Consider the following 57671-nt stretch of genomic DNA (forward strand, 5'->3'; position numbering starts at 1 on the left):
AAATTGCCACTTCGTGGTTCCCTCCGCTTATTCCTTCAGGCTTTCGGGCCGGGCGCGATGAAGCGTCCTTGCAAAGCGCGCCCTGAACCCGCATCCCTGCGGGTTCTCCCGGCCTTACGGAAACACGTCGGCAATTTTCAGCCGGACCAGCCACACCTGACCATCTGTATTTTTATTTGAATATATCTGAACAGCAAAACAGATTTTACTGGAAGTCAGAGCGTTGAAGCGATGACCCATGTCCGGCTGAAAATCGATGAGGCGTTGACGGCTGACCGGGTCTGCCCGCAGGGATGCGGGCAGAGGGGATGGCCTGCAGGGATGCAGGCTCGGCCCCGACCCGACAGGCAGACGGCATAAGACGAATGAATCGCGCAGCGACGATTTTCCCGCCGGGAGCCTGGGATGCAAGGGAGGCGGCGGTGAGCCTCCCTTGCACGTTCACGGGTAACGGCGTTTCAAAGAAATGACACCGCTGAGGTGAACGGAACCCTGAGCAAAAATCACATGTTCGCCATACATGCTTAACTAATCGGTATTCCCCAAAGGGGCCAGTGTAAATTACGCGAAACGCTCGTTACGCCCGTGGGGTTCGTTAAGGTCCTGCCACGGCCCAACAGAAATAATACCAGTCGGGTTAATGGTTTTATGGCTACGGAAGTAGTGATTACGGATGTGATCGAAATTGACGGTTTCCGCAATGCCCGGTATCTGGTAGATGTCGCGCAGGAAACCATACAGGTTCAGATAATCGCTAATCCGGTATTTGTCGCACTTGAAATGGGTCACATACACGGGATCAAAACGTACCAGCGTGGTCCACAGGCGAATATCTGCTTCTGTTAACTGGTTGCCGGTCAGATAGCGATGCTGCCCCAGAATTTGCTCCAGACGCGCCAGGGATTGGAAGACTTTTTCCACGGCGTCATCGTACGCTTCCTGGCTGGTGGCAAATCCGGCTTTGTACACACCGTTATTGACGTTGTCATAAATCCAGCCATTCAGCTCGTCGATTTGACTTTGCAGGGCTGACGGGTAGTAATCCCCGGCTTTTGCGCCCAAAGCATCAAAAGCGGTGTTAAACATGCGGATGATCTCCGCAGATTCGTTGCTGACAATGGTGTGATTTTTTTTATCCCACAACACCGGGACGGTTACCCGACCGCTGTAATGCGGATCGGCGTGCAGATAGAGCTGGTAAAGAAACTCGTGTTGATACAGCGTATCGCCGGTTGCAGCCGGGAAGGTATCATCAAAGGTCCAGCCGTTTTCCAGCATCAGCGGATGCACAACGGAAACGGAAATAAACGGTTCCAGCCCTTTGAGCTTACGCAAAATCAGCGTACGGTGCGCCCACGGACAGGCCAGAGAAACGTAGAGATGATAGCGGTCTTTTTCGGCAGCGAATCCCCCTTCGCCCGTTGGACCCGGTGCGCCATCCGCGGTGAGCCAGTTGCGGTAAGCCGATGCTGAACGTTGAAATTTTCCCCCGGTTGATTTGGTGTCATACCAGGTGTCATGCCATACGCCGTCAATCAGTTGTCCCATTTTATCGCCTCCTCAGATAGCAAAAGCGAGGAGATGTCTCCTCGCTTTTTCATGTGTTCAGTATAGTTCGCTTACCACTTTTTATTCAGTACACGGTCGATGCTGAATGCGCCCGGACCGGTGATAGCCAGCAGCAGGAAACCGCCTGCGATGGTCAGGTTTTTCATGAACATCAGAGAGTTCACGCCTTCCGCAAAGTTGCTGTGGAAGATGAACGCTGTCAGCAGCGTGAAGCCTGCGGTGAACAGCGCGGTAGTACGGGTCAGGAAGCCGAACAGGATTGCCAGACCACCGCCAAACTCAAGCAGGATGACCAGCGGCAACATAAAACCAGGCACGCCCATGGCTTCCATATACTGTTGGGTACCCGCATATCCGGTGATTTTTCCCCAGCCTGCGGAAATAAACAGGATTGGCATCAGAATGCGCGCTACCAGTACACCAACATCTTCTAATTTCTTCATCATTCACTCCAGGAAACCACTCAGGCGGCTTATTGTGTTTTGTGTGCAACGACGCTGCAGAGCGCGTCGTTGCTGTCGATGGAGAGAATCATAAACGTGCTTAATGACAATTGTTAGCAAGGAAAACTGTCAAATTTTTTCAAAAATTTTGAGGTTAGGGGAGTGGGGGATTAGCCGCGCAGTTGTTGCTGCCTGATGGTCGCTTTAACCAGACGCCAGATGCTCCAGACGCTAAAACCGCGCTTCGCCCAGCGTACCAGCAGATTAGGGTTACGAATGGTACGAACTGCCATGATACTGCTACCCACTAACACCCAGCCGCGTAGGTTCAACAGCGTTTTCCAGCCACGATCGTAGACTTCGGTGGCCTCCAGCCAGTCGCGGCGAGTAGCAGACAGATCCAGCCGTTGCTGCTGGATCTGTCCAAGCAGTTGCGCCTTACGTTGTTGACGTTCGACTTTACTGCTCATTATGCATCATCCTCCAGGGCCTGCCTGTCGTTTGCGAGTTCGTGGCGCGTATGGCGTAGCAGCGTTGTTTTGCGAGCTTTACGCAGAGTCCATATCCCGCCAATAAGCGCCATAACCAACAGCACAACGGTGGTGGCAATCATTGCGTTCAGGCGATATTGCGGATCAATGGCCCAGATGATAAGCACCATCAGGCTCATCAGCCCAAACGCCGCGAACAGCATGGTCAGCCCAAGCATCAGCAGGATCTGGATGAGATTTGATTTTTCCTCTTCCAGTTCCACGACGGCCAGCCGCAACCGCGTTTCTACGATCTCAACGAGAATCGTCAGGATCCGCTGTCCAATACCCAGTACGCTTTTGCCTGGACCTTGTGCGTGTTGAGAGTCAGCCATTGTTAACGGCGCGACAGCAGTACACCAAGCACCACACCGACTGCAGCGCCAATCCCGACGCCAGTCCATGGGTTTTCGCGTACATAGTTATCGGCTTTGGCCGCGGCTTCACGGGTCTGTTTGGCAATCACATCGCTGGTTTCACTCAGACGATGACGGCTCTCCCGCAGGGCGTGTTCGGCTTTGCTGCGAATTTTACTCATCTCTTCCTTCGACTTATCGCCAGAGGAGCTAAGTACTTCTTCAAGCGTATCCGCAAGAGATTTCAGCTCAGCGCGCAGGTTGTCCGTAGCATTATCTTTCGACATAGTTTTCTCCAGTTGAGTGGGTAGTTACCGTACTTAGTAATCGCGTGATTCGAGTTCTTTCAGCTCATTCTGAGCTTCGGCAAGCTTACGTTCGCGTTTGGCAATTTTATCCGCATCGCCTTTTTGCTTCGCCTCGGCTAAATCATCTTGACGCTCGGCTATCTCATCTTTCTGCTCTGCGATTTTTTTCTGATGGTCGGCGCGCAGTTTGCTGTCAGTACAATTGGCCCGAACCTCACTAAGTGCTTTGTTCAGACCATTGATGCGGTTCTGATTGTTGTGCTTTTCGGCATAGCTAATCTCCCGCTGAATATCCTGTTCTTTTTCCTGACAGAGGGGGGTGGCGTAACTGCCGGCACTGAGAGCGAAAAGGCTAATAGCCAAAGCGATGCGGTATTTCATTCTTGAACCTTCCATTGTGATTCGACGTTGTGGCTTGCGGTCGATGCTCCAGATTAATAAAACGTTGGGCCATAATCCCAGTTTATTAATCATAGGCGCTAAACGGTGAAATCACCAAAGTGAGTGATCTAATTCAGATTCCTGGAGATTAACCAAAACGGTGCGGGGTATCACGTAAGCGGGATAACCACTGCACCGCCTGATTATCATCATCCTGCTGAGCGATGACGAAGCCATGTGGCAACGTACGGTCCAGCACCACTTTGGCGGCTGCGCTCTGCGCGCTGGAATCAAAAGTGATCAGCAGCGCGTCATTTTGCGGGGTAATACTTTTAAAGCGGATGCCGTTGGCATCCAGGTGATGCCAGATAGAGAAGCCATCAGGCATGCTGGCTCCCTGGTTTATGGCGCGAATGGCAAGCGTTGACTCCTGCTGGCGAATAACCGACCAGGTCAGGAGCAGCGCGCCGATAAACAGCATAAAGGTAGTGGTCCAGGCAAGTCGTCGGAGCGTTATGCATGATTTCAGCATAATTTATCCTCGGTTCCCGTATTTCTTTTTCCACAGCACAACCAATGAACCCGCCAGACCAAACACCAGTAACACCACAGGAAGCAGCATCAGGCAAGACATGAGCTGATCTTCATACTTAAGAAATACCGGCGTTTTGCCCAGCAGATAGCCAAGCGTTGTGAGGATCAGGACCCAAAGCAATCCGCTCATCCAGTTAAAGAACTGAAAGCGCGCATTATTCAGGCCGGATAACCCTGCGATGGTCGGCAGTAATGTTCTGACAAACGCAATGAAGCGACCAACCAGCAGCGCAGACAAGCCATGCTTATGAAAAAGATGATGCGCGCGCTGATGGTAATGCGCAGGAAGGTGCGACAACCAGTTTTGCACGGTGCGGGTGTTTCCCAGCCATCGCCCCTGGATATAACTAAGCCAACAGCCGAGGCTGGCCGCGGTGGTGAGTAGCAGTACCGTTTGCGGAAAACCCATTGCGCCTTTGGCAATAAGCACGCCGACCAGTACCAGCAAACTGTCGCCGGGTAAAAACGCTGCTGGCAGCAGTCCATTTTCCAGAAACAAAATGGTAAATAGTACAAAATAGAGCATGCCAATCATGGAAGGATTGGCCAGAGTTTCAAAATCCTGAGCCCATAAAGCATTCAGTAATTGAGTCAGTAGTTCCATTCAATATTCCTGGAGAATCGGTTATCGTCATGCCGGTTTTTCTGGATTTTGTAACACCGCGATTTTATTGATGTTTTTTGCAAGGTGCGCGGTCTGATACAAATTCACGGCCTGAACTGTTCCCTGTGAAGTTGTGAAGTTAGCAAGCTCTTAAACACAAAAATTCAAATAGCATCTAATTGTAACAAAGGTCAACGTTGTCCGTTATAGAAATTACGGTTGCTGAACTCTGATTTTGCTTATCGCATTAGAGGGAGGCGAGAGGATTTACACAGGCTGACATTTTATACCTAATGCTTACCAAGCATCAGGTACAGGCGCTTCGTCACGCCTGTATCGATAAGATTGATTATTTTGCGCCGTTAGCGGCCGTATCGAGATGAACGACCGGATTTTCAGTAAAAAGGTAACGGTCCGCGTTGAACTCAAAATCATCGCTGGTTTCGTTAAACAGCATCTGCTTCGTGTTCTCCAGATGCTGCCACATCGCCAGTTTCGCGGCATGGGGATCTTTGCGAATCAGCGCCCGCAGGATCTGATCATGGTCGTCGCACCAGTTATCTACCGTACGCGAGTCGATGTGGTCGTGCAGTTTTTTCCAGTAAGGGTTGTGAATACGCTGAGTCCACATTTTTTCCACGATGGCGGCCAGGGCGGAGTTCTGCGTGGCCAGCGCGACCTGCACATGGAACTGGAGATCCCATTCGGAGTCACGAAAGCTTTTTTCATTACGCGACTTCTCCTGAATTTCCATCAGTTTCATGATGTCCTGTTTGGTCACCTGAGTGGCGGCAAACTCGGCAATGTTGCTTTCAATGAGCTGTCGAGCCTGAAGCAGCTCAAAAGGACCGTAACTGGCGAATTCCAGACCTTCGTCGGGAGCAACATAATGTTTGGGTTGGTTAGAGATGACGTGGATCCCCGATCCTTTACGCACTTCAACATAGCCCTCAACTTCCAGCATGATAATCGCTTCACGAACCACGGTACGGCTGACATTTTTTTCATCGGCGATAAAGCGCTCGGCGGGAAGTTTGTCACCCACCAGATAGACGCCCTGCTCAATGCGTTCTTTAAGATCAGCGGCAAGTTGTTGGTATAAACGGCGTGGTTCAGTGATTTCCATATGCGCTCCAGGCATGATACGGCAGACTATATTTGTTATACCACTTTTGCGATTACGCCTCCACTCGCGAGGACAAAAAAGCCGCCAGATAGCTGGCGGCTTAGCATTATATAACCTTGCTGTATCGCATCTGGTTAACTTTGCGTCGCGGGATCGCCCGTCTGTGGACCTGAATCTATCTCGCTGGCTGATTTGTTCTGTAGTACCGTCCAGATGACCAACGCGCCAAGCAGGTCGAATACCGCCAGCACGGCGAACAGCGGGCTAAAACCGATGGTGTCGGCCAGCGCGCCAACGACCAAAGCAAACAGCGTGCTTGCAAGCCAGGCGGACATACCGGTCAGACCGTTCGCGGTTGCCACTTCATTACGACCAAATACGTCAGAAGAGAGCGTAATCAGCGCACCGGACAGCGCCTGGTGAGCAAAGCCGCCGATGCACAGCAGGGCGATAGCGATGTACGGGCTGGTGAACAGACCAATCATGCCAGGGCCAATCATCAGCAGCGCGCCCATGGTGACCACCATTTTACGGGACACGATCAGGTTCACGCCGAACCAACGCTGGAACAGCGGTGGCAGGTAACCCCCAACGATACAGCCCAGGTCAGCAAACAGCATCGGCATCCAGGCAAACATGGCGATTTCTTTCAGGTTAAAGCCGTAGACTTTGAACATGAACAGCGGGATCCAGGCGTTGAATGTCCCCCACGCCGGTTCTGCCAGGAAACGCGGCAGCGCGATGCCCCAGAACTGGCGGTTACGCAGGATCTGGCCGAGCGACATTTTCTTCGAGGTTGTGTTTTTATGCTGTGATTCCTGGCCGTTCAGAATGTAATCACGTTCTTCATCAGACAGTTTTTTCTGGTCGCGTGGATGTTTGTAGAACACCAGCCAGGACATCGCCCAGATGAAGCTCAGGGCGCCGGAAATAATGAATGCCATCTGCCAACTGTGCATGACGATAGCCCAGACCACCAACGGCGGTGCAATCATCGCGCCGATAGAAGAACCAACGTTGAAATAACCCACGGCGATGGAACGTTCTTTTGCCGGAAACCATTCTGAACTGGCTTTCAGGCCAGCCGGGATCATTGCGGCTTCAGCTGCACCTACCGCGCCTCGCGCCAGCGCCAGTCCGCCCCAGCTGCCAGCCAGTGCGGTCGCGCCACAGAAGACGGCCCACAGAACGGCGAACATCGCGTAACCGATTTTTGTGCCGAGTACATCAAGCACGTAACCTGCCACGGGTTGCATTACGGTGTAAGCAGCAGAATACGCTGCGATGATATAGGAATACTGTTGAGTGGAGATGTGTAACTCTTCCATCAGAGTTGGCGCAGCTGCCGCCACAGTGTTACGTGTGAGGTAACCCAACACGGTGCCAAGCGTCACCAGTGCGATCATGTACCAACGTAACCCTTTAATTTTACGCATGTAAAACCTCATCGTTTTGTTATGTCCGCCAACGAGCGGTCATCTTCCAGTTCAGGGCGGAGGATGTTCTTTTACGAGGGGGAACCGAAAAAAAAGCCGGTACTCCCCGAACGTTGCCATGTCAATAGTTGTGCTAATTCGGTTTCCGTACCGGTCAATCCGATGTTGATACATCGGTAATTTGCATTCCGTCGGCTTATGTATCGCGACGGCCAAAAGATAACTTGTCATACAACTTTAAAAGGTGAGTGCCATCACAAAAGTGTGAATCTTCGTGTGGTCATTATTTCGATTCAGCAAAGCCAGTACTGGCGCGGCCTGAGGCATGATTTACCTCTTTGAGAGTAATTTTTTTGTCATCATTTGTTGATCTAACTCACGAAAATATCTTCGGGGTGTGGAAATTGGTGTGATAACTTTGTCAACATCAAAACATAAGCAATCTGACGCACTCGTTGAGAGGAAGACGATAATGACTCCGTTTATGACTGAAGATTTCCTGCTGGATACCGAATTTGCCCGCCGTCTGTATCATGATTACGCCAAAGACCAGCCGATCTTCGATTACCACTGCCATTTACCACCGCAACAAATCGCTGAAAACTACCGTTTTAATAACCTGTATGACATCTGGCTGAAGGGTGACCACTATAAGTGGCGTGCGATGCGTACCAACGGCGTCGCTGAGCGCCTGTGTACCGGCGATGCCTCCGATCGTGAGAAGTTTGATGCCTGGGCCGCTACGGTTCCGCACACTATCGGTAACCCGCTGTACCACTGGACCCACCTCGAGTTACGTCGCCCGTTTGGTATTACAGGTAAGCTGCTGTCTCCGGCAACGGCTGACGAAATTTGGAACCAGTGCAACGAACTGCTGGCGCAGGATCAATTCTCCGCGCGTGGCATCATGCAGCAGATGAACGTGAAAATGGTCGGCACCACCGATGACCCGATCGATTCTCTGGAGCATCACGCCGCCGTTGCCAAAGACGGAAGTTTTGATGTGAAAGTGCTGCCGAGCTGGCGGCCGGATAAAGCCTTCAACATCGAACTGGCGACCTTTAACGATTACATGGCCAAGCTCGGTGAAGTCTCTGACACCGATATCCGTCGTTTCGCCGACCTGCAGACCGCGCTGACCAAACGTCTGGACCACTTCGCCGCTCACGGCTGTAAAGTGTCTGACCACGCGCTGGACGTTGTCCTTTTCGCGGAATCTAACGAAGCGGAGCTGGATAGCATCCTGGCTCGTCGTCTGGCCGGTGAAACCCTGAGCGAGCATGAAGTCGCCCAGTTCAAAACCGCTGTGCTGGTGTTCCTCGGTGCAGAATACGCACGTCGCGAATGGGTACAGCAGTACCACATCGGCGCGCTGCGTAATAACAACCTGCGTCAGTTCAAACTGCTGGGCGCGGACGTCGGCTTCGACTCCATCAATGACCGTCCGATGGCGGAAGAACTGTCCAAACTGCTGAGTAAGCAGAACGAACAGAACCTGCTGCCGAAAACCATTCTGTACTGCCTGAACCCGCGCGATAACGAAGTGCTGGGCACCATGATCGGTAACTTCCAGGGCGAAGGCATGCCGGGCAAAATGCAGTTCGGTTCCGGCTGGTGGTTCAACGATCAGAAAGACGGGATGGAACGTCAGATGACACAGCTGGCGCAACTGGGCCTGCTGAGCCGCTTCGTCGGCATGCTGACCGACAGCCGTAGCTTCCTGTCTTACACCCGTCACGAATACTTCCGTCGTATTCTGTGCCAGATGATCGGTCGTTGGGTTACTGCGGGCGAAGCCCCGGCCGACATCCAACTGCTGGGTGAAATGGTGAAAAACATTTGCTTCAACAATGCGCGCGATTATTTCGCCATTGAACTGAACTAAGGTCCGGGGTTGATATGCAATACATCAAGATCCATACGCTGGATAACGTTGCGGTAGCGCTCGCTGATTTGGCTGAAGGAACCGACGTGACCGTTGACGGGCAGGCGGTAACCCTGCGCCAGGCGGTCTCTCGTGGTCATAAATTCGCACTCTGCGAGATCGCACAGGGTGAGAACGTCATGAAATATGGCCTACCGATCGGCCATGCTTTGGTGGATATCGCGGCGGGCGAGCATATTCATGCTCATAACACGCGTACCAATCTGAGCGATCTGGATGAATATAGCTATCAACCCGACTTTCAGGAACCTGAAGCGCAACCAGCGGATCGTGATGTACAGATCTACCGTCGTGCCAACGGCGATGTTGGCGTGCGTAACGAATTGTGGATCCTGCCGACAGTAGGCTGCGTCAACGCCATGGCCCGTCAGATGCAGAATCGCTTCCTGAAAGAGACCAACGACGCCGAAGGTATCGACGGCGTGCATCTCTTCAGCCACACCTACGGCTGCTCACAACTGGGTGACGACCATATCAACACCCGCACCATGCTGCAAAACATGGTGCGCCACCCGAACGCGGGCGCAGTGCTGGTGGTCGGCCTCGGCTGTGAAAACAACCAGGTTGACGCTTTTCGCGAAACCTTAGGCGAGTATGATCCCGATCGCGTTCACTTTATGGTCTGTCAACACCAGGAAGACGAAGTGGAAGCGGGGATCGAACATCTTCACCAGTTGTACAACGTGATGCGTAACGATAAGCGTGAACCTGGTAAGCTGGGCGAGTTGAAGTTTGGTCTGGAATGCGGCGGCTCTGACGGTCTGTCCGGCATTACCGCCAACCCGATGTTGGGCCGTTTCTCCGACTACGTGATTGCCAACGGCGGCACCACCGTGCTGACCGAAGTACCGGAAATGTTCGGCGCCGAGCAGTTGTTGATGGACCACTGCCGTGACGAAGAAACGTTCGGCAAGCTGGTCACTATGGTGAATGACTTCAAACAGTACTTCATTGCTCACGACCAGCCGATCTACGAGAACCCATCGCCGGGTAACAAAGCGGGCGGTATCACCACCCTGGAAGATAAATCGCTGGGCTGTACCCAGAAAGCGGGTTCCAGCCAGGTGGTGGACGTATTGCGCTATGGCGAACGTCTGAAAACGCACGGCCTGAACCTGCTAAGCGCACCGGGTAACGACGCAGTCGCCACCAGTGCACTGGCGGGCGCGGGCTGTCATATGGTGTTGTTCAGTACCGGTCGCGGTACGCCGTATGGTGGATTTGTGCCGACGGTGAAAATTGCTACCAACAGCGAGCTGGCAGCGAAGAAAAAGCACTGGATCGATTTTGACGCCGGACAACTGATCCACGGCAAAGCGATGCCGCAGTTACTGGAAGAATTTGTCGATACCATCGTCGATATCGCCAACGGTAAGCAAACCTGCAACGAGCGAAACGATTTTAGAGAACTGGCTATCTTTAAAAGCGGCGTAACCCTTTGATTGTAAAGATGTGGGCCTGATAAGCGCAGCGCCATCAGGCTCAAACCGTGGCCGGATGGCGGAGAACATGCCTTATCCGGCCTACGAAATGGAGTTGGGGTTGCTTGCATGACCGCGTATTGGCTGGCTCAGGGCGTAGGTGTCATCGCCTTTCTAATCGGCATTACCACCTTTTTCAATCGCGATGAGCGTCGGTTCCGGCTGCAACTCGCTGTCTATAGTGCCACCATTGGTGTGCATTTTTTCCTGATGGGCGCCTGGCCTGCAGGAATGAGTGCCGAGCTTAATACTATCCGCACACTCGTCTCGATGCATACCCGCAAACTGTGGGTAATGACCGTTTTTATTATCCTCACCCTGGTTCTCGGGCTTGCGAAATTACAGCATGCGATGGAGCTGTTGCCGATAATCGGCACGCTGGCCAGCACCTGGGCGCTGTTTCGCTGCCAAGGGTTAACCGTGCGTTGCGTTATGTGGTGCGCAACCGCCTGTTGGGTTATCCATAATTTCTGGCTGGGATCGATTGGCGGGACGATGATCGAAGGGAGTTTTCTGGTGATGAACGGCCTGAACATTATTCGCTTCCGGCGGATGCAAAAACGCGGAATTGATCCGTTCAAAATTGAAAAAAGCGTACAAGATAAGAACCCCTCCGCCCGATGACGGAGGGGAACAGAGATTAGCCGCGCAGGGCGTTGTTTGCCAGACGTTCGTCTTCTGCCTGACAGGCTGCAGCGGTAAACAGAACATCTGTAGAAGAGTTCAAGGCCGTTTCACAGGAGTCCTGCAGCACCCCGATGATAAAGCCAACGGCAACCACCTGCATGGCGATGTCATTCGGAATCCCGAACATGTTGCACGCCAGCGGGATTAACAGCAGCGAACCACCCGCCACGCCCGATGCGCCACAGGCACACAGCGAAGCCACCACGCTGAGTAACAGCGCTGTCGGTAAATCGACCGGAATACCCAGCGTATTCACCGCCGCCAGCGTCAGCACGGTAATGGTGATCGCCGCACCCGCCATATTAATGGTGGCCCCCAGCGGAATAGACACTGAGTAGGTATCACGATCCAGATTCAACTTCTCACACAGCGCCATATTCACCGGAATGTTTGCCGCGGAGCTGCGGGTAAAGAAGGCATACACGCCGCTTTCACGCAGACAGGCCAGCACCAGCGGATACGGGTTACGGCGAATTTTCCAGAATACCAGCAGCGGGTTAACCACCAGCGCGACCAGCAGCATACAGCCTACCAGCACGGCTAGCAGTTGAGCGTAGCCCCAAAGGGTGGCAAAACCGGTCGTTGCCAGCGTAGAGGAGACCAGACCGAAAATACCGATCGGCGCGAAACGAATCACCAGCTTCACCATAAAGGTGACGGCGTTGGACATATCATTGACCAGATTCTTGGTCGTTTCATTCCCATGACGCAGCGCAAAACCCAGGCCGACGGCCCATACCAGAATGCCGATATAGTTGGCGTTAAGCAGAGCATCAATCGGGTTAGAAACCATGCTCATCAGCAGGCTACGCATGACTTCGACAATGCCGGATGGCGGTACGATGTCGCTGGCGCTGCTGGAAAGATGCAGTGTGGACGGGAAGGCGAAGCTGAAGACAACCGCCGCTAATGCTGCGGAAAATGTTCCCAGCAGGTAAAGGAACAGGATTGGACGGATATTGGTTTTTTGTCCGTGCTGGTGGTTAGCGATGGACGCCATAACCAGCATCAGGACCAGAATAGGTGCCACGGCTTTTAATGCGCCAACAAACAGCGTACCCAACAGCCCGACGGCTTCTGCAGCAGGTTTTGACACCAGCGCCAGCAATATCCCCAGTACTAAACCGATCAAAATTTGTTTAACCAGGCTCCCTTGCGCCAAACGCGAGAGCAGCCCCGATGAACGTTGCGTAGTCATGTAGTAATCCTTTCATTGTGTTGTTGCTCATCCAGTGTGCATTCTGATGACGCATCTTTCTGGATGTAACAAAGTGTTTGCCTGGTTGAGTATATGGAAAGATGAAGTCCCGGAAAGCGAAATCTCCTGATTTTTGCGTTCAGATCATGTTTTATAACTTTAAATTAACATTATTTTGACATGATAAACAAAAAGCCCGACGCACGCAGTGTGTTGTCGGGCTTTTCAGCTAGCGAATGAAAGTTACTGTATTTGCTGCTTTTTATCGTGCTGGTGATTAACCCACGCATTCACGACCAGCGTAACGAACAGAATACCGAACACCACGCCTAACGAGATAGCGATCGGGATATGGTAGAAATCGACGATCAGCATCTTAATACCGATAAACACCAGAATGACCGACAAGCCGTATTTCAGCATGGAGAAACGCTCCGCCACGCCAGCCAGCAGGAAGTACATCGCACGCAGACCCAAAATAGCAAACAGGTTCGAGGTCAACACGATGAACGGGTCGGTTGTGACGGCGAAGATTGCCGGAATACTGTCGACGGCAAAAATGACATCACTCAGCTCAACCAGAATCAACACCAGCATCAGCGGCGTGACGAACAGCAGTCCGTTTTTACGCACGAAGAATTTTTCGTCTTCGATGGTATCGGTCATGCGTAAATGACTCCGCAGCCAGCGGACTAACGGTCTGTCGCCGATACCGGAAGCGTCTTCTTTCGCCAGCGCCATCTTCACGCCGGTAAACAGCAGGAACGCGCCAAAGACGTACAGCAGCCATTCGAACTGGGCGATAAGCCAGCTACCTGCGAAGATCATAATCGTACGCAGCACAATCGCGCCCAGTACGCCGTACACCAGTACCCGACGCTGTAACGCAGGCGGTACCGAGAAGTAGCTGAACAGCATCAACCAGACAAAGACGTTATCTACCGCCAGTGATTTCTCGATCAGATAGCCGGTTAGGAACGCCAGCGCCTGTGGGTCGGCAACGGCGCGGCCCTGCGTTTGGGCCAGATACCACCAGAATGCGGCGTTAAACAGTAACGACAGCGTGACCCAGACGATAGACCAGGCTGCCGCCTGCTTCATCGACATGGTATGTGCGCCACGACGACCCTGTAGCAGCAGGTCGATGGCCAACATAATCACCACCACAACAGCGAAGCCGCCCCACAACAACGGTGTGCCGACAGTATTCATAATTCCCCCATGCATAAAAAAACGGCCAACGCCGAATGACGTTAGCCGCTGCTTTTTATGCATAGACCTTGCCATTCGGCAAGGTCTCACTTACAACAACAAAGGAATACGCTAGCGTATTCCTTTGTTGTTGCCCGGTGACCGGATGTGGTTTTGCACACATCGTAATGACGATCAACCGACAACGAAGTTACTCCCCTTTGCGGGTTACAAAATATTACAGGCCATGGATGCAGTCAATGGCCTGCAACATTCGTTTTACATACCTTTACGCAGTCAGCGACGTCACCGTTTCGTCTGCGGGGAAAATCACGCCGGTCTGACGGCGAATTTCCGTTTGCAGTTTGGCGGTGATCCGGCTGACGCTTAGTGCCGGATGATCCACTTCGCCAGATTCAACCAGATGAGCAAATGTCTCTGCCTCATACAGCATCGTATTGATATGCTGAGGCACCGTCAGATCCTGCGTTTTGCCACCACGCGCCACGAAGCACACTTTCTGACATTCAGAGATATGCTCAATGACCAGCGAACCCGACTCGCCCTGAATTTCACTGGCTAATACCGAGTCGCTGACTTTGGAGTGCTGGAGTGTGACGCTGAAATCACCGTAATTCAGTACGACCACGCCGTGGGCATCCACACCACTTTCCAGCAGGCTGGCGCTGGCCTGCACGCTCTGTGGTTCGCCCCAAAGCGCAACCGCTGAGGCCAGGCAGTAAAAGCCGATATCCATAATCGAACCGTTAGAGAACGCCGGATTAAATGTATTCGGATTTTCACCGTCCAGATAGCGCTGGTAACGCGAGGAGTATTGGCAGTAATTGATAAACGCTTTCCTGATTCTGCCCACTTTGGGTAACGCTTGCTGCAGCAGCAGGAAGTTAGGCAGGCTGGCAGTCTTAAATGCTTCAAACAGCACCACCTGATTTTCGCGCGCGCAAGCGATAGCGGCTTCAGCTTGCGCCAGATTTGAGGCCAGCGGCTTTTCGCAAATGACATGCTTTTTGTGCTGCAAAAATAGCGCTGTCTGCGGGAAGTGCAGGGAGTTTGGGCTGGCGATGTAGACGGCGTCAATCGCATCACTATTAGCCATCGCTTCCAGCGAGGTAAACAGGTGCTCGACGGGGTAATCGTTGGCGAAGGTCTGTGCCTGCTCAAGACTGCGGGAATAAACCGCGGTTAACTTATATTTGCCGGTTTCATGGGCGGCATCGACAAACTGGCGAGTGATCCAGTTTGTGCCAATTACTGCGAAACGTATCATAAAGGCCTTCAGGCTGCTAAAAGGGATCCTTTCGTCAATTTAGCATGCCCTGAAGACAAAGCCAGTGCGCGACTACGCACTTTGCTTTAACGATTGTTGCGTTAACCACAGGCGGGTATCGAACTCCAGTTGATGGTACTGAGGTTCCATATGACAGCACAGTTGGTAAAACGCTTTGCTATGCTCTTTTTCTTTCAGATGCGCCAGTTCATGGACCACGATCATTCGCAGGAAGGGTTCCGGGGCATTGCGAAAAACGGTCGCCACGCGGATCTCCGCTTTGGCTTTTAGCTTGCCTCCCTGCACGCGAGAAACGGCGGTATGCAGTCCCAGCGCATTCTTCAGAACATGGATCTTGCTGTCGTACATCACCTTATTCAGCGGCGGGGCGTTACGCAGGAACTGATTTTTCAGATCTTGCGTATATTGCCAGAGCGCTTTGTCGGTCGCGAAGTCATGCGTGCCGGGATAGCGCTTATCTAATACCGATCCCAGACGTTGCTCGGCAATTAATGTGCGTACCTGATCAAGTAGGTTCTCCGGGTAGCCTTGCAGATAGGTCAACTGACTCATTATTGCCCCATATAAAGTATAAAAAGTGTATACTCACGCACCCTTTTCAGGGATAACGCCGAAATTTTACCATTCAGGAGGGCCGATGAGCCACATAGACAACGGTTTCCGTTCGCTGTCACTTAAACGTTTCCCGGAAACGGATGACGTTAACCCGCTGCTGGCGTGGGAAGCGGCGGATGAATATCTGCTGCAACAGCTGGACGATACCGAGATTAGCGGCCCGGTGCTGATCCTGAATGATACCTTCGGCGCGCTGGGCTGTGCGCTGGCGGAACATACGCCGTACAGCATTGGCGACTCCTATTTAAGCGAGTTGGCCACGCGCGAGAATCTGCGTCACAACGACATCGCCGAATCGAGCGTCAAGTTCCTCGACAGCACCGCTGACTATCCGCAGGCGCCGGGCGTGGTGCTGATTAAAATTCCTAAAACCATGGCGCTGCTGGAGCAACAGCTGCGCGCGCTGCGTGAAGTGGTGACGCCGCAAACGCGGATTATTGCCGGAGCGAAAGCACGCGACATTCATACCTCGACGCTGGAGCTGTTTGAAAAGGTGCTGGGCCCAACCACCACGACGCTGGCGTGGAAAAAAGCCCGTCTGATCAACTGTACGTTCAGCAAACCTGAACTTGCCGCTGCTTCGCAAACGCTAAGCTGGAAGCTGGAAGGTACCGACTGGACTATCCATAACCACGCCAACGTTTTCTCTCGTACCGGACTGGATATCGGCGCGCGCTTCTTTATTGAGCACCTGCCTGCAAATCTTGAAGGAGAGATTGTCGATCTCGGCTGTGGGAATGGCGTGATTGGCCTGACATTGCTGGCGAAAAACCCACAAGCCAGCGTGGTGTTTGTGGATGAATCGCCGATGGCGGTGGCGTCAAGTCGTCTGAACGTCGAAAGCAATATGCCTGAGGCGCTGGATCGCTGCGAGTTTATGATTAACAACGCGCTGTCCGGGGTTGAGCCGTTCCGCTTTAATGCCGTGCTGTGCAACCCGCCGTTCCATCAGAAGCACGCGCTGACCGACAATATCGCCTGGGAGATGTTCCATCACGCCCGCCGCTGCCTGAAGATTAACGGTGAGCTGTATATCGTGGCTAACCGTCACCTCGACTACTTCCACAAGCTGAAGAAGATTTTCGGCAACTGCGAGACCATCGCCACCAATAATAAGTTTGTGATTCTCAAATCGGTGAAATTAGGTCGTCGTCGGTAATCGCGTGTGCCGGATGGAGGCGTGAGCGCCTTATCCGGCCTACGAAAGACATGACGTTAAATTTCCAGTGCCAGCCTCGTGCCTTGCGCGATAGCGCGGCGGGCATCCAGTTCCAGCGCCACATCGCAGCCGCCGATCAGATGCACCGTTTTACCTGCCGCGTGGAGAGGATCGACCAGCTCACGGCGTGGCTCTTGTCCGGCGCAAATCACCACGTTATCCACGTTAAAGATTACCGGTTCGCCGTTCAATACGACGTGTAATCCATCATCATCAATTTTCTGGTAACTGACCGCCGGGATCATTTTCACGCCGCGTGAGAGCAGGGTGGCACGATGGATCCAGCCCGTGGTTTTACCTAAACCTTGCCCCGGTTTGCTGGCCTTGCGCTGCAACATCACTATCTGACGCGGACTGCGGGATAAGTGCGGACCTTCCGGGCGTAATCCGCCAGGCTGTTGCAGGCTGGTGTCGATCCCCCATTCCACACAGAACTCCGCGATGTTCTGGCTGGTGGGATCGCCGGGCTGGCTCAGATACATGGCGGTATCAAAACCGATCCCGCCGCAACCAATGATGGCGACGCGTTTACCCACCGGCGCTTTATCACGCAGGACGTCAAGATAGCTCAACACTTTCGGGTGATCGATCCCCTCGATCGGCGGCATCCGCGGTTCGATCCCGCTGGCGAGGATCGCCTCGTCAAAAGTTTCCAGATCGCGCGCGGTGACAACGTGGTTCAGCCTTAGCGTCACGCCCGTCACGTCGATCATCCGACGGTAGTAGCGCAGGGTTTCATAGAATTCTTCTTTGCCGGGGATCTGTTTGGCGATATTAAACTGTCCGCCAATCTCGCTATGGGCGTCAAACAGCGTTACGTGATGCCCGCGCGCGGCGGCATTAATGGCAAACGCGAGGCCAGCAGGGCCCGCGCCGACAACCGCCAGATTTTTCGGCACAGTGGCTGTAACGATCGGCATTTTGGTTTCATGGCAGGCGCGTGGATTCACCAGACAAGAGGTGACTTTGCCGACGAAGATCTGATCCAGGCAGGCCTGGTTGCAACCGATACAGGTATTGATCTCATCCGACCGTCCGCTTTGCGCTTTTGACAGCAGTTCGGCGTCGGCGAGGAACGGACGGGCCATCGACACCATATCGGCATCGCCGCGGGCCAGAATGTCATCGGCGACTTTAGGATCGTTAATGCGGTTGGTGGTGACCAGGGGGATCGTCACATGACCTTTCAGCTTGCGCGTCACCCAGCTAAATGCGCCACGCGGCACCGGGGTGGCGATGGTGGGAATACGCGCCTCGTGCCAGCCAATACCGGTGTTGATAATAGTTGCGCCTGCGGCTTCTACAGCCTGCGCCAACTGGACTGTTTCCTCGAAGGTGCCGCCGTTTTCTACCAGATCGAGCATCGACAGGCGGAAGATAATAATAAAGTCATTGCCGGCACGCTGACGTACTGCCCGCACCACCTCGACGGCAAAACGCATGCGGTTGGCATACTCACCGCCCCATTCGTCGTCGCGCTGATTGGTGCGCAGGGTCAGGAATTCGTTGATGAGATACCCTTCCGAGCCCATCACTTCCACGCCATCGTAGCCCGCTTCTCGCGCCAGCTGCGCGCAGTGGGCAAAATCCTCAATCAGCTGCAGAACTTCATCGTGCGTCAGTTCATGCGGCGTAAAGCGGTTGATAGGGGCCTGAATGGCGGAAGGCGCCACCAGATGCGGCTGATAGCTGTAACGCCCGGTATGCAGGATTTGCAGTGCGATTTTTCCGCCTTCGTCATGCACGGCATCGGTAATCACGCGATGATGCGCGAGCTGGCTGGTATCGTTGAGCACCGCGCCGCCTTCCATACCCACGCCGGATAACGCTGGCGCAATGCCTCCGGTCACAATCAGAGCCACGCCGTGACGCGCGCGTTCGGCATAGAACGCGGCCAGCCGTTGGGCGCCATCGGGATACTCTTCCAGCCCGGTGTGCATTGAACCCATCAACACGCGGTTTTTAAGCGTGGTGAAGCCTAAATCGAGCGGGGCGAACAGCGACGAATAGCTCATAAAGGTGTCCAGTATGTAAAATTATTGTTATGTGGTCGGATGAGTTAATAATTTAGCCGTCGCAGCGTAAAAGGGAAAAGGGGAATGCCGTGATTGTGATGGGATTCAAAAAAGGAGTGGGGCCAGAGAATGATTCTGCCGGATGGCGGCTACGCCTGAGCCTACAAAGGACACGCTTTCGTAGGCCGGATACGCGCAGCGCCATCCGACAGGTATTACATCTGCTCCACGCTCACCCGTAATGCTGCCAGGGCTTTGCGTGTTGATCGCAACACCAGATCGCATTGCTCGATCGTTAACGTTAGCGGCGGTTCGATGCGGATCGTCTTGGCATTGTTCAGGGTCCCGGCGACCAACACCCGCTGGCGGAACATCTCACTGGCAAAGTTATAGCCGATTTCATTATCGACAAACTCAATCGCCATCAACATGCCTTTGCCGCGTACATCGTGCACCAGATCCGGGTATTCCCGCGCCAGCTGGCGGAAACCATCCAGCAACATATCGCCTTTCTGCTCTGCCTGAGCCGGTAAATTTTGCTCCAGCAGGACGTTAATGGTGGCCAGCGCCGCCGCACACGCGAGCGGGTTGCCGCCAAACGTAGTGGTATGCAGGAAAGGATTATCGAACAGGACGGAGAACACCTCTTCGGTGGCAATGGTTGCGCCAATCGGCATCACGCCGCCGCCCAACGCTTTGGCCAGACACATAATGTCGGGCTGCACGTTTTCGTGCTCGCAGGCGAACATTTTGCCGGTACGCCCCATGCCGGTCTGCACTTCGTCAAGGATCATCAGCGCGCCAAACTCATCGCAAAGTTTACGCACGGCGGTCAAATACCCTTGCGGCGGCAGGATCACGCCCCCTTCGCCCTGAATAGGCTCAAGGATCACGGCTGCGACGTCGTCACCGGTCTTTTTACATTCGCTGAGCATGGTACGCATCGCGTTAATATCGCCAAACGGCACATGACGGAAGCCCGGCAGCAGCGGCATAAAGGGTTTACGGAAGGTGGATTTCGCCGTGGCGGACAGCGCGCCAAGGGATTTACCATGGAATGCGCCGCTGGTGGCGATAAATGTAAATTTACCGCGTGGCGATTGATACGCTTTCGCCAGCTTCAGGGCGGCTTCAACCGACTCGGTCCCGCTGTTACAGAAAAAACTGTATTTCAGCTTACCGGGCGCCAGTGCGGCGAGGGTTTTTGCCAGCATGGCCCGCAACGGGTCAAGTAACTCCTGGCTGTGCAGAGGTTGTTTCGCGAGTTGATTCTGTACGGCGGAAACCACGACTGGATTACGGTGCCCCACGTTGAAAATGCCAAAACCACCCAGGCAATCAACAAACTCCTGTCCCTGGGTGTCGACAAGCGTATTCAGGCTTCCCGCTTGCCACTCTACGGCTCCGTAATCCCCGCCTGCAGTTACAGATTTTCGATACTCTAAGAACCCCGGATTGACATGCTCCTTAAAGTACTCAATCACCTCTCGGTTTAATGATTTCATTTCCTCATGATCAAGCGTGCGCTTTTCGATGAGATTCAGTGCGTGTGCGCTGCAGGCCAGGGCCGATGCGCTGGAAGGTAACCTGTTCAAAATATGCTCCCGGAGCTGGCGTATCACATGATACTGATTTAAGTATTGCAGGGATTGCGCCATTCCGGCGCGCTTAGCAAAAATCGGGATAAACACCAGGAAACATCTTATTTGCGCAACATTTAATGCCAGCATTTAACATTTGCTGGCATTTTGCCCAGATTTGGCACCTGAAAACAGATCGAATTTACGCGTATTTGCGCTAAAAATGGGCAATGTTTGCACTGTCACGGTGCGGGGGAAGACGTGCAATTGAATAGTTACTTAATGAAAGTATTTTAAATCAACGAATTAGAATGCGTACAGATTTTGAGGTTTAATCGCAAATTGCGATCTAAATCAAATTTAACAACTAAAGATAAAAAGATTATCGCCGAAATAACATAAGCCGAAAGAGTTAACAACCAGATAACCTGCACAGGACGCAACCATGTCTTCTCATCCCTACGTTAGTCAGCAAAATACACCGCTGGATGATGATATCACCCTCATGTCCACCACCGACTTACAAAGCTATATCACTCATGCGAACGATACCTTTGTCCAGGTCAGCGGCTATCAACTGAATGAATTGCTCGATAAGCCGCACAACCTGGTTCGTCATCCGGACATGCCAAAAGCGGCGTTTGCGGATATGTGGTACACCCTTAAGCAGGGTGAGCCATGGAGCGGCATTGTGAAAAATCGGCGTAAGAATGGCGATCACTACTGGGTGAGGGCCAACGCGGTGCCGATGGTGCGGGAAGGGCGAGTGACCGGGTACATGTCGATTCGTACCCGGGCAACTGACGAAGAGATTGCGGCGGTAGAGCCTTTATATAAAGCGCTGAATGAAGGACGTTGCAACCGACGTATTCATAAAGGGTTGGTGGTACGCAAAGGCTGGCTGGGTAAACTCCCGGCACTGCCGATTCGCTGGCGGGTACGCAGCGTGATGGCATTGATGTTTGCCGTACTGGCGACCGCATTGCAGCAAACGGGCGCCGAATGGCCGTTACTGTTGATGAGTGCGTTGGTAATGCTGCTGGGGACGGCTATTTTCGAATGGCAAATTGTGCGTCCCATCGAGAATGTTGCTCGTCAGGCGTTGAAAGTGGCGACCGGTGAGCGCAACAGCGTATCGCATCTTAACCGCAGTGATGAACTGGGTTTGATGCTGCGAGCGGTGGGGCAACTGGGGTTAATGTGCCGTTGGCTCATCCATGATGTCTCCAGCCAGGTGAGTTGTGTGCGCAGCGACAGCGAAACGCTGGCAAAAGGCAGTGATGATTTGAACAAGCATACGCAGCAGACCGTGGAGAATGTGCAGGAAACGGTGACCACCATGAATCAGATGGCGGCGTCGGTGAAACAAAACTCTGAGACCGCCGCCGCGGCCGATAAACTCTCGATTGCTGCCAGCAGCGCGGCAACACACGGCGGCGAGGCGATGGATATCGTCATCAAAACCATGGATGATATTGCCAACAGCACTCAGCGGATCGGCACCATTACCACGCTGATTAACGATATTGCTTTCCAGACCAATATTCTGGCCTTGAACGCCGCCGTTGAAGCCGCGAGGGCGGGCGAGCAGGGCAAAGGTTTCGCCGTAGTGGCGGGAGAAGTGCGTCATCTTGCCAGTCGTAGCGCCAGCGCGGCCAATGATATCCGCAAGCTGATTGATGCCAGCGCCGATAAGGTACAGTCCGGCTCCGATCAGGTGCACGCCGCGGGGCGTACGATGGACGATATTGTGGCGCAGGTGCAAAACGTCACTCAACTGATCGCGCAAATCAGCCACTCAACGCTGGAACAGTCCGATGGTCTTTCCAGCCTGACTCGTGCGGTGAATGAACTGAGCAGCATTACGCAGAAAAACGCTGAACTGGTTGAAGAGAGTGCCCAGATTTCCGCGATGGTGAAACATCGCGCGGGTCGTCTGGAAGATGCGGTCACGGTGCTGCATTAATCTTAACCACAGCAGGCGCAACGCCGGATACGGGTTCCGCCTGCTGCGCAGATTAATCTAACTGAGTAATGTCCAGCGCGGCACGATCGATAATACCAATGATTTTTTTGATCTGCGCCTCGCTGGTATCACCATGATTGACACGTAGGTCCAGCACAGCTTTGAAGTTCTCCAGCGCGCGTTTCATCTGTGGGTTTTTACGTAATTCAAAACCCACACAGCGGGCTTTAATACGTTCGTGGATATGTTCCAGATGTTCGCGGTTCTCATCCAGCCACTGCAGACCTTGAGTCGTGATGGCAATCTGCTTACGCCCACCTTCCTCGTCGCTGATGGCGATCAGGGCTTGATCCTGCAACAGATCCAGCGTCGGATAGATAACGCCCGGGCTCGGGGTGTAGTTACCCTGAGTCAGGGTTTCAATCGCTTTGATCAGTTCATAGCCGTGGCTGGCGTCGCGGGTCAGGATATCCAGAATCACCAGGCGTAATTCGCCGTGACCAAAGAAGCGTTGCCGACGACCACCGCCGCGACCGTGGCGGTGTCCGCATCCTTGTTCATGGCGATGTTCTTTGTTACAGCCTTCGTGGCGATGCTCTTCACCTTTGCAGCAGCCTGCATGGCGCTCACTGTGGCGGCTTTCGTGGTGATGTCCTTCACCCTTGCAGCAGCCTTCGTGTTGGTGCTCTGTCTGTTTACAGCAACCTTCATGATGGTTTTGCATCATCGTCTCCTGATGTGTTTTAGATATATCTAATTTATATCTAAATGTTGTTTTTACGCAAGTCGACAAATTAAATGTTTTTTAATATGTTGATTATTATCTATTTTTATAAGGTCTGTGATGGCTGGTAATCACAATGTGGCTATATCAAAAAAGTGCTTGCAATCTTTCTGATTAGCAATCATTATCATTTAAAAATAAATTTAGATATATCGTATTATCTTCACGAAGGCGAAAAAATGACAAAAAACACCTCACGCTACCCACAGCGCGTTCGCAATGAACTGCGCTTCCGTGAACTTACCGTCCTGCGCGTTGAACGTATTAGCGCGGGTTTTCAGCGCATCGTACTGGGCGGTGATGCGCTGGACGGTTTTAGCTCGCACGGCTTTGATGACCATACCAAGGTCTTTTTCCCGGAGCCGGGCAGCCATTTTGTGCCGCCTGTTGTCACCGATGAAGGCATTGTCTGGGCCGAGGGTGTGCGTCCGCTCTCCCGTGACTACACGCCGTTGTATGACGAAGCGCGCCATGAGTTGGCGCTGGATTTTTATATTCATGACGGTGGCGTGGCGAGCACATGGGCGATGAATGCTCGCGAGGGTGACAAGCTGACGATCGGTGGTCCGCGCGGTTCTTTGGTGGTGCCAGAGGATTATGCGTATCAGGTTTACGTGTGTGATGAATCAGGAATGCCCGCGCTGCGCCGACGGCTGGAGTCGCTCAGCCGTTTAGCGGTACGCCCGAACGTAACGGCGCTGGTAAGCGTGCAGGATGCGGCGTATCAGGACTATTTTGCCCATCTCGACGAGTTTACTATTCAGTGGTTTATCGGCCATGACGAACAGGCGGTGAACGAACATTTATCGCGGCTGAACGTGCCCGCAGACGATTATTTCATCTGGATTACCGGCGAAGGCAGGGTGGTAAAAAACCTCTGCGCCCGCTTTGAAACCGCGGCGTTCGATCAGCAACTGGTGCGCGCAACGGCTTACTGGCATCAACGCCGTTAATCAGTAATTCGATGGCGGCACGCCAAACGCCTGGCGAAATGCATAGCTAAATGCCGCGGTGCTGGAATACCCCACATCCAGCGCCACGGCAGTTACGCTTTTATTTTTCTTCAGCATTAATACGGACTCCAGAATACGCATTTTTTGCTTCCAGACGCTGAAGGGCAATCCGGTTTCTTTTTTGAAATGCCGTGAAAAGGTACGGGCTGACATGCCCAGATGCTGCGCCCAGTATTCAACCGAATGCTCCAGCGCCGGGGATTCCTGGATTGTCCGGCACACTTTGGTTAATTCGCGATCGTGCGGCCAGGGTAATACAAAAGCGACTTCCGGGAGCTGCAGAATAATATCGACCAGAACACTAACCAGCTTGCCCTCTTTTGACTGGCTATCATAATGGCCCGAAATTAAATTGGTGGCGTAATGAATAAACTCTCTGGCGAAATCACTGATTGCCACCACTTTACATTCATTGATGCTCTCTTCAAGAAAACCCGGCTTAATATCCAGATTCTCTAAATGCACATCATCCAGTGCCCAGACCGCATGTTCGGTATTATTGGGGATCCAGATGCCATAATGCGCCGGGATTATCCAGCATTTGCCGGCAACATCAATTCGCATGCTGCCTTTGCGGGCGAAATGAAACTGCATAAAAGAGTGCGAATGCTGCGGAACATGATGGTTGGCTTCCAGGACATAAGAACGAAAGTACACGTCCTGCGGCAGCTCTGTAATGGAGTTATCGGGGAATGAATTCCACTGTTTTTGCGCGAGAGTCTCCATAAATAAATCGTCAATGCTCCCGGTGATGTGTCCGCTATTCGATAGATTTTGTCCGCAGATCATAATACATACATTCCGTTTTCCATAATAATCTTGCGTAACGATTTTTAGCCCACTTTGGTAAATACCATGAACACGCTTTGTTCAGATGCTGTCATCGTCAATGAAACAAATGATAACTGGACCCGAATGGGGAAAGAGCTACTTTCGCAAGCGGATATCCAGATTAATGGCTCTCGTGCCTGGGACATTCAACTTCATCATGCCGGTTTCTTTAAGCGGGTACTGCAACAAGGCTCGTTAGGGCTGGGCGAAAGCTATATGGAAGGCTGGTGGGACTGCGAGCGGCTCGATATTCTGTTCTGTAAAATTCTCAAAGCAAAACTCGACCAGCAAATGCCGGGCAACCTGAAAGATATTTTACGCATTGCCAGCGCTCGCCTGTTTAATTTGCAGTCGCGGAGCCGCGCGTGGATTGTCGGCAAAGAACATTATGATATTGGGAACGATCTTTTTGCGCTGATGCTGGATCCGCATATGCAATATTCCTGTGGTTACTGGAAAGACGCGACCACATTAGATGATGCGCAAAATGCCAAATTAAAAATGATTTGTGAGAAGCTACAACTCAAACCGGGTATGCGTTTACTCGATATCGGTTGTGGCTGGGGCGGACTGGCGGAATATGCAGCGCGTCATTACGGCGTGGCGGTAGAAGGCGTCACTATCTCTAAAGAGCAGCAGAAAATGGCGCAACAGCGCTGTGAAGGGCTGGACGTTAATATTCTGCTGCAGGATTATCGTGACCTCGATAAACACTACGATCGCATTGTCTCCGTGGGGATGTTCGAACACGTCGGGCCGAAAAACTACGACACCTATTTCAGCATCGCCGACCGTTGTTTAAAACCGGACGGGCTGTTCCTGCTGCATACCATTGGCAGCAACAAAAAGGGGATGAGCGTCGATCCGTGGATCAATAAATACATTTTCCCGAACGGTTGCTTACCGTCGATATCGCATATTGCCGAGGCCAGCGAATCACGCTTTGTAATGGAAGACTGGCATAACTTTGGCAGTGATTACGATAAAACGCTGATGGCCTGGCATGAGCGTTTTAATCAGGCATGGCCGGAGCTGTCTTCACGTTACTCCGCCACCTTCAGAAGAATGTTTAATTACTATTTATGCGCCTGCGCTGGGGCTTTCCGCGCCAGAGATATTGAGCTTTGGCAGGTACTGTTTAGCCGCGGCGTCGAGGGTGGCCTCCGCGTTTATCGTTAACGTTCTGCCTGATGCGCGAAGCGCATCAGGCATTTATCACTTAACCCAACTCACTCTCCGCCAGCGCTTTAAATACCATTGCGACGGCATGCGCCCCGGGATCCATATTACCCAGCAAACTTTCGCTGCTCAGATACGATGCGCGACCCGCATTGGCTTTGCTCGACAAACAGGTTCGTTCGGCCCCGGCTTGCGCGGCGTCAAAAGCGGCATGCAGGTTGTCCGGCTGCGCCAGCAGTGAGGTCAGCGCGGGTTGCAGTGCATCTATCATGGTGCGATCGCCTTCGTCTGCGCCGCCGTAGAACTTCATCTGATCCAGACCCGCATTCAGCGCTTCGGCAACGTTAGCTCCCTGTTCCAGTTTCTGCCCGGCGGCGGTAAAGAAAATAGACATCAGCACGCCGCTGGAACCCCCCATCACCACGGTCAGACGTTCGCCAATCAGCGCGAACAGCGTGGCAAGGTCATCCAGCGGAAGCTGCTGACGCTGCAGCAGACTGGCAATTTCACGCGCGCCGGCGGCAAAGGTTGAACCCGTATCGCCATCGCCGACTTTGGCATCCAGCGCGTTGAGATGTGCTTCCAGATTGGAAAGCGTTCCGGTGACCTGCTCCACAATTTCAGCGACCCGCGCGTTGGCAGAGGGCTGGAATTCCACGTGCGCGCTGCGCTGGGATGATGGCGCGTAGCTGATTTCACGCGGTGGGACGGGAGTCGGCCAGTTGCTGGTTTCCACTTCGGTCAGCAGCGCTTTTTCGATGCTCTCTTCCAGCACGATGGCCGTTAGTGAGAATCCTTTCATATCCAGCGCGGTGACCAGCGAGGCCGGACCAATCAGCCAGTCGATGCGTGGGGATAGCGGACTGCTGGCCAGTTCGCGGGTGATAATGGCCATTTCCGCAACGGATACGCCGCCAAGATTGTTAATCATCACCGCCACTCTGCCGGTTTCAGGCAGGACCGTCAGCAGTTTATCCACCATCAGGTTCACCACCTGCGCGCTGTTTTGGGTATCAATAACCGAGGCCCCCGGCTCGCCGTGAATGCCCATGCCCAGCTCAGCATGACCCGGATGATGGCGTGGCGCGGCGTCGGTTTCTTGCGGTAGATGACAGCTGGAGAGGGCGACGCCCAGGCTGAAGGTGTTGTTGGCTGCGTACTGCGCTTCACGCAGGACGGTGGCGAGGTTGTAGCCGCGTTCAGCGAAATAGCCGGCGATTTTATGCACCAGGATGGTTCCCGCAATGCCGCGTGGGTGTTTGTTATCCGGCAGGGAGATGTCGTCACCGACTATCAGCATTTCAACGTTGTAGCCCAGGCGTCGCGCTTTCTCGGCGGCGAGACCGAAGTTAAGACGGTCACCGGTGTAGTTCTTCACGATCAACAGACAGCCAGCCTCACCGGTCACTGCCTGAATAGCGGTCAGTACCGCATCCACGCTCGGGGAGGCGAACACGTCGCCGCAGACCGCCGCGGTCAGCATTCCTTTGCCGATAAACCCAACGTGCGCAGGTTCGTGCCCTGAACCGCCGCCGGAGATCACCGCCACGTTATTTTTGTTAAGGTCGCGGCGAACCACGACGCGAATGGCCGGATCGCTCTCCAGACGCGCCAGGTTATTCCACGGGCTGGTGATAATTGCACCGTCGATCACGTCGCTCACAAGCTGGGTGCGTTGGTTAAAAAAGAATTGAGACATAACGGCTCCTCGAGGTTGAGTGTAAGACAAACCCCCGAATGCATGTTCATGGTGCGGAGGCGATAGAGAGATTCTGGCGAAGTCAGCATGGAAAAAAACAACGCGAAAATGAGTTTCATTACGAAACGTGATTGCTGTTTTTTGTTCCGAAATGAAACTTAATTAGGCGAAAAATCAGCACAATGCGAACTCGCTCGACTTTTTTCTTCTGCGAACAGAGCAGGCTGCACGGCGCTGTCAGCCTTTTTTTGCGGGTTTTTACGCAGGATGGCGCGTTATTGGGGAAATTGATCTTCGTGTTGGTCGGTGATTTCGCGGTAAAGGAACGGATCGGGATCGCAAACCTTATTATTTTTGTGGTTAAGTGTTCCAATATGAAACGTGTGCCTTTTTTATCTGTTTCATATCAGAACAAAATGACGAAAGATTTTTTTGTGCACGCCTCGCCATACAGTTATTACATCGCTCCGGTACGTCCGTTTTCGCCGTCAACATCAGGCTAAACGGGTTAACGCCAGGGCTCACCATGTAAAAACATGTACTTATTTGAGGATGAAAGGAATGCTAAAAGTTATTCAATCTCCAGCCAAATATCTCCAGGGTCCTGACGCTTCTACCTTATTTGGTCAATACGCTAAAAATCTGGCGGACAGCTTTTTCGTGATTGCGGACGACTTCGTCATGAAGCTGGCGGGAGAGAAGGTACTCAATGGTCTGCATAGCCATGACATTAGCTGCCACGCGGAACGCTTCAACGGTGAATGCAGCCATGTTGAAATTAATCGCCTGATTGCCATTCTGAAAAAACACGGTTGCCGTGGTGTGGTTGGGATTGGCGGTGGGAAAACGTTAGATACCGCCAAAGCGATTGGTTATTACCAGAAGCTGCCGGTGGTGGTGATCCCAACTATCGCATCTACCGATGCGCCAACCAGCGCGCTGTCCGTTATCTATACCGAAGCGGGTGAGTTTGAAGAGTATCTGATCTACCCGAAAAACCCGGATATGGTGGTGATGGATACCGCAATTATTGCCAAAGCGCCGGTACGTCTGCTGGTGGCCGGGATGGGCGATGCGCTCTCTACCTGGTTTGAAGCGAAAGCCTGTTATGACGCTCGGGCGACCAGCATGGCGGGCGGGCAGTCCACCGTGGCGGCGCTGAGCCTGGCGCGCCTGTGCTATGATACCCTGCTGGCGGAAGGCGAAAAGGCACGCTTAGCCGCCCAGGCTGGCGTGGTGACCGATGCGCTGGAACGTATTGTCGAAGCCAACACCTACCTCAGCGGTATCGGCTTTGAAAGCAGCGGCCTTGCGGGGGCACATGCCATCCATAACGGCTTTACGATTCTGGAAGAGTGTCACCATCTGTACCACGGTGAAAAAGTCGCCTTTGGTACGCTGGCGCAGCTGGTGCTGCAGAACAGCCCGATGGAAGAGATCGAAACCGTGCTGAATTTCTGTCAGAAAGTGGGCCTGCCGGTAACGTTAGCGGAAATGGGCGTGAAAGACGACATTGACGGCAAGATTATGGCCGTGGCTAAAGCCACCTGCGCAGAAGGTGAAACCATTCACAATATGCCGTTCCCGGTGACGCCTGAAAGCGTACATGCCGCTATTTTGACGGCAGACCTGCTGGGACAGCAGTGGCTGGCGCGTTAATCGGGCACAGGTAAATTTACCCAGCATCTTCTCCCCCTCTGACAGTCTCTGCCGGAGGGGTTGTCTATGGCAAAACAGCGGAAATGGATATGACGGCGCACACGCATAGCATCGGGCAGGAAGTCTCTTCGGTTCTCGCCCAGTCCTGGCATCGTTGCAGCAAGTTTATGCAGCGGGAAACCTGGCAGGCGCCGCATCAGGCGCAAGGGCTGACCTTTGAGTCGATTTGTCGTCGCAAGACGGCGCTGCTGACGATTGCGCAGGCCGCGCTGGAAGATGCCTGGGAGTTTATGGACGGTCGTCCGTGCGCACTGCTGATTCTGGATGAATCAGCCTGTATTCTCAGCCGTTGCGGCGATCCGCAGACGATAGAACAGCTGGCGGAGCTTGGATTTCGCGACGGCAGCTATTGCGCGGAAAGCATTATTGGCAGTTGTGCGCTGTCGCTGGCGACGATGCCGGGGCAGCCGACAAAAACCTCTGGCGCTCAGCACTTTAAACAGGCGTTGCATCCGTGGTCGTTCTGCTCGACGCCGGTGTTCGATAACCATGGGCGTCTGTTTGGCTCCATCTCATTATGCTGTCTGGTAGAACATGAGTCCGTTTCTGATTTATCCCTGACGCTGGCGATTGCCAGAGAAGTCGGTAATTCATTGCTGACCGACAGCCTGCTGGCAGAATCCAACCGCCATCTGAACCAGATGTACGGGCTGCTGGAGAGCATGGATGATGGCGTGATGGCCTGGAATGAGCAGGGGGTGTTGCAGTTCCTCAATGCGCGCGCGGCGCTGCTTTTGCATCTCGACGCGCAGGCCAGCCAGGGCAAAAACATTCACGACCTGCTCAATTTGCCCATGCTGCTGCGTCGGGCAATTAAACATGCCCGCGGTCTGAATCACGTCGAAGTCACTTTTGAAAGTCAGCACCAGTTTGTTGATGCCGTCATCACCCTGAAGCCGATTGTTGAGGAGCAGGGCAACAGCTTTATCCTGCTGCTGCACCCGGTGGAGCAAATGCGTCAGCTGATGACCAGCCAGCTCGGTAAGGTGAGCCACACCTTTGAGCAGATGTCGACGGACGATCCAGAAACCCGACGTTTGATCCATTTTGGTCGCCAGGCGGCAAGGGGAAGTTTCCCGATCCTGCTGTGCGGGGAAGAGGGCGTCGGGAAAGAGCTGCTGAGCCAGGCCATTCACAATGAAAGCGAACGCGCCAGCGGGCCGTATATCGCTGTCAACTGTCAGTTGTATGCCAACAGCGTGCTGGGGCAGGATTTTATGGGCAGTGCGCCCACCGATGATGAAAATGGTCGGTTGAGTCGCCTTGAGCTGGCGAACGGCGGCACGCTGTTTCTGGAGAAAATTGAATATCTGGCGCCGGAACTGCAATCCGCGCTGTTACAGGTGATCAAGCAGGGAGTATTAACCCGCCTGGATGCCCGTCGCCTGATCCCGGTGGATGTAAAAGTGATCGCCACCACCACGGTTGATCTCGCTAATCTGGTGGAGCAAAACCGCTTTAGCCGCCAGCTGTATTACGCGTTGCACTCTTTTGAGATTGTTATCCCACCGCTACGCGCGCGGCGTAACAGTATTCCCTCGCTGATTTATACGCGACTGAATAGCCTGAAAAAACGCTTTTCAACCAGCCTGAAGATCGACGACGACGCGCTGGCGCAACTGGTGGCTTATTCATGGCCGGGCAATGACTTCGAGCTGAACAGCATTATCGAAAACATCGCCATCAGTAGCGATAACGGCCATATTCGGCTGAGCAATCTGCCGGATTATCTGTTTGCCGAGCGCCCCGGTCTGGAGACCGCGTCTTCGCTGCTGCCTGCCAGCCTGACCTTTACCGCTATCGAAAAAGAGGCGATTATCCATGCCGCCCGCGTCACCAGTGGGCGCGTGCAGGAGATGTCGCAACTGCTGAATATTGGTCGCACGACCTTGTGGCGTAAGATGAAGCAGTACGACATCGACGCCAGCCAGTTTAAGCGCAAACATCTGGAGTAGTTTCTTCGATTCTGGCCATGGAGAACAGCGCATCCGACAGTCGGTTGATATAACGCTTGAGTTCATCGCGTAACGTCAGCGTTCTGTCCATCGCGATGAGGATCCGCTCCAGCCGCCGTGCCAGGGTGCGCGCAACGTGTAGCTGTGCCGATGCCAGATTTTTCCCCGGAATGACAAATTCTTTCAGGGGGCCGCTCTGCGCCATATTGCGGTCAATAAGCTGCTCCAGCGCCTGAATATCCTCGGCGTTAATCGTCTGCGTTAAGCGGGCGAGACCTTTCTCATCGCTGGCGAGCTCCGCCCCCAGCACAAACAGCATCTTCTGGATGGCATGCAGATCTTCGCGTAATTCTGCCTGGCGCGAACTGGCATAGCAGACGCCAAGCTGGGAAATCAGTTCATCCACCGTACCGTAGGCGTTAACGCGGATGTCGTCTTTGTCGATACGGCTGCCGCCAAACAGCGCAGTCGTGCCTTTATCACCGGTTCGGGTATAGATGCGGTACATTTATTTTATCTCGCTAAAGGGAAGCACTTTGACCAGTTGGCCAGCATTGGCGCCGAGCATGCGGATCATTGCTGCCCCGGCGGCGATATGCCCACGGACCAGCGCCCGATCCTCGGGTAGCTGGGCGTGGGTTAGGGCAATATCACCGCTGGCGCTGAGGCCGAGACCCACGCGTAATGTTGAGCTTTTAGCCGCCAGCTTGCTGAGGGCCAGCGCGCAGTCATGTGCGTCGCAACAGATTGTCCGGCAAGGGACGCCTTGCTCTTCCAGCCCCCAGCATAGTTCATCAAGCACGCGCGTATCCTGCCAGCGTGAGTGATAAAACAGATGTACGCCCGGTGATGAAAGTGACATTGCGCCCCCTTATTGATCAGAATGCCTGACGGAAGATCCCGGCAATTTCTTTCTCATTCCCTTTACGCGGGTTGGAGAAGGCATTGCCGTCTTTCAGCGCCATTTCCGCCATATACGGGAAATCGGCTTCTTTGACGCCCAGTTCGCGCAGATGCTGCGGAATGCCGATGTCGGCGGAGAGACGCGCAATGGCTCGAATGGCTAATTCGGCGGCATCCATGGTGGACAGACCGTCGGTGTTCTCACCCATAAACTCTGCGATGTCGGCAAATTTCTCCGGATTAGCGATCAGGTTATAGCGCGCCACGTGCGGCAGCAGGACGGCGTTTGCTACGCCGTGTGGCATGTCGTATAGACCGCCAAGCTGATGCGCCATCGCGTGAACGTAACCAAGGTTGGCGTTGTTGAAGGCCATACCCGCCAGCAAAGAGGCATAGGCCATGTTCTCGCGAGCTTTCAGGTTGCTGCCCAGCGCTACGGCCTGGCGCAAATTACGGGCGATCAGACGAATTGCCTGGATAGCGGCGGCGTCGGTAACCGGGTTGGCATCTTTTGAAATATAGGCCTCAACGGCGTGGGTCAGGGCGTCCATCCCGGTCGCTGCGGTCAGTGGCGCAGGTTTGCCGAGCATCAGCAGCGGGTCATTAATAGAGACTGAAGGCAGGTTGCGCCAGCTGACAATTACAAACTTCACTTTGGTTTTGGTATTGGTCAGTACGCAGTGGCGGGTGACTTCGCTGGCGGTACCGGCGGTGGTATTCACCGCGACGATCGGCGGCAGCGGATTGGTCAGGGTTTCAATCCCGGCATAGCTATAGAGATCGCCTTCGTGCGTCGCCGCGATACCGATGCCTTTACCGCAGTCATGCGGACTACCACCGCCGACGGTAACGATAATATCGCATTGCTCCTTACGAAAAACTTCCAGACCGTCGCGCACGTTGGTGTCTTTGGGGTTTGGCTCGACGCCGTCAAACACCACCACGTCAATACCGGCTTCACGCAGATGATCGAGGGTTTTATCAACCGCGCCGTCTTTAATGGCTCGCAGACCTTTATCAGTCACCAGCAGCGCTTTTTTACCGCCCAACAGTTTGCAGCGTTCGCCCACGACGGAAATAGCATTCGGGCCAAAGAAATTCACATTTGGCACCAGGTAATCAAACATACGATAGCTCATAATTTACCTTCTTAGATTTAATTTATAATTCAGAGAAACAATTCAGTGCGGTTTGCGCTAATAACATGTCTTGTTCGACAGTACCGCCACTTACGCCGACGGCACCGATTAATTTATCGTTTAATATGACAGGTAAGCCGCCGCCAAAAATAACGATCCGCTGTTGATTCGTTAGCTGTAAACCATATAGTGAGGCACCCGGTTGTACCGCGTCGGTAATTTCATGGGTCCCCTGGTGCAGACAGCAGGCGGTCCAGGCTTTATTCAGTGAAATATCACAACTGGTGACAAACGCGTCGTCCATGCGTTGCATCAGCAGCGTGTTTCCGCCGCGATCCACCACGGAAAAGACCACCGGCACGTTGATCTCAGACGCTTTAGCCTCGACGGCCTGCGCCATTTTTTTCGCAGCCGCTAGCGTAATGGTGGCGATTGGTTGGCTCTTATTCACAGTTTCTCCTGAAAATAGTGTAGGGCTGAGGTCACGAAAATATCGCGAGACAGCTATTTTTTATCATTGGGTTTGGCTTTATTTTGTCGCCACGCGTTATTAAGTCAATAGGGTGAGAATTTCAAAAATATTAATTTGATTTTGCGTATCGGCATTTATTGATAATGATCATTTAACTTCGTCACAATTCTCTCCGGCTATTCCTGAGAACCGTTTCAATATGGAACGATGAATTTTTATTACGTGCCAAATTGGAACGAAATTAATTTTATTTTTTTATTGCTGTGCTCATTTAGAGTTCGGCCATTGCTGATGAAAGGCGAATGCCGGGTGGTGTGTCCCCGGCAATACGGCCCGGCGTCCCTATTTTTTATCTTTTGAGTCCATAAACTATGAGAAGATCAAAACGATTCGAAGTGCTTGCGAAGCGCCCTGTAAATCAGGATGGGCTGATTGGCGAATGGCCTGAAGAGGGGCTGATCGCCATGGAAAGCCCCTACGATCCGGCTTCGTCGGTGAAGGTAGAGAATGGTCGTATTGTTGAGCTGGACGGCAAGAGCCGCGCCGAGTTCGACATGATTGACCGTTTTATTGCCGACTACGGGATTAACGTGGCTGAAACTGAACGGGCAATGCGGCTCGACGCGCTGGAGATCGCCAGAATGCTGGTGGATATCCACGTCAGCCGGGAAGAGATTGTTGCTATTACCACCGCCATCACGCCGGCGAAAGCGGTGGAGGTGATGGCGCAAATGAACGTGGTGGAAATGATGATGGCGCTGCAAAAAATGCGCGCCAGGCGCACGCCATCCAACCAGTGCCATGTCACTAACCTGAAAGATAACCCGGTACAGATTGCCGCCGATGCGGCTGAAGCGGGGATCCGTGGTTTTTCAGAACAGGAAACCACGGTCGGCATCGCCCGCTATGCGTCGTTTAACGCCCTGGCGCTGCTGGTCGGTTCCCAGTGCGGTCGCCCTGGCGTGCTCACGCAATGTTCCGTTGAGGAGGCGACGGAGCTGGAGCTGGGGATGCGCGGGTTAACCAGCTACGCCGAAACGGTATCGGTATACGGTACAGAGTCGGTGTTTACCGACGGCGATGATACGCCGTGGTCAAAAGCGTTTCTCGCCTCGGCCTATGCGTCTCGCGGGCTGAAAATGCGTTATACCTCCGGTACCGGTTCGGAAGCGCTGATGGGCTATTCCGAGAGTAAATCGATGCTCTATCTGGAGTCGCGCTGCATCTTTATCACCAAAGGCGCGGGTGTACAGGGGCTGCAAAACGGCGCGGTCAGCTGTATCGGCATGACCGGCGCGGTGCCGTCGGGGATCCGCGCGGTGCTGGCGGAAAACCTAATTGCCTCAATGCTCGACCTTGAAGTGGCCTCCGCCAATGACCAGACCTTTTCCCACTCTGATATTCGCCGTACCGCCCGTACCCTGATGCAAATGCTGCCGGGTACCGACTTTATCTTCTCCGGCTATAGCGCCGTACCGAACTACGACAACATGTTTGCCGGGTCGAACTTCGACGCGGAAGACTTCGATGATTACAACATTCTGCAACGCGATCTGATGGTGGACGGTGGTCTGCGTCCTGTAACCGAAGAAGAAACCATCGCCATCCGTAACAAGGCGGCGCGCGCCATTCAGGCGGTGTTCCGCGAACTGGGTCTGCCGTTGATTAGCGATGAGGAAGTTGAGGCCGCCACTTACGCTCACGGCAGCAAAGATATGCCCGCGCGCAATGTGGTGGAAGATCTGGCCGCCGTGGAAGAGATGATGAAGCGCAATATCACCGGGCTGGATATCGTCGGCGCGCTAAGCCGTAGCGGCTTCGAAGATATCGCCAGTAACATCCTCAATATGCTGAGACAGCGCGTCACCGGTGATTACCTGCAAACGTCGGCCATTCTGGATCGCCAGTTTGAGGTGGTCAGCGCTGTTAACGACATTAATGATTATCAGGGACCAGGCACCGGCTATCGCATCTCTGCCGAGCGCTGGGCGGAAATTAAAAATATCGCGGGCGTGGTTCAGCCTGGCTCAATTGAATAAGGCGGTACACCGTGGAATGCACAACTGAACGTAAGCCGGTTTTCACCTTGCAGGTAAGCGAAGGCGAGGCGGCTACAGCGGACGAACGCGTAGATGAAGTGGTGATTGGCGTCGGTCCGGCCTTTGATAAGTATCAGCACAAAACCCTGATTGATATGCCGCATAAGGCGATTCTTAAAGAGCTGGTGGCAGGGATTGAAGAAGAGGGGCTGCATGCGCGGGTGGTGAGAATTCTGCGCACCTCGGATGTTTCTTTTATGGCGTGGGATGCGGCTAATCTCAGTGGTTCCGGCATCGGGATTGGTATCCAGTCGAAGGGAACCACGGTGATTCATCAGCGCGATCTGCTACCGCTGAGTAACCTGGAGCTGTTCTCTCAGGCTCCGCTGCTGACGCTGGAAACCTATCGCCAGATCGGTAAAAACGCCGCGCGCTATGCACGCAAAGAGTCGCCTTCGCCGGTGCCGGTGGTCAATGACCAGATGGTGCGCCCTAAATTTATGGCCAAGGCCGCGCTGTTTCACATCAAAGAAACCAAACACGTGGTGCAGGATGCTGCACCCGTCACGCTGCATATTGCACTGGTAAGGGAATGACCATGAACGACAACATCATGACCGCGCAGGATTACCCATTAGCCACCCGCTGCCCGGAGAAAATCCAGACGCCTGGCGGGAAACCGTTAACCGACATAACCCTTGCGAATGTGCTGGCAGGCAAGGTCGGGCCGCAGGATGTGCGTATTTCTCAGCAAACGCTGGAGTACCAGGCGCAGATTGCCGAACAGATGCAACGTCACGCCGTGGCGCGCAATTTCCGTCGCGCGGCGGAGCTGATTGCCATCCCGGATGCTCGTATTCTGGAGATCTACAATGCGCTACGTCCGTTTCGTTCTTCATTCGCGGAGCTACAGGCGATTGCCGATGAGCTGGAGCACACCTGGCATGCCACGGTGAACGCCGCCTTTGTCCGCGAGTCGGCAGAGGTGTATCAGCAGAGAAACAAGCTGCGTAAAGGCAGCCAGTGACGGAGGGCGCATGCCGTTAATCGCCGGGATTGATATCGGCAACGCCACCACTGAAGTGGCGTTGGCGCAGCATGGACGGTTTATTGCCAGCGGGATTGTCGCCACCACGGGCATGAAAGGGACGCGGGACAACATTGCCGGGGTGGTGACCTCCCTGCAGCAGGCACTGGATAAAACGCCGTGGTCGCTTCAGGACGTGGCGAAAATCTGCATCAATGAGGCCGCGCCGGTGATTGGCGATGTGGCGATGGAAACCATCACTGAAACCATCATTACGGAATCGACAATGATTGGCCATAACCCGCAGACGCCGGGGGGCGTCGGCGTGGGGATGGGAACCACCATCAGCGTGGATAAGCTGGCATCACTGAGTGAGGAGCGCTTTGCGCAGGGCTGGATCCCGCTGGTGGGCGAAGAGATTGATTTCCTCGAAGCGGTCTGGCTCATCAATGAGGCGCTGGATCGTGGGATCAACGTGGTGGCGGCGATCCTGAAAAAAGATGATGGCGTGCTGGTGAACAATCGCCTGCGTCGGGCAATGCCGGTGGTCGATGAAGTCACGCTACTGGAGAAGGTTCCGGAAGGTGTGCTGGCGGCGGTGGAAGTGGCGGCTGCAGGGCAGGTGGTGCGGGTATTGTCGAATCCTTACGGCATCGCGACCTTTTTTGCCCTGACGCCGGAGGAAACGCAAACCATCGTCCCTATCGCCAGAGCGCTGATTGGCAACCGCTCCGCCGTGGTGCTGAAAACGCCGCAGGGTGATGTGCAGTCGCGCACGATCCCGGCGGGTAAGATCTTTATTCGTGGCGAAAAGCGCGGCGGTGAAGCCGACGTAGCGCAAGGCGCGCAGGCCATTATGCAGGCGATGAGCGCCTGCGCGCCCGTGTGCGATATTCGCGGTGAAGCAGGTTCGCACGCGGGCGGGATGCTTGAGCGGGTGCGTAAGGTGATGGCCTCGCTGACCGGTCATGACATGAACGCCGTGCATATTCAGGATCTTCTGGCGGTGGATACGTTTATTCCCCGCGAGGTGCAGGGTGGCATTGCCGGTGAATGCTCAATGGAGAACGCCGTTGGCATTGCGGCGATGGTGAAATCTGACCGCTTACAGATGCAGGCTATCGCCAGCGAACTGAGCGCGCGGCTAAACACGCCCGTGGAGGTGGGAGGGGTGGAAGCCAACATGGCCGTGGCTGGCGCGTTAACGACGCCCGGATGCGCCGCGCCGCTGGCGATCCTCGATTTAGGCGCAGGATCCACCGATGCCGCCATTATTAATAGCGACGGCGTAGTGAAGGCGGTACATCTTGCCGGGGCGGGGAATATGGTCAGCCTGCTAATTCAAACGGAACTGGGCTTAAGCGATCCGTTTTTAGCAGAGGAAATTAAAAAATACCCGCTGGCCAAAGTGGAGAGCCTGTTCAGCATTCGCCACGAGAACGGCGCGGTGGAGTTTTTTCGTGAACCGCTCAGCCCGTCAGTATTTGCCAAAGTGGTGTATCTGAAAGACGGCGAGCTGATCCCGGTTGATAACCAGACCTCGCTGGAGAAGATTCGTCTGGTGCGTCGTCAGGCCAAAGAGAAAGTTTTTGTCACCAACTGTCTGCGCGCGTTACGCCAGGTATCACCTGGCGGCTCCATTCGCGATATCACTTTTGTGGTGCTGGTAGGCGGTTCATCGCTGGATTTTGAAATTCCGCAGATGATCACCGATGCGCTGGCGCATTACGGCGTTGTCGCCGGGCAGGGCAACATCCGTGGCACTGAAGGCCCGCGCAATGCGGTGGCGACTGGGCTGGTTTTAGCCGGAGAAGCAAAAAAATAGCGCAGAAAACAGCCGCGCAAGCGTTTAGCTGCGGGGTAAGTCAAAGAAAGGCGATGTTCTCTTTGATATCCCGGCGGAGTTGGGTACATAGTATCAAGGTGTCTCTAACGTGGTTAATTTTAAGGATAAGAGCATGCCAACAGCAATTGAGAAAGCCTTGGATTTTATCGGTGGTATGAACACTTCGGCGTCAGTACCCCATTCAATGGATGAAAGCACCGCTAAGGGAATTCTAAAGTATTTGCATGACTTAGGTGTGCCAGCAAGTCCGGAAGTTGTGATGGCACGGGGTGAGCAGGAGGGATGGAATCCTGAGTTCACGAAAAAAGTGGCCGGATGGGCAGAAAAAGTTGCCTCCGGTAACCGCATCCTTATCAAAAACCCAGAGTATTTTTCAACCTACATGCAGGAGCAGCTCAAAGAACTCGTGTGAGCTGACTATCGAATAAAACGCTAACGGACGTTTCCATCTCTGGATGGCGGCGTCCAGAAGGGTTGCCACATGCAGCTTATTGGGCAGACATATCTAAACGAAAGATTAATAAAAAAGGACCTGCGATTTCTCGCAAGTCCTTGATATTTGGTGGCCCCTGCTGGACTTGAACCAGCGACCAAGCGATTATGAGTTCCTATGGGAACAACTAAAAATCAATAGTTTTGGAAAACTGTACCGGAGGCATCGCTCTGCCACTGCCTGCAACGCGACAATAACGGAGCGGGTTCGTCACGCGTGGTATCCGGACGGTAACGGTAAACCGTTCTGCTCAGGTTCAGACTCTGGCAGGCCTGACGGATACTGAGTCCAAATGTCGTTATCAGATGAGTGACCAGCCCACGCTTAAAGGCAGGTTTTAAAGCTTTTTTCGATAACGTCTTTCAACGCCTGGTTCTTAAGGTTCAGGTCGGCAAACATCTGTTTGAGACGGCGGTTCTCGTCCTCAAGATCCTTGATCTTTTTAATGTCAGAGGTCTCCATGCCGCCGTATCTGGACTTCCAGTTGTAGTAGGTGCTTCAGAAATACGGGCCTCCCGACAGACATCTTTAACGGTTCGTCCGGCTTCAACAGATTGAATTACGGCAATGATCTGATGCTCAGTTAACGGGCTTTACGCATAGCGACCTCCTTTGTTGGCAGATTGATTATGCCGGAGGATCTCTAAATGTGAATGGCACGATTATGCGGATACTTACACTTCTACTCAACAAATGTTATAGAATCGCCAAACAACGATATCCGGGCGATTATAGTTCATGGCAGATGACTTGGTGCGAAACGCTGTTTATCTGGCGAGCAAAGAGTCATCAAAAAAATGGAGTATGCTGATCCAGAACTAGCGGTTGGCTATGAGTCGTTTTATTATCGAGTTCGGTGGTCGCGTGAGCGATCACCTTTGATACGATGGCAGTTACACAAAATTACTGACAGGCTCCGAGAATGAAATTTCAAAGCATACAGGCGCTACGTGCGCTTGCAGCGATAATGGTTATCGTCTTCCACTCATCTATTATCATCCCGCAACCTGATATTAAAGGGACTTTATGGACCATCCCTGGCTTCACAGATTTTGGTTTTTTCGGTGTAAATCTTTTCTTTGTGATATCGGGTTTTATTATCGCTGATGTCTTATCAAAAGAATCATTTTCAATATTGAGCTATTTTAAAAAGAGATTTTTTCGCATCTACCCCCTTTTGTGGGTGTCAATGCTGCTGGGTTTGTATCACTATTATATCTGCAAATGGTTCAGCTATGAGTTCGTTCACTCGACCCAAGTTGATCCATTGGGGCTTATCAAAAGTGCATTGATTTTCCCACAGGCTGACTACCCTTTTTGGCAACCTGCGTGGACCCTAGAGCATGAAGTCATTTTCTATCTTATTGCAGTTATTATCGCACCTTTTTTCGGGTTGCGAGCCCTTGCTATTCTCTTGCTTTGCTTAGGCACAATTGGAAGCATTTTCAACGTTCCTTGGGACTATCACCTTACGGCATACGCACAGATTTACTTTGCAGCAGGTATTGCCGCATATGGACTAAAAAATCAACCTCTATTTCGCTCTGGCGCAGTAGCTTTGATTGCTCTTGGCTTGTCATATGCTCGTATATATGGCGTAATCAACTACGATGAGTGGCTCTTCCATTACACTTTTGCATTTGGCTGGGCCGCGCTAATTGTATCAATGCTACACCTCGAAAAAAATCATATAAAGATTCCTAAAGTGCTTGTTTCAATTGGTGACGCGTCCTACTCACTCTACCTTCTTCACTGGTTATTGATCCCTATAATGGCCACCTTTCGTGACATTTTTGGGGGAAATGCCGAACTATGGAGATGGGGTTTCGTCCTCGTTTCTCTTGGAGTTGCGTTTTTGAGCTACAACTTGTTTGAAAAACCAATAATTTCTTTCAGCCATCGGACGTTTGGAGGATTCTTACATCGAGTTAAGGGTCTTGGCTAAAAAAGATGTGTATCGGGGGTAATGAGAAAGCGTCAGCTGCATCCAATCCTGCACCGGAAGGAAAGAGAAAAAGCGGACATTGTTCCGCTTTTTCTTTTTCCCTGGTTATTGTATAAGATCTTAGCACACCCCATTTAATTTCCCCTCACGGTTGTCGTGCGTGTCGCCGAAGGTGAGGAGGGCACTTCTATCCAATTTGCGGTTACACTTTACCCTGCCACTATCGGCGGTTGTATATCACTGAGGGCTGTTGGTCGGATGGCCAACGATGGCAGGGCTGAGGGTACTGGCAATATTCTCGGAATGTATATCATCGATAAAGTCTCGACTATACACATCGAGTTTTTCAGTGATGACGCGGTCAGAAAGATTGATTTCACACTTTCGCTGAAACGGGGCGATAAATCACTGGTGGCGATGTTTAGCGATCTATCGACTCGGCGCCTCTGCACCCGACTGTCGGTGGCCAGCGGCCATTGTGGCTCTGATAAAATTGTGCTTAATGCCCACCGCGTGTGGTTTTTTTATGTGCTCATGAAAGTGGTGGTAAAAAATCCACCGCCATTTCATCGCCACTCGAAAACAAGATAACAAAAAAGCCACTCGCTAGAGTGGCTTAATTATATGATTATAAAGCTAAAATTTGGTGGCCCCTGCTGGACTTGAACCAGCGACCAAGCGATTATGAGTCGCCTGCTCTAACCACTGAGCTAAGGGGCCGTGGCGGTGGATTATAAAGTAACTCCGCGTCGCAATCCAGACATAAGCGTACGGATGCTGATTTTATAAACAATGTATTATCAGTCCGTTATACTGTTACTCTGATGTATTGTTCGGAGTAATTATGGTTAAGGACATACTGGCACCAGGGCTGCGGGTGGTGTTTTGCGGCATCAATCCGGGGCTATCTTCCGCAGGTACAGGGTTCCCCTTTGCGCATCCCGCTAATCGCTTCTGGAAGGTCATCCATCAGGCGGGATTTACCGATCGCCAACTGAAGCCAGAAGAGGCGCAACACCTGCTGGATTTCCGCTGTGGCGTGACAAAATTTGTCGACAGGCCAACGGTACAGGCTAATGAAGTGAAGCTACAGGAGATGCGTAGCGGTGGCCGTAAGCTTATTGAAAAGATTGATGACTATCAGCCCGCCGCGCTGGCGATTCTTGGCAAGCAGGCGTTCGAGCAAGGCTTCAGTCAGCGCGGAGCGCAGTGGGGAAAGCAGACGCTGACCATTGGCGCGACGCAGATTTGGGTATTGCCAAATCCCAGCGGATTGAGCCGGATAACACTGGATAAGCTGGTGGAGGCGTATCGTGAGCTGGATGACGCGCTGGTCATGCGCGGGATGTAAATAAAAACGCCACCTTGCGGTGGCGTTTGAACTTATACGGCGAGATTAATCGTCGAGGAAGCTACGCAGCACTTCAGAACGGCTCGGGTGGCGCAGTTTACGCAGCGCCTTCGCTTCGATCTGACGGATACGTTCGCGGGTAACGTCGAACTGTTTACCTACTTCTTCCAGCGTGTGGTCGGTGTTCATATCGATACCGAAACGCATACGCAGAACTTTCGCTTCACGAGCGGTCAGGCCAGCCAGAACGTCGTGCGTTGCGGCACGCAGGCTCTCGGTAGTGGCAGAGTCCAGCGGCAGCTCGAGGGTGGTGTCCTCGATGAAATCACCCAGATGCGAATCTTCATCGTCGCCGATCGGCGTTTCCATGGAGATAGGCTCTTTGGCGATCTTCAGCACTTTACGGATCTTGTCTTCCGGCATCAGCATACGTTCAGCCAGCTCTTCCGGCGTCGGCTCACGGCCCATCTCTTGCAGCATCTGACGGGAAATACGGTTGAGCTTGTTAATGGTCTCAATCATATGCACCGGAATACGGATGGTGCGCGCCTGATCCGCGATAGAGCGGGTAATTGCCTGACGGATCCACCAGGTTGCGTAGGTGGAGAACTTGTAACCACGACGGTATTCAAACTTATCAACCGCTTTCATCAGACCGATGTTGCCTTCCTGAATCAGATCCAGGAACTGCAGACCACGGTTGGTGTATTTCTTGGCGATAGAGATAACCAGACGTAAGTTCGCTTCAACCATCTCTTTTTTCGCACGACGGGCTTTCGCCTCACCGATGGACATGCGACGGTTGATATCTTTAACCTGCTCGATGGTCAGGCCGGTTTCTTCTTCAATCTGCTGCAGTTTCTGCAGGCCGCGGTGAACGTCATCTGCCACGTCGTGCAGTTTTTCAGACCACGGTTTGTTCATCGCGATTGCCGCGTTGAACCAGGTTTCGCTGGTTTCATTGCCAGTGAACAGAGTGATGAAGTTTTTCTTCGGCATTTTGCACTGCTCAACGCAGAGCTTCATGATCAGACGTTCCTGAGTACGCACGCGGTCCATCATGACGCGCATGCTGTTTACCAGGTAGTCGAACTGCTTCGGCACCAGGCGGAACTGTTTGAACACTTCAGACAGCTTCTGAATTTCTTCCTGCGCGGCAGCATGGCTGCGGCCTTTGGCCTTGATCGTGTCGCGGGTGATTTCGTACTGGGTACGCAGCTCAGCGAATTTTTCACGCGCTAATTCAGGGTCGATGCTGTTGTCGTCATCGCTGCTGTCGTCGTCATCTTCTTCATCTTCGTCTTCATCTTCATCCATCTCTTCTTGAGAGAGTTCAGAACCGACGTGGGTCGCCGTTGGCGCCATGTCTTCTTCCGCGTTAGGATCGACAAAGCCGGTGATGAGATCGGACAGACGCGCTTCTTCAGCTTCTACGCGATCGTATTGCTCAAGCAGATAGGTGATGGCTTCCGGGTATTCAGCAACGGAGCATTGAACCTGGTTAATCCCGTCTTCGATGCGCTTAGCGATGTCGATTTCGCCTTCACGGGTTAACAGTTCAACGGTACCCATTTCACGCATGTACATGCGGACCGGGTCAGTTGTACGGCCGATTTCGGACTCAACGCTGGACAGAACCTGGGCAGCCGCTTCTTCCGCGTCTTCATCGGTGCTGTTGGAGGTTTCAGCAAGCAGCAGATCATCGGCATCAGGTGCTTCTTCCATCACCTGAATACCCATGTCATTGATCATTTGGATGATGTCTTCGATTTGATCTGAATCGACGATATCTTCCGGCAGATGGTCATTGACCTCGGCATAGGTCAGATAGCCTTGCTCCTTACCACGTTGGACAAGAAGCTTCAGCTGTGACTGCGGGTTTTGCTCCATAAGACGGTATCCACACTTAATTCGTTTGATTGGTGTTGGGCGGTAAAACCGCCAACGGCAAAACGAGGGCATACTTATATTTTGCCGCTGCCTCTCCGTGCGGCTGTCGGGGGCTTCCCGATCGATATTCGGCAGTTAAGCCGTTAAATACTTCATCTTTCACGTTGTCTCTGCGTTAGCTGCGTTCTCTCTTCCTGGTCATGTACTTATGTACACTCCCAGGCGTTCGTTCACTTGCTGCCTTGATACAACGCGAATGATTTTGTCTTTGTTTTGTCTTGTCTTTCTCTTATTTCTTGGCCAGTTCCTGGTTCAGCGTCCAGAGTTCCCGGCGTTCTTCGCTGCTTAAACCGTGTGTGCGCTCACGAGCTATCAACTCTTCCTGGCGCAGTTCAAGCATCGAATCAAACATATGGTTGAGTGAGTCGGTGAAGGTTTTTTCTGCGATATCTTTATCTGCTATATCGTCCCACATCGACAGTTTTTCAAGGGTTGCAGCATCATTTGTGCCACGATAGTGCTCTAAAAGTTGGCCGGTGGTCAGGCCTGGCTGAGCCAGACAAGTGTTGACCAGTTCTCTGAATAAGCCAAGTCCAGGCAGCTTATTGCTGTCCAGCGCGCCTAACGGCGGAACCAGCGGAGCAAGGTCCGGGTTTTGCACCAGCAACCCTATAAGTATACGCATGGTCGTACGTTTTAGCTGTGGAACAGGGCGGGAAGCGCCATTTTCTGCCAGTTTTGGCATTAAACGTTCAAGCTGGCTGTCATCCAGAATGCCGAGCTTGTTTCCCAACTCCTGTCGCAGATAAATGCGCAACGTTTCGCCCGGCACCTGAGTGATCAGTGGCAGCGCCAGCGTGCTGAGCTGCGCGCGTCCGTCCGGGGTACTCAAATCTACCTGTGGCAACAGGCTATTAAATAAAAACGCGGAGAGCGGCAACGCCTGCTCCATCCGGGCTTCGAAAGCCTCTTTCCCTTCTTTACGCACTAACGTATCGGGATCTTCGCCATCAGGTAAAAACATAAAGCGTAGCTGGCGGCCGTCTGTCATATAAGGCAGTGCGGTTTCCAGCGCGCGCCATGCTGCGTCGCGTCCGGCACGGTCGCCGTCGTAGCAGCAAATCACGTTGTTCGTCGCGCGAAACAACAGTTGGATGTGATCGGCGGTAGTTGACGTCCCAAGGGATGCCACGGCGTAGTTAATGCCGTATTGCGCCAGCGCCACCACATCCATATAACCTTCCACCACTAACAGGCGCTGCGGATCGGCGTTATCCTGCTGGGCTTCATAAAGGCCATACAGCTGGCGACCTTTATGGAAAATATCGGTTTCCGGGGAGTTCAGATACTTCGGCAGGGCATCGCCCAGCACGCGTCCACCAAAACCAATGACCCGACCACGTTTGTCGCGGATGGGGAACATCACCCGTTCGCGAAAACGATCGTAACTGCGTCCCTGATCGTTGGTGACCAACATCCCCGCATCGACCAACGATTTGCGATTCTCAGCATTGCCGCCAAACCGTTTCAGGACGTTATCCCAGCCGGGGGGGGCAAAACCAATAGCAAAACGGGTGATAACGTCGCTACTTAATCCTCGCTTTTCCAGGTACTGGCGCGCAGGGGTAGCGGCGGGCTGCATCAAAGACTGTTGATAAAAAGTGTTCAGGCCGTCCATCAATTGATAAAGGCTTTGCCGTTGATGGCGCTCTATCTGACTGGGGCCACTGCCTGCTTCATAGGGCACTTCAAGGTTGTGCATTGCGGCCAGTTCTTCGACGGTTTCCACAAACTCGAGCTTGTCGTAGTTCATGAGAAAGTCGACGGCGTTGCCATGCGCGCCACACCCAAAGCAGTGATAAAACTGTTTTTCACCGTTTACGGTGAAAGAGGGGGTTTTTTCGTTATGGAACGGACAGCACGCGTGATAATTTTTGCCCTGCTTTTTCAGCTTTACCCGCGCGTCGATGAGATCGACGATGTCGGTTCTTGCCAGCAGGTCATTAATAAATACACGTGGAATTCGTCCAGCCATATGCCCCGTTTATTTTGTTATGACTCACATACACAAAATCATTCAGGATGCATCAAGGCGGCAAGGGAGCGAATCCTCAGGAGCGTACATCAGTACGTGACTGGGGTGAACGACTGCAGCCAACGCAGAGGCAGCTTGAATGATGACGTGTATAAACGAAAATAAGCCGCGCATTCCTTCCGGAAGCACGGCCTTACAACTACAACTCAGTCTGAATTGAGAGCTTTAGCTCTCAATGAATTAGTACAGACGAGTACGGCGTGCGTTTTCGCGAGCCAGTTTCTTCGCGTGACGTTTCACAGCAGAAGCTTTAGCGCGCTTACGTTCGGTAGTCGGTTTTTCATAGAACTCACGACGACGAACTTCCGCCAGAACACCTGCTTTTTCGCATGAACGCTTGAAGCGACGCAGTGCTACGTCGAACGGCTCGTTTTCACGTACTTTAATTACCGGCATGTAACTCTCACCTTTAATAAATTCGGTTTGCCGCTGGCATCAACGCCAGCTTATTTCAAAATGGTGCGGAATTTTACTGCAATTGCTGCTGCTTTGTAAAGCACCCACGCGATTTTGAAAGGGACTTTTATAAGGACAAGGAGTATACACGAGGCATGCGCCTGGGGCGAACAAAGTTTTACATCAACCCGCATTGGTCCTACACTGCGCGGTAATAGAGCGAGGTAAAACAAGTCATGCGTGTACTGGGTATTGAAACATCCTGCGATGAAACCGGCATCGCCATTTACGACGATGAAAAAGGTCTTTTAGCCAACCAATTGTATAGTCAGGTGAAATTACACGCTGACTACGGCGGCGTAGTGCCAGAACTGGCCTCGCGCGATCACGTACGTAAAACCGTACCGCTGATTCAGGCCGCGCTGAAAGAAGCGGGGCTCACGGCAAAAGAGATCGATGCGGTGGCGTACACCGCAGGTCCTGGTCTGGTTGGCGCGCTGCTGGTCGGCGCAACCGTAGGACGTTCGCTGGCGTTCGCCTGGGGCGTGCCGGCAATTCCTGTGCACCACATGGAAGGGCATTTGCTGGCGCCGATGCTGGAAGAGAATCCTCCTGCTTTTCCGTTCGTCGCGCTGCTGGTTTCCGGTGGGCACACGCAACTGATTAGCGTCACTGGTATCGGTCAGTATGAATTACTGGGTGAATCGATTGATGACGCGGCAGGTGAAGCGTTTGACAAAACCGCCAAGCTGCTGGGGCTGGATTATCCTGGCGGCCCAATGCTGTCTAAGCTGGCGTCACAGGGTGTGGAAAAACGCTTTGTCTTCCCGCGTCCGATGACCGACCGTCCGGGGCTGGATTTCAGCTTCTCCGGCCTGAAAACCTTCGCCGCGAATACGATTCGTAATAACGAAAATGACGATCAAACGCGTGCAGATATCGCCCGTGCCTTTGAAGATGCGGTGGTTGATACGCTGATGATCAAGTGCAAACGCGCGCTGGATCAAACCGGTTTTAAACGTCTGGTGATGGCGGGGGGCGTGAGCGCTAACCGCACGCTGCGCGCAAAACTGGCCGAAATGATGCAAAAACGCCGCGGCGAAGTGTTCTATGCGCGCCCGGAATTTTGTACCGACAACGGGGCGATGATCGCCTACGCGGGGATGGTGCGTTTTAAAGCGGGCGCAACGGCGGATCTTGGCGTGACCGTGCGTCCACGCTGGCCGCTGGCGGAATTACCGGCGGCGTGAGTTTTTTGCCCGGTGGTGGCTTTGCTTACCGGGCCAACAAAACCGTAGGCCGGGTCAGGCGAAGCCGCCACCCGGCGATAAACCGCGCTACACCCGCAACATTCCTTTCTCTTCCAGAAACGCAATAATCGTCGCCAGACCGTCGCCCGCCTTCAGGTTAGTAAACGTCCACGGACGCTCGCCGCGCATGCGCAGGGTATCGCGTTCCATCACCTCCAGCGAAGCGCCTACGTAAGGGGCCAGATCGGTTTTGTTGATCACCAGAAAATCGGATTTGGTGATCCCCGGCCCGCCTTTACGCGGGATCTTCTCGCCTTCGGCAACGTCGATCACGTAGATTGTCAGATCCGCTAATTCCGGGCTGAAGGTGGCGCTCAGGTTATCGCCGCCGCTTTCCACAAAAATCAGATCCAGGTTGCCGAATTTCTCGCTCAGCGCTTCGACCGCGGCCAGATTCATCGACGCATCTTCGCGGATGGCGGTATGCGGACAGCCGCCAGTTTCCACACCAACGATCCTGTCCGGTTCCAGTGCGCCTGCTTCGGTGAGAATGCGCTGATCTTCTTTGGTGTAGATATCGTTAGTCACGACCGCCAGTTGATAGCTGCTGCGCATGGCTTTGCATAACGCTTCCAGCAGCGCCGTTTTGCCGGAGCCAACCGGGCCGCCAACGCCCACACGCAGGGGATGCTTGTAATCACTCATTTTTTCTCCTCAGGAACGGAATAAGCGGGAATATTGGGTTTCATGCCGGGCAGACGCGATGGCGGCTAACGGCGTTGCGGATCCGAGGCTGGCGTCAGGACACGCCAGCGCTTGTGCCACACCTTGCGCGTAACGATCGCCAAGCGAAATAATCAACCGCTGCGCCGCCTGCTGGCCAAAGGGAACCAGTTTGACACCTGCCATCACTGCGCTCTCAATCCAGCTGTAGCCGAGGCTTAATGCCAGATTCGTCAGGGGGATTTTCCAGCGTACGCCCAGCCAGGCCATGCCGCACAGCTGGCTGTCGGCAAAGAGCGTGCGCCATTCCCGGGAACAGTCTGGTTCCCAGTCGGTGACCAGCCGCGTAAAGGCGATGCCCCGGCTGCGTTCTTCATCCCGCAGTTCGCGGGTTTCCCGACAGGCCAGCAGGTAAGCGGTCCAGCGGCGCGCGACGGCGAGATCGTCCTGCTCACAGGCGCGATACAATCTCGCCAGCAGCGGTAAGTCGACGGTAAAAAAGTTGTGCTCCATCTGCTGAATTTGCCAGTCAGAGAAGTCATCGACGCTTTTCACCCAGCCGATTTCCACCGCCCACTCCAGACCCTGAGACCAGGTAAACGATCCCACCGGGAGACTGCTGCTGGCGAGCTGCATCAGGCGCAGCTGTTGGGTGCTATGCATCAGTGCGCATGGCCGTGATGATGCCCGTGTGACTCGCTCGCATAGGCACCCGCTTCCGGCTCAAACGGCAACTGGGCAAACGCCACCTCGAGGTTGAACTGGCGCAGCATATCGTCCAGCACATGATCGTGGTGGTAGCGCAGCTCATCGGGCAGGATCTGCAACGGTACGTGGCGATTACCAAGGTGGTAACAGGCTTTGGCGAGCAAAAAAGGGTCGGCGCAGCGCACGACGGAAACCGACTCCGGCGCGGCGATCACTTCGATCACCTCGCGGCCATCGTCGGTAGTCAGCAGATCGCCGCCGCGTAACAGTAAACCGCGCGGTAGCATTAAGCCGGCTTCGCGGCCATCGCTCAGCGCCACTCTGGCGCGGCTTTTTACCCGAACATCAATGGGTAGCGTGACGCTTGCGGTGACGCGGTGGGCGTGGTCAAGGCGTTGGGTCAGGTAGATCATCCTCACTCCTTAAAACAGGAAATAGCGTTGCGCCATCGGCAAAACGTCTGCCGGGTCGCTGGTAATAAGTTCACCATCAATGCGTACCTCGTAGGTCTGGGCATCGACGGTGATATTGGGCTGCAGAGCGTTGTGGATCATGTCAGCCTTTTTTACCGTCCGGCAGCCTTTGACGACGGCGATAGCGCTTTGCAAATTAAGTTGCTGCGGGACGTTTTGCGCGTCGGCAGCCTGTGAAATAAAGGTTAGACGGGTGTGATGCCGCGCTGCGCCAAGCGCGCCGAACATCATGCGGTAATGCACCGGCTGCGGGGTAGGGATTGAGGCGTTGATATCACCCATCGGCGCGCAGGCGATCATCCCGCCCTTCACGATGGTCGCCGGTTTTACGCCAAAAAAGGCCGGCGACCACAGCACCAGGTCGGCCAGTTTACCGGGCTCAACCGAGCCGACTTCGTGGGCGATACCGTGGGTCAACGCCGGATTGATGGTGTACTTGGCGATGTAGCGTTTAACACGCTGATTGTCGTTGTCGCCGATTTCTTCTGCCAGCGGACCACGCTGAACCTTCATGCGGTGCGCCACCTGCCAGGTACGTAGGATCACTTCGCCCACGCGCCCCATTGCCTGTGAATCGGACGAGGTCAGGGAAAACGCGCCAATATCATGCAGCACATCCTCGGCAGCGATCGTTTCCCGGCGAATGCGCGATTCGGCGAAGGCGACGTCTTCAGCGATATCTGGATCGAGATGGTGGCAGACCATCAGCATGTCGAGATGCTCGTCGATGGTGTTGACGGTATAAGGCAGCGTCGGGTTGGTGGAGGAGGGCAAAATATTCGGATGTGCGCAGGCGGTGATGATATCCGGCGCATGGCCGCCACCTGCGCCTTCGGTATGGAAAGTATGAATGGTGCGATCGCCGATCGCTGCCAGCGTATCCTCAACAAAACCGGACTCATTGAGCGTGTCGCTGTGCAGCGCTACCTGGATGTCCATTTCGTCGGCCACGGTCAGCGCACAGTCGATAGCGGCAGGCGTGGCGCCCCAGTCTTCGTGGATCTTCAGGCCAATGGCGCCGGCAGTGATTTGCTCGCGCAGGGCGTCAGGGTTTGAACCATTGCCTTTGCCCAGCAAACCGATGTTAACCGGCAACGTGTCTGCCGCCTGCAGCATGCGGGCGATGTACCACGGGCCCGGCGTGCAGGTGGTGGCATTGGTGCCTGCGGCCGGACCAGTACCGCCGCCGATCATCGTCGTCACGCCTGAAACCAGCGCTTCTTGCGCCTGCTGCGGGCAGATCCAGTGAATATGCGTATCCACGCCGCCCGCGGTGACGATCTTGCCTTCTCCGGCGATGACTTCTGTTCCTACGCCTATCGGGATTGTGACATTGGGCTGAATATCGGGATTACCCGCTTTGCCGATGGCGAAGATCCTGCCGTCTTTGATGCCGATATCCGCTTTGACGATCCCCCAGTGATCAACGATCAGTGCATTGGTTATCACCAGATCCACACACGCCTGGGCGCGCATTTGTCCCTGTCCCATACCGTCGCGGATCACTTTTCCGCCGCCGAATTTGACCTCTTCGCCGTAGGTGGTGAAGTCTTTTTCTACCTCGATCCACAAGTCAGTATCCGCCAGACGTACTTTATCGCCGGTGGTTGGGCCAAACATGTCGGCGTACGCCTGGCGGGAAATGTTACTCATTATCTGCCTCCAGCGCGCCCATCACTTCACTGCGAAAACCCACCATCCTTTGTGCGCCAGCGACGCGCACCAGTTCGACTTCGCGCTTTTGCCCCGGTTCAAAACGTACCGCTGTACCTGCGGCAATGTTAAGACGAAAGCCCCGCGTAGCTGCCCTGTCAAAGCGCAGCGCCGGGTTCACCTCGTGAAAGTGATAGTGCGATCCCACCTGGATGGGTCTGTCACCGTGATTCTCCACTACGATCGTGCAGGTTTCGCGCCCCTGATTGATCGCAATGTTGCCTGCTGAGATCTGATACTCACCTGGGATCATTGCCGCTCCTTAGACGATCGGGTTGTGGACGGTGACCAGTTTCGAACCGTCCGGGAATGTGGCTTCAACCTGAATATCCGGGATCATCTCTGGTACGCCTTCCATCACCTGATCGCGGCGCAGCACGTGACGCCCGTTTTCCATCAGCACGGCCACGGTTTGCCCGTCGCGCGCCCCTTCCATGATGAAAGCGCTAATCAGCGCCACTGATTCCGGGTAATTCAGCTTCAGCCCGCGGGCCAGGCGACGTTCTGCCACCAGCGCGGCGGTAAACAGCAACAGCTTGTCTTTTTCTCTGGGGGTCAGTTCCATAATGGGCCTCTTAGGTTTGCCAGATTCGCGGTAGCATGGGCGCTTTGTGTGTCAGCAGCGGGCGCAGAAATTGCCAGATGTCACGCATAACGCGCTGAACAATCAGGTTGTCGTTCGCCAGAAAGCGGATTGTCAGCAGCGAGTCGTTAAGCGTTGCCCCGGCATAATCCCCCAATGGCGTAAGCCGCTCGCGCGTTCCCTCCAGCATGTGTTCGTTGGCCGGGTAACACAGCAACGTACCAATCCAGGGATGATGTGCGACGCCGCTCAGATTCCCTGCCTGCACCTGCAAACGCTCTATCAGTAGCGGTTGCCCATCCCGCCACACTTCCAGACGGTTTTGTAGCGTGCCGTGGCTGAACGTTTCCTGCATGACAGGGCGTCCGAGACACAGCAGATCCCAGGCCAGCAAATGGCTTGCGGACGTCAGATGAAATACGGACTGGATGGTGGCATTAGCGCCGGGAAAGAAGATCGTATCCTGCGGCAGCCACTCCAGCGTGGCGTGCGGGGCGAGCGTGAAATGCTGGCGTAGCAACGCCTGCGGCCCACGGCTGCGATAAAATTTTCCCGCGCCGGGCTGAGTGATTAACGCATGGCTGTTTTCATCGAGTGATACGGAAATATGTAGCTCATCCCCGCCGACGATCCCGCCAGGTGGATGAAGCAAATAGAGGTGACATACCTCTTCTTCGGGATAAAACGGACGTTGAACCGTCAAAGGTCCATAGTGACGCGCCGAGGCGAGCACCGTTTTGTGCCCGGTGCGGGTAAAGTGCAGATCCAGTTCGGCCTGCCAGCCTCGTGTGAGTGTCTCGTGCGCCAGCGTGTCCAGAGCGTTTCCCTTATCAGCATGAGGGTGTTTGCGTACAAAAAAGTATGCCTCAGCGCATCGGGAAATCGATCATATGAGAAGCTTATGGATAAAGGGGCGACAAGACGTCGCCCCAATGGGATTTTACAGTAAAACGAGAGGCATCCAGACCAGACCGGTGATCACCAGCAGCACGAGGAAAATCAGGCCAAAAATAGCGCCCAGCCGCCAGTAGTCAACCGTTGGCAAATAGCCGCTGCCGTAGTAGATAGGGCTTGGGCCGGTGGCGTAGGGAGTCAGAATACTGCCCAGGCCAATAGCGGCGCCGACCATCAGACAGAAGACCGGCAACGGGATTTCCGGCATCGCCAGCGCGGCGGCGATCATCATTGGCGCAAGGGCGGAGGTATACGCCGTGGCGCTGGCAAAGAAGTAGCGCAGTAAATAAAAGACCACGATGAGCGCCACCATCACCATGATCGGTGAATAGCCGCTCAGCCCGTTTGCCAGCAGCTTGCCGAACCAGGTAATAAAACCGGTGTTATTCAGCCCGGTCGCCAGGGTTATTAACGAGGCCAGCCAGAAAAAGACGTTCCATGCGGCTTTATTACTAACGATGTCATCCCAACTGATGATGCGCAGTACCAGCATCAATGCCACCACGCTGTAACCGACCATTGCGGCGTCAATATAATCGCCACCGAAGATCCACAACACCAGCGCGCCGACCATCAGCCCGAGCATCTTTTTCTCACGTGCGCAGAGCGGTCCCATCGCTTTTAATTCTGTATCCGCCCAGCGCGGCACCTGATCGCCGGATTTCAGCACCGGCGGGTACAACACATATGCCAGCCAGGGCACGATCAGCACCAGTAAAATGCTCAGCGGCAGCATACCCAAGAACCAGTCGCCCCAACTGAGTGCCGTATGAGATGCGCCTTTCATCAGGCCGATCAGCAGCAGGTTCGGCGCCATCGCCGTTAAGAAAATCGCGCTGGTGACGCAGTCGGCGACAATGCCCATCCACATGATGTAGGAGCCAATAGAACGTGAACTGGCGTCATTGGGCTGTGAGTTATACAGCGGCGGCAGGTTGCGGATAATCGGGTAGATTATCCCGGCCCCGCGCGCGGAGTTGGAAGGCGTGACGGGGGCGAGGATAAGCTCGGAGAACATCACCGCGTAACCGAGGAATAACGTCCGGTGCCCCATCTTTTTCACTAACATCAGCGCGATACGCCGACCGAGACCGGTTTTCTCATAGCCGGTACCAAACATAAAGGCCGCGAAAATCAGCCAGATCACCGAGTTAGAAAAGCCAGAAACGGCCCACGACAGCGATTTGGCGGTAAATTTAAAACCGTCCTGCGCGAGTTGTTCCGGGCTGAACAGGATCCACGGTGAAAGTACGGCGATGATCGAAATACCAATCATCGCTACGACCGCGCCGGGTACAGGTTCCAGAATGAGCCCCACAATCACACCGGTAAAGACGGCAAAATAGAGCCAGGTGTGGCTCTCAAGACCGGTGGGGACGGGTAAAACAGCAATAATGGCGATGACCACCAGCGGAGCCAGGTATCGCCACCAACCAGCTAAAGGTGCCATTGTGATATCCCTGCGAAAGGGGAGAGGCTCTGTGCCTCTCCGGAAGGGTTATTTGATGTAGTGCACGTGCTCGCAAATCTCTTCCACGATGGGATCGCGGCGTTCAGCGAACAGCTTTTTGTTTTCGGCGATCAGGTTGTTGCCGTGGGTGTCGATGGACACAATCAGCGGGCCGAACTCTTTGACCCGACATACCCACAAGGATTCCGGCATGCCCAGCTCCGTCCAGTGCACTTCTTCAATCTCTTCAACCTGAGTGGCCGCCAGTACGGCGCAACCTGCCGGGAAGATCACATGCAGCGCTTTGAACTGCTTGCAGCCTTCTTCTGTCAACGGTCCCATACCGCCTTTTCCGACCACCAGCTTGACGCCGGTCTGCTCGATAAACTCTTTCTCAAAAGCTTCCATACGCATACTGGTGGTTGGACCGACGGAGACCATCTCCCATTTATCACCGTTCTTACGCACGATTGGGCCTGCGTGGAAAATAGCCTTGCCGTTCAGATCATAAGGAATTGGGCGCTTCAGTTCGATCAGGCGACGGTGGCACACGTCGCGGCAGGTCACCAGCGTACCGCTCAGGTAAATGACATCGCCAACGCGAATATCTTCCAGATCTTCGGCTTTAATCGGGGTGGTGAGGATCTTTTTCATAACGCGCTCCGGGTGTGAGACAGATTTTCGAAGGAGAGATCAGCATGAACCAACAGCGTGCCGCGACGGTGCGCCCAGCAGCCGGTGGAAACAGCAACGCCGATAGTCGACGGGTGGCGCGCGGCGGATTCGATATGCACGCCCATCACGGAGCTATTGCCGGTCAACCCCTGCGGACCAATACCCAGGCGGTTAAGTCCTTCTTCCAGACGCAGTTCCAGTTCGGCCGCTTTTGGATTGGGATGACGTGAGCCGATAGGACGCAGCACCGCTTTACGGGAGAGCACTGCGGCAGTTTCTACTGAGGTGGCAATGCCTACGCCCACCAGCACCGGCGGGCAGGCGTTAACGGCCAACGTGGAGATATTTTCGAAGACAAATTTCACTACGCCTTCGTAGCCTTCTGAAGGCATTAACACTTTCGAGCGTCCTGGCAGGGTACAGCCGCCGCCTGCCATGTAGACTTCGATTTCCGCGTCATCATTATCAGGAATGATGTCCCAGGTAACCCACGGTACACCGGTGCCGGTATTTTTGCCGGTATTCACTTCGTCAAAAATCTCTACCGCGTTATGGCGCAGCGGCGCTTTGACCGTGGCGTCTTCAACGGCTTGTTTCAGGATGCTTTGCAGCTCACCCAACAGCGGAAAACGGGAACCGACCTTTACAAAGAACATAATCTCGCCGGTGTCCTGGCAGGCCGGACGGTTCAGATCAATCGCCTTCTGCATGTTGTCAAACATGGTGTGGTAGATGATTTTACCCATCGGCGAGTCTTCGCCTTCCCGCAGCTGTTTTAATTTATCCACCACGTCGTCGGGCATACGGGTAGAAATCATGGCGGTAAAGTTCGCGACAATGTTTGTCAGCGTATTTATCGCATTTTGGTTATTTTGATTGCTCATCTTGTAAACTCCAGTTCTTTTATTTTCTGGAAATAAATTCTCCGCCACAAACTATCACTAAAAGTGTGGTTTTATATTATTTGCCACTGTGAATATCCAATTAACAGTTCGTGAATGATGTCCAGGTAAGGCAATAAAAATTGCGCAAAGGCAGGGTTTAATACGCGTGAGGGAATTACACTGCGGTTAACAACATTACGGATATACCGACCATGCTGAACACGTATCCCCTGGCGAAAGACCTGCAGGTGCTGGTTGAAATTGTTCATAGCGGCAGCTTTAGCGCCGCTGCCGCCACGCTGGGGCAGACGCCTGCGTTTGTGACAAAACGTATTCAAATTCTCGAATCCACGCTGGGGACGACGTTGCTTAACCGCTCTGCGCGCGGCGTGGCGTTAACGGAAAGTGGTCAACGTTGCTATGAACATGCGCAGGCGATCCTCGCGGGCTACCAGCATCTGGTTGATGACGTCACGCAAATCAAAACGCGCCCGGCGGGGATGATTCGTATCGGCTGTAGCTTTGGCTTTGGGCGCAGCTATATTGCGCCGGCCATTACCGAACTGATGCATAGTTATCCTGAGTTACAGGTGCATTTTGAGCTTTACGATCGGCAAATTGATTTGGCGCAGGATAATATCGATTTAGATATTCGTATTAATGATGAAATCCCTGATTATTATATTGCGCATTTGTTAACGAAAAACAAAAGAATATTGTGTGCGGCCCCGACCTATTTACAAAAATATGGCGAGCCGATGACGCTACAGGAATTAAGTCGGCACGATTGTCTGGTCACCAAAGAACGCGATATGACCCACGGAGTGTGGGAGCTGGATAACGGTCAGGAGAAAAAATCGGTCAAGGTAGCCGGGCATCTTTCATCGAACAGCGGTGAGATTGTGTTGCAGTGGGCGCTGCAGGGAAAA

At 53.6% G+C, this 57671-nt stretch carries 54 protein-coding genes, 2 tRNA genes and 3 pseudogenes (1 of these 59 running past the window's edge); 20 read left to right on the forward strand and 39 right to left on the reverse strand.

The features are described from left to right. Positions 1 to 561: 561 nt before the first annotated feature. From FDX09_RS17005 to FDX09_RS17050, 10 genes are all read right to left on the reverse strand, one after another. Positions 562 to 1548: a glutathione S-transferase family protein gene (locus FDX09_RS17005; RefSeq protein WP_137347589.1), complete on the reverse strand. Its 987-nt coding sequence runs from the start codon at positions 1546 to 1548 to the stop codon at positions 562 to 564. Positions 1549 to 1619: 71 nt separating this feature from the next. Further along, entirely contained in the window at positions 1620 to 2012 is a 393-nt protein-coding gene (locus tag FDX09_RS17010; protein WP_032940735.1) for a DoxX family protein, read from the reverse strand. A gap of 170 nt (positions 2013 to 2182) precedes the next feature. Continuing rightward, positions 2183 to 2482, reverse strand: a complete 300-nt coding sequence (locus FDX09_RS17015) for a YqjK-like family protein (RefSeq protein ID WP_038634085.1) — start codon at positions 2480 to 2482, stop codon at positions 2183 to 2185. Continuing rightward, entirely contained in the window at positions 2482 to 2877 is a 396-nt protein-coding gene (locus FDX09_RS17020; protein ID WP_038634082.1) for a phage holin family protein, read from the reverse strand. The genes FDX09_RS17015 and FDX09_RS17020 overlap by 1 nt, the downstream gene beginning before the upstream one ends. 2 nt (positions 2878 to 2879) lie before the next feature. Then, positions 2880 to 3185, reverse strand: coding sequence for a YqjD family protein (locus tag FDX09_RS17025; protein WP_006687949.1), 306 nt, complete (start codon positions 3183 to 3185; stop codon positions 2880 to 2882). A 33-nt stretch (positions 3186 to 3218) separates the two neighbouring features. Further along, the gene (locus tag FDX09_RS17030) at positions 3219 to 3587 is read right to left on the reverse strand and encodes a DUF1090 domain-containing protein (RefSeq protein WP_137347590.1); all 369 of its coding nucleotides are present in this window, start codon (positions 3585 to 3587) and stop codon (positions 3219 to 3221) included. Positions 3588 to 3735: 148 nt separating this feature from the next. Beyond that, on the reverse strand, positions 3736 to 4119 hold the full coding sequence (mzrA, locus tag FDX09_RS17035; protein ID WP_038634076.1) for an EnvZ/OmpR regulon moderator MzrA: 384 nt from the start codon (positions 4117 to 4119) through the stop codon (positions 3736 to 3738). 3 nt (positions 4120 to 4122) lie between these two features. Beyond that, positions 4123 to 4785 (reverse strand): DedA family general envelope maintenance protein YqjA, encoded by a 663-nt coding sequence (gene yqjA / locus FDX09_RS17040; protein WP_003024820.1) that lies wholly within the window; start codon positions 4783 to 4785, stop codon positions 4123 to 4125. Between the two features lie 349 nt (positions 4786 to 5134). Further along, positions 5135 to 5911 carry a transcriptional regulator ExuR gene (gene exuR / locus FDX09_RS17045; protein ID WP_038634073.1) on the reverse strand — a complete coding sequence of 259 codons (777 nt, stop codon included), beginning with the start codon at positions 5909 to 5911 and terminating at the stop codon, positions 5135 to 5137. A 134-nt stretch (positions 5912 to 6045) separates the two neighbouring features. Then, a complete protein-coding gene (locus tag FDX09_RS17050) occupies positions 6046 to 7347 on the reverse strand; it encodes an MFS transporter (RefSeq protein WP_032940740.1) in 1302 nt (433 codons plus the stop codon). A gap of 472 nt (positions 7348 to 7819) precedes the next feature. On the opposite strand from FDX09_RS17050, the gene uxaC reads away from it, so the two are divergent. The 3 genes from uxaC to FDX09_RS17065 all read left to right on the forward strand — a co-directional run bounded on the left by uxaC (position 7820) and on the right by FDX09_RS17065 (position 11397). Beyond that, a complete protein-coding gene (gene uxaC, locus FDX09_RS17055) occupies positions 7820 to 9232 on the forward strand; it encodes a glucuronate isomerase (RefSeq protein WP_085048678.1) in 1413 nt (470 codons plus the stop codon). A gap of 14 nt (positions 9233 to 9246) precedes the next feature. Next, on the forward strand, positions 9247 to 10734 hold the full coding sequence (locus tag FDX09_RS17060) for an altronate dehydratase family protein (protein WP_069324373.1): 1488 nt from the start codon (positions 9247 to 9249) through the stop codon (positions 10732 to 10734). 108 nt (positions 10735 to 10842) lie between these two features. Next, positions 10843 to 11397: a YgjV family protein gene (locus FDX09_RS17065; RefSeq protein ID WP_137347591.1), complete on the forward strand. Its 555-nt coding sequence runs from the start codon at positions 10843 to 10845 to the stop codon at positions 11395 to 11397. A gap of 16 nt (positions 11398 to 11413) precedes the next feature. Here FDX09_RS17065 and sstT read toward each other — a convergent pair whose 3' ends face one another. The 4 genes from sstT to FDX09_RS17085 form a co-directional block, all read right to left on the reverse strand. Beyond that, positions 11414 to 12658, reverse strand: coding sequence for a serine/threonine transporter SstT (gene sstT, locus FDX09_RS17070; RefSeq protein WP_085048679.1), 1245 nt, complete (start codon positions 12656 to 12658; stop codon positions 11414 to 11416). 243 nt (positions 12659 to 12901) lie between these two features. After that, the gene (locus FDX09_RS17075; protein WP_038642882.1) at positions 12902 to 13870 is read right to left on the reverse strand and encodes a TerC family protein; all 969 of its coding nucleotides are present in this window, start codon (positions 13868 to 13870) and stop codon (positions 12902 to 12904) included. A gap of 268 nt (positions 13871 to 14138) precedes the next feature. Continuing rightward, on the reverse strand, positions 14139 to 15137 hold the full coding sequence (locus FDX09_RS17080; protein WP_137347592.1) for a Gfo/Idh/MocA family oxidoreductase: 999 nt from the start codon (positions 15135 to 15137) through the stop codon (positions 14139 to 14141). Between the two features lie 72 nt (positions 15138 to 15209). Next, positions 15210 to 15710 (reverse strand): M48 family metallopeptidase, encoded by a 501-nt coding sequence (locus FDX09_RS17085; protein ID WP_137347593.1) that lies wholly within the window; start codon positions 15708 to 15710, stop codon positions 15210 to 15212. Between the two features lie 85 nt (positions 15711 to 15795). Between FDX09_RS17085 and rlmG the strand changes: the two genes are divergently transcribed. After that, entirely contained in the window at positions 15796 to 16932 is a 1137-nt protein-coding gene (rlmG, locus tag FDX09_RS17090) for a 23S rRNA (guanine(1835)-N(2))-methyltransferase RlmG (RefSeq protein WP_038634052.1), read from the forward strand. A 56-nt stretch (positions 16933 to 16988) separates the two neighbouring features. Here rlmG and FDX09_RS17095 read toward each other — a convergent pair whose 3' ends face one another. Together FDX09_RS17095 and ygjG are read right to left on the reverse strand one after the other, a co-directional pair. After that, positions 16989 to 19007, reverse strand: a complete 2019-nt coding sequence (locus FDX09_RS17095; RefSeq protein ID WP_137347594.1) for an NADPH-dependent 2,4-dienoyl-CoA reductase — start codon at positions 19005 to 19007, stop codon at positions 16989 to 16991. 215 nt (positions 19008 to 19222) lie between these two features. After that, complete coding sequence (ygjG, locus tag FDX09_RS17100) at positions 19223 to 20602, reverse strand: putrescine aminotransferase (protein WP_167371260.1); 1380 nt, start codon at positions 20600 to 20602, stop codon at positions 19223 to 19225. Between the two features lie 430 nt (positions 20603 to 21032). Here ygjG and FDX09_RS17105 point away from each other — a divergent pair, with 430 nt between their 5' ends. Continuing rightward, positions 21033 to 22553 (forward strand): PAS domain-containing methyl-accepting chemotaxis protein, encoded by a 1521-nt coding sequence (locus tag FDX09_RS17105; RefSeq protein ID WP_085048682.1) that lies wholly within the window; start codon positions 21033 to 21035, stop codon positions 22551 to 22553. A gap of 52 nt (positions 22554 to 22605) precedes the next feature. On the opposite strand, the gene FDX09_RS17110 is transcribed toward FDX09_RS17105, so the two are convergent. Continuing rightward, entirely contained in the window at positions 22606 to 23280 is a 675-nt protein-coding gene (locus tag FDX09_RS17110; protein WP_170973247.1) for a PadR family transcriptional regulator, read from the reverse strand. Between the two features lie 236 nt (positions 23281 to 23516). Here FDX09_RS17110 and FDX09_RS17115 point away from each other — a divergent pair, with 236 nt between their 5' ends. Further along, positions 23517 to 24290, forward strand: coding sequence for a siderophore-interacting protein (locus tag FDX09_RS17115; protein ID WP_087856866.1), 774 nt, complete (start codon positions 23517 to 23519; stop codon positions 24288 to 24290). Here FDX09_RS17115 and FDX09_RS17120 read toward each other — a convergent pair whose 3' ends face one another. Continuing rightward, entirely contained in the window at positions 24291 to 25139 is an 849-nt protein-coding gene (locus tag FDX09_RS17120) for a helix-turn-helix transcriptional regulator (protein ID WP_137347596.1), read from the reverse strand. It lies immediately after the preceding gene. A gap of 66 nt (positions 25140 to 25205) precedes the next feature. Here FDX09_RS17120 and cfa point away from each other — a divergent pair, with 66 nt between their 5' ends. Further along, complete coding sequence (cfa, locus tag FDX09_RS17125; protein WP_038634036.1) at positions 25206 to 26360, forward strand: cyclopropane fatty acyl phospholipid synthase; 1155 nt, start codon at positions 25206 to 25208, stop codon at positions 26358 to 26360. A 40-nt stretch (positions 26361 to 26400) separates the two neighbouring features. Here cfa and FDX09_RS17130 read toward each other — a convergent pair whose 3' ends face one another. Further along, positions 26401 to 28059 (reverse strand): glycerone kinase, encoded by a 1659-nt coding sequence (locus FDX09_RS17130; protein ID WP_137347597.1) that lies wholly within the window; start codon positions 28057 to 28059, stop codon positions 26401 to 26403. 561 nt (positions 28060 to 28620) lie between these two features. Here FDX09_RS17130 and FDX09_RS17140 point away from each other — a divergent pair. Next, positions 28621 to 29718 (forward strand): glycerol dehydrogenase, encoded by a 1098-nt coding sequence (locus FDX09_RS17140; protein ID WP_007372185.1) that lies wholly within the window; start codon positions 28621 to 28623, stop codon positions 29716 to 29718. 89 nt (positions 29719 to 29807) lie between these two features. Continuing rightward, positions 29808 to 31733: a dihydroxyacetone kinase operon transcriptional regulator DhaR gene (gene dhaR, locus FDX09_RS17145; protein WP_038642879.1), complete on the forward strand. Its 1926-nt coding sequence runs from the start codon at positions 29808 to 29810 to the stop codon at positions 31731 to 31733. Here dhaR and FDX09_RS17150 read toward each other — a convergent pair. From FDX09_RS17150 to FDX09_RS17165, 4 genes are read right to left on the reverse strand one after another with little or no spacing between them, the layout of a single operon-like run. Further along, positions 31711 to 32241 (reverse strand): cob(I)yrinic acid a,c-diamide adenosyltransferase, encoded by a 531-nt coding sequence (locus tag FDX09_RS17150; RefSeq protein ID WP_087856863.1) that lies wholly within the window; start codon positions 32239 to 32241, stop codon positions 31711 to 31713. The two genes, dhaR and FDX09_RS17150, sit on opposite strands and share 23 nt — an antisense overlap. After that, positions 32242 to 32595 carry a glycerol dehydratase reactivase beta/small subunit family protein gene (locus FDX09_RS17155; protein WP_038634027.1) on the reverse strand — a complete coding sequence of 118 codons (354 nt, stop codon included), beginning with the start codon at positions 32593 to 32595 and terminating at the stop codon, positions 32242 to 32244. It abuts the gene before it with no gap. A gap of 16 nt (positions 32596 to 32611) precedes the next feature. Further along, a complete protein-coding gene (dhaT, locus tag FDX09_RS17160) occupies positions 32612 to 33775 on the reverse strand; it encodes a 1,3-propanediol dehydrogenase (protein ID WP_121529567.1) in 1164 nt (387 codons plus the stop codon). A gap of 22 nt (positions 33776 to 33797) precedes the next feature. Continuing rightward, a complete protein-coding gene (locus FDX09_RS17165; RefSeq protein WP_121529566.1) occupies positions 33798 to 34226 on the reverse strand; it encodes a heme-binding protein in 429 nt (142 codons plus the stop codon). A gap of 392 nt (positions 34227 to 34618) precedes the next feature. Here FDX09_RS17165 and FDX09_RS17170 point away from each other — a divergent pair, with 392 nt between their 5' ends. The 5 genes from FDX09_RS17170 (at position 34619) to FDX09_RS17190 (ending at position 39571) form a co-directional block, all read left to right on the forward strand. Continuing rightward, on the forward strand, positions 34619 to 36286 hold the full coding sequence (locus FDX09_RS17170; protein WP_137347599.1) for a propanediol/glycerol family dehydratase large subunit: 1668 nt from the start codon (positions 34619 to 34621) through the stop codon (positions 36284 to 36286). 11 nt (positions 36287 to 36297) lie between these two features. Next, a complete protein-coding gene (locus FDX09_RS17175) occupies positions 36298 to 36882 on the forward strand; it encodes a propanediol/glycerol family dehydratase medium subunit (RefSeq protein ID WP_038634014.1) in 585 nt (194 codons plus the stop codon). Positions 36883 to 36884: 2 nt separating this feature from the next. Then, positions 36885 to 37313 carry a diol dehydratase small subunit gene (locus tag FDX09_RS17180; protein ID WP_137347600.1) on the forward strand — a complete coding sequence of 143 codons (429 nt, stop codon included), beginning with the start codon at positions 36885 to 36887 and terminating at the stop codon, positions 37311 to 37313. 10 nt (positions 37314 to 37323) lie between these two features. Next, positions 37324 to 39138, forward strand: a complete 1815-nt coding sequence (locus FDX09_RS17185; protein WP_137347601.1) for a diol dehydratase reactivase subunit alpha — start codon at positions 37324 to 37326, stop codon at positions 39136 to 39138. A 109-nt stretch (positions 39139 to 39247) separates the two neighbouring features. Then, entirely contained in the window at positions 39248 to 39571 is a 324-nt protein-coding gene (locus tag FDX09_RS17190) for a DUF1889 family protein (protein WP_001573898.1), read from the forward strand. A 148-nt stretch (positions 39572 to 39719) separates the two neighbouring features. On the opposite strand, the gene FDX09_RS23720 is transcribed toward FDX09_RS17190, so the two are convergent. Both FDX09_RS23720 and FDX09_RS17195 read right to left on the reverse strand, forming a co-directional pair. Further along, positions 39720 to 39833 (reverse strand) — tRNA-Leu (locus FDX09_RS23720). Then, a pseudogene (locus tag FDX09_RS17195) lies at positions 39791 to 40253 on the reverse strand (transposase); the annotation flags it as partial. The pseudogene FDX09_RS17195 and the gene FDX09_RS23720, both read right to left, overlap by 43 nt. Before the next feature lie 82 nt (positions 40254 to 40335). On the opposite strand from FDX09_RS17195, the pseudogene FDX09_RS23960 reads away from it, so the two are divergent. The 3 genes and pseudogenes from FDX09_RS23960 to FDX09_RS17210 all read left to right on the forward strand — a co-directional run. Further along, a pseudogene (locus tag FDX09_RS23960) lies at positions 40336 to 40474 on the forward strand (IS256 family transposase); the annotation flags it as partial. A gap of 100 nt (positions 40475 to 40574) precedes the next feature. Further along, a complete protein-coding gene (locus tag FDX09_RS17205) occupies positions 40575 to 41597 on the forward strand; it encodes an acyltransferase (RefSeq protein WP_137347602.1) in 1023 nt (340 codons plus the stop codon). A 171-nt stretch (positions 41598 to 41768) separates the two neighbouring features. Next, positions 41769 to 42092: pseudogene (locus FDX09_RS17210) on the forward strand (phage tail protein); the annotation flags it as partial. Positions 42093 to 42241: 149 nt separating this feature from the next. On the opposite strand, the gene FDX09_RS17215 reads toward FDX09_RS17210, so the two are convergent. After that, positions 42242 to 42317, reverse strand: a tRNA-Ile gene (locus FDX09_RS17215). Between the two features lie 124 nt (positions 42318 to 42441). On the opposite strand from FDX09_RS17215, the gene mug reads away from it, so the two are divergent. Continuing rightward, a complete protein-coding gene (mug, locus tag FDX09_RS17220; protein WP_069324359.1) occupies positions 42442 to 42948 on the forward strand; it encodes a G/U mismatch-specific DNA glycosylase in 507 nt (168 codons plus the stop codon). 45 nt (positions 42949 to 42993) lie between these two features. Here mug and rpoD read toward each other — a convergent pair whose 3' ends face one another. From rpoD to rpsU, 3 genes are all read right to left on the reverse strand, one after another. Continuing rightward, positions 42994 to 44838 carry an RNA polymerase sigma factor RpoD gene (gene rpoD, locus FDX09_RS17225; protein ID WP_038634001.1) on the reverse strand — a complete coding sequence of 615 codons (1845 nt, stop codon included), beginning with the start codon at positions 44836 to 44838 and terminating at the stop codon, positions 42994 to 42996. 289 nt (positions 44839 to 45127) lie between these two features. Continuing rightward, complete coding sequence (gene dnaG / locus FDX09_RS17230; protein ID WP_038633998.1) at positions 45128 to 46873, reverse strand: DNA primase; 1746 nt, start codon at positions 46871 to 46873, stop codon at positions 45128 to 45130. Between the two features lie 240 nt (positions 46874 to 47113). Further along, positions 47114 to 47329, reverse strand: coding sequence for a 30S ribosomal protein S21 (gene rpsU, locus FDX09_RS17235; protein WP_001144069.1), 216 nt, complete (start codon positions 47327 to 47329; stop codon positions 47114 to 47116). Positions 47330 to 47565: 236 nt separating this feature from the next. Between rpsU and tsaD the strand changes: the two genes are divergently transcribed. Beyond that, positions 47566 to 48579 (forward strand): tRNA (adenosine(37)-N6)-threonylcarbamoyltransferase complex transferase subunit TsaD, encoded by a 1014-nt coding sequence (gene tsaD / locus FDX09_RS17240; RefSeq protein ID WP_038633989.1) that lies wholly within the window; start codon positions 47566 to 47568, stop codon positions 48577 to 48579. Positions 48580 to 48666: 87 nt separating this feature from the next. Here the strand turns inward: tsaD and ureG are convergent, their stop codons facing one another. The 10 genes from ureG to ttdA all read right to left on the reverse strand — a co-directional run bounded on the left by ureG (position 48667) and on the right by ttdA (position 56742). Continuing rightward, positions 48667 to 49284, reverse strand: a complete 618-nt coding sequence (gene ureG, locus FDX09_RS17245; RefSeq protein ID WP_038633986.1) for an urease accessory protein UreG — start codon at positions 49282 to 49284, stop codon at positions 48667 to 48669. 9 nt (positions 49285 to 49293) lie between these two features. Then, positions 49294 to 49965: an urease accessory protein UreF gene (locus FDX09_RS17250; RefSeq protein WP_137347604.1), complete on the reverse strand. Its 672-nt coding sequence runs from the start codon at positions 49963 to 49965 to the stop codon at positions 49294 to 49296. Continuing rightward, the gene (ureE, locus tag FDX09_RS17255) at positions 49965 to 50423 is read right to left on the reverse strand and encodes an urease accessory protein UreE (RefSeq protein WP_042311069.1); all 459 of its coding nucleotides are present in this window, start codon (positions 50421 to 50423) and stop codon (positions 49965 to 49967) included. The genes FDX09_RS17250 and ureE overlap by 1 nt, the downstream gene beginning before the upstream one ends. 9 nt (positions 50424 to 50432) lie before the next feature. After that, the gene (ureC, locus tag FDX09_RS17260) at positions 50433 to 52136 is read right to left on the reverse strand and encodes an urease subunit alpha (RefSeq protein ID WP_110496800.1); all 1704 of its coding nucleotides are present in this window, start codon (positions 52134 to 52136) and stop codon (positions 50433 to 50435) included. Next, positions 52129 to 52449 (reverse strand): urease subunit beta, encoded by a 321-nt coding sequence (locus FDX09_RS17265; protein ID WP_137347605.1) that lies wholly within the window; start codon positions 52447 to 52449, stop codon positions 52129 to 52131. The genes ureC and FDX09_RS17265 overlap by 8 nt, the downstream gene beginning before the upstream one ends. Positions 52450 to 52458: 9 nt before the next feature. Continuing rightward, positions 52459 to 52761, reverse strand: a complete 303-nt coding sequence (locus FDX09_RS17270) for an urease subunit gamma (protein WP_137347606.1) — start codon at positions 52759 to 52761, stop codon at positions 52459 to 52461. A gap of 10 nt (positions 52762 to 52771) precedes the next feature. Next, on the reverse strand, positions 52772 to 53596 hold the full coding sequence (locus FDX09_RS17275; protein WP_212733573.1) for an urease accessory protein UreD: 825 nt from the start codon (positions 53594 to 53596) through the stop codon (positions 52772 to 52774). A 123-nt stretch (positions 53597 to 53719) separates the two neighbouring features. Further along, the gene (locus FDX09_RS17280) at positions 53720 to 55183 is read right to left on the reverse strand and encodes an anion permease (protein WP_042311057.1); all 1464 of its coding nucleotides are present in this window, start codon (positions 55181 to 55183) and stop codon (positions 53720 to 53722) included. A gap of 48 nt (positions 55184 to 55231) precedes the next feature. Further along, positions 55232 to 55837, reverse strand: coding sequence for a L(+)-tartrate dehydratase subunit beta (ttdB, locus tag FDX09_RS17285; RefSeq protein ID WP_006688017.1), 606 nt, complete (start codon positions 55835 to 55837; stop codon positions 55232 to 55234). Further along, positions 55834 to 56742: a L(+)-tartrate dehydratase subunit alpha gene (gene ttdA, locus FDX09_RS17290; RefSeq protein ID WP_038633966.1), complete on the reverse strand. Its 909-nt coding sequence runs from the start codon at positions 56740 to 56742 to the stop codon at positions 55834 to 55836. Before ttdA ends, ttdB begins: the two co-directional genes overlap by 4 nt. Before the next feature lie 212 nt (positions 56743 to 56954). On the opposite strand from ttdA, the gene FDX09_RS17295 reads away from it, so the two are divergent. After that, positions 56955 to 57671: the 5' portion of a LysR family transcriptional regulator gene (locus tag FDX09_RS17295; protein WP_137347608.1), read on the forward strand. 216 nt of this gene lie beyond the right edge of the window; only the first 717 of its 933 coding nucleotides appear in the window; it begins with the start codon at positions 56955 to 56957; the stop codon falls past the right edge of the window.

The organism is Citrobacter sp. wls717, assembly GCF_005280955.1.
In the GTDB taxonomy this organism is placed as follows: domain Bacteria; phylum Pseudomonadota; class Gammaproteobacteria; order Enterobacterales; family Enterobacteriaceae; genus Citrobacter; species Citrobacter werkmanii.

Bases quoted from the DNA above. Each gene is read 5' to 3' on its own strand.
- FDX09_RS17005 (WP_137347589.1), bottom strand. From the start codon at position 1,548: ATGGGACAACTGATTGACGGCGTATGGCATGACACCTGGTATGACACC.
- FDX09_RS17010 (WP_032940735.1), bottom strand. From the start codon at position 2,012: ATGAAGAAATTAGAAGATGTTGGTGTACTGGTAGCGCGCATTCTGATG.
- FDX09_RS17015 (WP_038634085.1), bottom strand. From the start codon at position 2,482: ATGAGCAGTAAAGTCGAACGTCAACAACGTAAGGCGCAACTGCTTGGA.
- FDX09_RS17020 (WP_038634082.1), bottom strand. From the start codon at position 2,877: ATGGCTGACTCTCAACACGCACAAGGTCCAGGCAAAAGCGTACTGGGT.
- FDX09_RS17025 (WP_006687949.1), bottom strand. From the start codon at position 3,185: ATGTCGAAAGATAATGCTACGGACAACCTGCGCGCTGAGCTGAAATCT.
- FDX09_RS17030 (WP_137347590.1), bottom strand. From the start codon at position 3,587: ATGAAATACCGCATCGCTTTGGCTATTAGCCTTTTCGCTCTCAGTGCC.
- mzrA (WP_038634076.1), bottom strand. From the start codon at position 4,119: ATGCTGAAATCATGCATAACGCTCCGACGACTTGCCTGGACCACTACC.
- yqjA (WP_003024820.1), bottom strand. From the start codon at position 4,785: ATGGAACTACTGACTCAATTACTGAATGCTTTATGGGCTCAGGATTTT.
- exuR (WP_038634073.1), bottom strand. From the start codon at position 5,911: ATGGAAATCACTGAACCACGCCGTTTATACCAACAACTTGCCGCTGAT.
- FDX09_RS17050 (WP_032940740.1), bottom strand. From the start codon at position 7,347: ATGCGTAAAATTAAAGGGTTACGTTGGTACATGATCGCACTGGTGACG.
- uxaC (WP_085048678.1), top strand. From the start codon at position 7,820: ATGACTCCGTTTATGACTGAAGATTTCCTGCTGGATACCGAATTTGCC.
- FDX09_RS17060 (WP_069324373.1), top strand. From the start codon at position 9,247: ATGCAATACATCAAGATCCATACGCTGGATAACGTTGCGGTAGCGCTC.
- FDX09_RS17065 (WP_137347591.1), top strand. From the start codon at position 10,843: ATGACCGCGTATTGGCTGGCTCAGGGCGTAGGTGTCATCGCCTTTCTA.
- sstT (WP_085048679.1), bottom strand. From the start codon at position 12,658: ATGACTACGCAACGTTCATCGGGGCTGCTCTCGCGTTTGGCGCAAGGG.
- FDX09_RS17075 (WP_038642882.1), bottom strand. From the start codon at position 13,870: ATGAATACTGTCGGCACACCGTTGTTGTGGGGCGGCTTCGCTGTTGTG.
- FDX09_RS17080 (WP_137347592.1), bottom strand. From the start codon at position 15,137: ATGATACGTTTCGCAGTAATTGGCACAAACTGGATCACTCGCCAGTTT.
- FDX09_RS17085 (WP_137347593.1), bottom strand. From the start codon at position 15,710: ATGAGTCAGTTGACCTATCTGCAAGGCTACCCGGAGAACCTACTTGAT.
- rlmG (WP_038634052.1), top strand. From the start codon at position 15,796: ATGAGCCACATAGACAACGGTTTCCGTTCGCTGTCACTTAAACGTTTC.
- FDX09_RS17095 (WP_137347594.1), bottom strand. From the start codon at position 19,007: ATGAGCTATTCGTCGCTGTTCGCCCCGCTCGATTTAGGCTTCACCACG.
- FDX09_RS17105 (WP_085048682.1), top strand. From the start codon at position 21,033: ATGTCTTCTCATCCCTACGTTAGTCAGCAAAATACACCGCTGGATGAT.
- FDX09_RS17110 (WP_170973247.1), bottom strand. From the start codon at position 23,280: ATGATGCAAAACCATCATGAAGGTTGCTGTAAACAGACAGAGCACCAA.
- FDX09_RS17115 (WP_087856866.1), top strand. From the start codon at position 23,517: ATGACAAAAAACACCTCACGCTACCCACAGCGCGTTCGCAATGAACTG.
- FDX09_RS17120 (WP_137347596.1), bottom strand. From the start codon at position 25,139: ATGATCTGCGGACAAAATCTATCGAATAGCGGACACATCACCGGGAGC.
- cfa (WP_038634036.1), top strand. From the start codon at position 25,206: ATGAACACGCTTTGTTCAGATGCTGTCATCGTCAATGAAACAAATGAT.
- FDX09_RS17130 (WP_137347597.1), bottom strand. From the start codon at position 28,059: ATGTCTCAATTCTTTTTTAACCAACGCACCCAGCTTGTGAGCGACGTG.
- FDX09_RS17140 (WP_007372185.1), top strand. From the start codon at position 28,621: ATGCTAAAAGTTATTCAATCTCCAGCCAAATATCTCCAGGGTCCTGAC.
- dhaR (WP_038642879.1), top strand. From the start codon at position 29,808: ATGACGGCGCACACGCATAGCATCGGGCAGGAAGTCTCTTCGGTTCTC.
- FDX09_RS17150 (WP_087856863.1), bottom strand. From the start codon at position 32,241: ATGTACCGCATCTATACCCGAACCGGTGATAAAGGCACGACTGCGCTG.
- FDX09_RS17155 (WP_038634027.1), bottom strand. From the start codon at position 32,595: ATGTCACTTTCATCACCGGGCGTACATCTGTTTTATCACTCACGCTGG.
- dhaT (WP_121529567.1), bottom strand. From the start codon at position 33,775: ATGAGCTATCGTATGTTTGATTACCTGGTGCCAAATGTGAATTTCTTT.
- FDX09_RS17170 (WP_137347599.1), top strand. From the start codon at position 34,619: ATGAGAAGATCAAAACGATTCGAAGTGCTTGCGAAGCGCCCTGTAAAT.
- FDX09_RS17180 (WP_137347600.1), top strand. From the start codon at position 36,885: ATGAACGACAACATCATGACCGCGCAGGATTACCCATTAGCCACCCGC.
- FDX09_RS17185 (WP_137347601.1), top strand. From the start codon at position 37,324: ATGCCGTTAATCGCCGGGATTGATATCGGCAACGCCACCACTGAAGTG.
- FDX09_RS17205 (WP_137347602.1), top strand. From the start codon at position 40,575: ATGAAATTTCAAAGCATACAGGCGCTACGTGCGCTTGCAGCGATAATG.
- mug (WP_069324359.1), top strand. From the start codon at position 42,442: ATGGTTAAGGACATACTGGCACCAGGGCTGCGGGTGGTGTTTTGCGGC.
- rpoD (WP_038634001.1), bottom strand. From the start codon at position 44,838: ATGGAGCAAAACCCGCAGTCACAGCTGAAGCTTCTTGTCCAACGTGGT.
- dnaG (WP_038633998.1), bottom strand. From the start codon at position 46,873: ATGGCTGGACGAATTCCACGTGTATTTATTAATGACCTGCTGGCAAGA.
- rpsU (WP_001144069.1), bottom strand. From the start codon at position 47,329: ATGCCGGTAATTAAAGTACGTGAAAACGAGCCGTTCGACGTAGCACTG.
- tsaD (WP_038633989.1), top strand. From the start codon at position 47,566: ATGCGTGTACTGGGTATTGAAACATCCTGCGATGAAACCGGCATCGCC.
- ureG (WP_038633986.1), bottom strand. From the start codon at position 49,284: ATGAGTGATTACAAGCATCCCCTGCGTGTGGGCGTTGGCGGCCCGGTT.
- FDX09_RS17250 (WP_137347604.1), bottom strand. From the start codon at position 49,965: ATGCATAGCACCCAACAGCTGCGCCTGATGCAGCTCGCCAGCAGCAGT.
- ureE (WP_042311069.1), bottom strand. From the start codon at position 50,423: ATGATCTACCTGACCCAACGCCTTGACCACGCCCACCGCGTCACCGCA.
- ureC (WP_110496800.1), bottom strand. From the start codon at position 52,136: ATGAGTAACATTTCCCGCCAGGCGTACGCCGACATGTTTGGCCCAACC.
- FDX09_RS17265 (WP_137347605.1), bottom strand. From the start codon at position 52,449: ATGATCCCAGGTGAGTATCAGATCTCAGCAGGCAACATTGCGATCAAT.
- FDX09_RS17270 (WP_137347606.1), bottom strand. From the start codon at position 52,761: ATGGAACTGACCCCCAGAGAAAAAGACAAGCTGTTGCTGTTTACCGCC.
- FDX09_RS17280 (WP_042311057.1), bottom strand. From the start codon at position 55,183: ATGGCACCTTTAGCTGGTTGGTGGCGATACCTGGCTCCGCTGGTGGTC.
- ttdB (WP_006688017.1), bottom strand. From the start codon at position 55,837: ATGAAAAAGATCCTCACCACCCCGATTAAAGCCGAAGATCTGGAAGAT.
- ttdA (WP_038633966.1), bottom strand. From the start codon at position 56,742: ATGAGCAATCAAAATAACCAAAATGCGATAAATACGCTGACAAACATT.